Source organism: Helicobacter suis (assembly GCF_902196135.1).
Classification (GTDB): Bacteria; Campylobacterota; Campylobacteria; order Campylobacterales; family Helicobacteraceae; genus Helicobacter; species Helicobacter suis_A.
Genome location: NZ_CABIKE010000006.1, coordinates 1 through 57,671 on the forward strand (window position 1 = coordinate 1; position 57,671 = coordinate 57,671).

Annotated in this window: 55 protein-coding genes, 2 tRNA genes and 1 pseudogene (1 of these 58 running past the window's edge); 40 read left to right on the plus strand and 18 right to left on the minus strand. The window is 39.6% G+C overall.

The window, feature by feature from the left end:
* Positions 1-69 precede the first annotated feature (69 nt).
* The 3 genes from G6Q06_RS04555 (at position 70) to G6Q06_RS04565 (ending at position 1,696) form a co-directional block, all read left to right on the plus strand.
* Positions 70-1,413, plus strand: coding sequence for a phosphoethanolamine transferase (locus G6Q06_RS04555; RefSeq protein WP_163565856.1), 1,344 nt, complete (start codon positions 70-72; stop codon positions 1,411-1,413).
* 118 nt (positions 1,414-1,531) lie between these two features.
* Positions 1,532-1,608: transfer RNA gene (locus G6Q06_RS04560), tRNA-Ile, on the plus strand.
* A gap of 12 nt (positions 1,609-1,620) precedes the next feature.
* Positions 1,621-1,696 (plus strand) — tRNA-Ala (locus G6Q06_RS04565).
* 46 nt (positions 1,697-1,742) lie between these two features.
* Here G6Q06_RS04565 and G6Q06_RS04570 read toward each other — a convergent pair.
* The 3 genes from G6Q06_RS04570 to G6Q06_RS04580 form a co-directional block, all read right to left on the minus strand.
* Complete coding sequence (locus G6Q06_RS04570; protein ID WP_163534975.1) at positions 1,743-2,396, minus strand: hypothetical protein; 654 nt, start codon at positions 2,394-2,396, stop codon at positions 1,743-1,745.
* Positions 2,397-2,602: 206 nt separating this feature from the next.
* On the minus strand, positions 2,603-3,241 hold the full coding sequence (locus G6Q06_RS04575; protein ID WP_163564259.1) for an ABC transporter ATP-binding protein: 639 nt from the start codon (positions 3,239-3,241) through the stop codon (positions 2,603-2,605).
* 9 nt (positions 3,242-3,250) lie between these two features.
* Entirely contained in the window at positions 3,251-4,522 is a 1,272-nt protein-coding gene (locus tag G6Q06_RS04580; protein WP_163565857.1) for an apolipoprotein N-acyltransferase, read from the minus strand.
* Between the two features lie 96 nt (positions 4,523-4,618).
* Here G6Q06_RS04580 and G6Q06_RS04585 point away from each other — a divergent pair, with 96 nt between their 5' ends.
* The 25 genes from G6Q06_RS04585 (at position 4,619) to G6Q06_RS04700 (ending at position 32,094) form a co-directional block, all read left to right on the plus strand.
* Positions 4,619-5,239 (plus strand): CvpA family protein, encoded by a 621-nt coding sequence (locus G6Q06_RS04585; protein ID WP_163534972.1) that lies wholly within the window; start codon positions 4,619-4,621, stop codon positions 5,237-5,239.
* Positions 5,240-5,250: 11 nt separating this feature from the next.
* Positions 5,251-6,744, plus strand: a complete 1,494-nt coding sequence (lysS, locus tag G6Q06_RS04590) for a lysine--tRNA ligase (RefSeq protein WP_163565858.1) — start codon at positions 5,251-5,253, stop codon at positions 6,742-6,744.
* Positions 6,737-7,987, plus strand: a complete 1,251-nt coding sequence (locus G6Q06_RS04595) for a serine hydroxymethyltransferase (protein WP_163565859.1) — start codon at positions 6,737-6,739, stop codon at positions 7,985-7,987. The genes lysS and G6Q06_RS04595 overlap by 8 nt, the downstream gene beginning before the upstream one ends.
* 11 nt (positions 7,988-7,998) lie before the next feature.
* Positions 7,999-8,541 carry a DUF1882 domain-containing protein gene (locus tag G6Q06_RS04600; protein ID WP_163534969.1) on the plus strand — a complete coding sequence of 181 codons (543 nt, stop codon included), beginning with the start codon at positions 7,999-8,001 and terminating at the stop codon, positions 8,539-8,541.
* Between the two features lie 26 nt (positions 8,542-8,567).
* Positions 8,568-9,524 (plus strand): SPOR domain-containing protein, encoded by a 957-nt coding sequence (locus G6Q06_RS04605; RefSeq protein ID WP_240329227.1) that lies wholly within the window; start codon positions 8,568-8,570, stop codon positions 9,522-9,524.
* A gap of 63 nt (positions 9,525-9,587) precedes the next feature.
* Positions 9,588-9,959, plus strand: coding sequence for a RidA family protein (locus G6Q06_RS04610; RefSeq protein ID WP_205435881.1), 372 nt, complete (start codon positions 9,588-9,590; stop codon positions 9,957-9,959).
* 8 nt (positions 9,960-9,967) lie between these two features.
* The gene (locus G6Q06_RS04615; RefSeq protein WP_163534968.1) at positions 9,968-11,212 is read left to right on the plus strand and encodes an NAD(P)/FAD-dependent oxidoreductase; all 1,245 of its coding nucleotides are present in this window, start codon (positions 9,968-9,970) and stop codon (positions 11,210-11,212) included.
* Between the two features lie 23 nt (positions 11,213-11,235).
* Positions 11,236-12,603: an alanine/glycine:cation symporter family protein gene (locus tag G6Q06_RS04620; RefSeq protein ID WP_163565860.1), complete on the plus strand. Its 1,368-nt coding sequence runs from the start codon at positions 11,236-11,238 to the stop codon at positions 12,601-12,603.
* Positions 12,572-13,714 carry an alanine racemase gene (gene alr / locus G6Q06_RS04625; protein ID WP_205435883.1) on the plus strand — a complete coding sequence of 381 codons (1,143 nt, stop codon included), beginning with the start codon at positions 12,572-12,574 and terminating at the stop codon, positions 13,712-13,714. Before G6Q06_RS04620 ends, alr begins: the two co-directional genes overlap by 32 nt.
* Positions 13,715-14,410: 696 nt before the next feature.
* A complete protein-coding gene (locus G6Q06_RS04630; RefSeq protein ID WP_163533310.1) occupies positions 14,411-15,121 on the plus strand; it encodes a vWA domain-containing protein in 711 nt (236 codons plus the stop codon).
* Between the two features lie 13 nt (positions 15,122-15,134).
* Positions 15,135-15,404 carry a hypothetical protein gene (locus G6Q06_RS04635; protein WP_163533311.1) on the plus strand — a complete coding sequence of 90 codons (270 nt, stop codon included), beginning with the start codon at positions 15,135-15,137 and terminating at the stop codon, positions 15,402-15,404.
* Positions 15,405-15,445: 41 nt separating this feature from the next.
* Complete coding sequence (locus tag G6Q06_RS08575) at positions 15,446-16,579, plus strand: HNH/ENDO VII family nuclease (RefSeq protein WP_240329229.1); 1,134 nt, start codon at positions 15,446-15,448, stop codon at positions 16,577-16,579.
* Positions 16,576-16,908, plus strand: a complete 333-nt coding sequence (locus G6Q06_RS04645) for an SMI1/KNR4 family protein (protein ID WP_163533312.1) — start codon at positions 16,576-16,578, stop codon at positions 16,906-16,908. Before G6Q06_RS08575 ends, G6Q06_RS04645 begins: the two co-directional genes overlap by 4 nt.
* Positions 16,895-17,116: a hypothetical protein gene (locus tag G6Q06_RS04650; RefSeq protein ID WP_163533313.1), complete on the plus strand. Its 222-nt coding sequence runs from the start codon at positions 16,895-16,897 to the stop codon at positions 17,114-17,116. Before G6Q06_RS04645 ends, G6Q06_RS04650 begins: the two co-directional genes overlap by 14 nt.
* Positions 17,106-18,734, plus strand: a complete 1,629-nt coding sequence (locus G6Q06_RS04655; protein WP_163565861.1) for an FtsK/SpoIIIE domain-containing protein — start codon at positions 17,106-17,108, stop codon at positions 18,732-18,734. Before G6Q06_RS04650 ends, G6Q06_RS04655 begins: the two co-directional genes overlap by 11 nt.
* A 144-nt stretch (positions 18,735-18,878) precedes the next feature.
* Positions 18,879-19,547, plus strand: a complete 669-nt coding sequence (locus G6Q06_RS04660) for a hypothetical protein (RefSeq protein WP_163565862.1) — start codon at positions 18,879-18,881, stop codon at positions 19,545-19,547.
* Entirely contained in the window at positions 19,544-19,873 is a 330-nt protein-coding gene (locus G6Q06_RS04665; protein ID WP_163533315.1) for a hypothetical protein, read from the plus strand. The genes G6Q06_RS04660 and G6Q06_RS04665 overlap by 4 nt, the downstream gene beginning before the upstream one ends.
* Positions 19,866-20,534 carry a protein phosphatase 2C domain-containing protein gene (locus tag G6Q06_RS04670; RefSeq protein WP_163565863.1) on the plus strand — a complete coding sequence of 223 codons (669 nt, stop codon included), beginning with the start codon at positions 19,866-19,868 and terminating at the stop codon, positions 20,532-20,534. The genes G6Q06_RS04665 and G6Q06_RS04670 overlap by 8 nt, the downstream gene beginning before the upstream one ends.
* Position 20,535: 1 nt before the next feature.
* Positions 20,536-21,876: a protein kinase domain-containing protein gene (locus G6Q06_RS04675; protein WP_163565864.1), complete on the plus strand. Its 1,341-nt coding sequence runs from the start codon at positions 20,536-20,538 to the stop codon at positions 21,874-21,876.
* Positions 21,870-23,555 carry an AAA domain-containing protein gene (locus tag G6Q06_RS04680; protein ID WP_163565865.1) on the plus strand — a complete coding sequence of 562 codons (1,686 nt, stop codon included), beginning with the start codon at positions 21,870-21,872 and terminating at the stop codon, positions 23,553-23,555. The genes G6Q06_RS04675 and G6Q06_RS04680 overlap by 7 nt, the downstream gene beginning before the upstream one ends.
* Before the next feature lie 6 nt (positions 23,556-23,561).
* The gene (locus G6Q06_RS04685) at positions 23,562-25,085 is read left to right on the plus strand and encodes a DEAD/DEAH box helicase (RefSeq protein ID WP_163565866.1); all 1,524 of its coding nucleotides are present in this window, start codon (positions 23,562-23,564) and stop codon (positions 25,083-25,085) included.
* Positions 25,069-26,883: a hypothetical protein gene (locus tag G6Q06_RS04690; protein ID WP_163533319.1), complete on the plus strand. Its 1,815-nt coding sequence runs from the start codon at positions 25,069-25,071 to the stop codon at positions 26,881-26,883. The genes G6Q06_RS04685 and G6Q06_RS04690 overlap by 17 nt, the downstream gene beginning before the upstream one ends.
* A complete protein-coding gene (locus tag G6Q06_RS04695; protein ID WP_240329235.1) occupies positions 26,880-28,598 on the plus strand; it encodes a restriction endonuclease in 1,719 nt (572 codons plus the stop codon). The genes G6Q06_RS04690 and G6Q06_RS04695 overlap by 4 nt, the downstream gene beginning before the upstream one ends.
* 90 nt (positions 28,599-28,688) lie before the next feature.
* The gene (locus tag G6Q06_RS08580; RefSeq protein WP_240329237.1) at positions 28,689-29,093 is read left to right on the plus strand and encodes a hypothetical protein; all 405 of its coding nucleotides are present in this window, start codon (positions 28,689-28,691) and stop codon (positions 29,091-29,093) included.
* Complete coding sequence (locus G6Q06_RS04700) at positions 29,083-32,094, plus strand: hypothetical protein (protein WP_163565867.1); 3,012 nt, start codon at positions 29,083-29,085, stop codon at positions 32,092-32,094. The genes G6Q06_RS08580 and G6Q06_RS04700 overlap by 11 nt, the downstream gene beginning before the upstream one ends.
* Before the next feature lie 154 nt (positions 32,095-32,248).
* On the opposite strand, the gene flgG is transcribed toward G6Q06_RS04700, so the two are convergent.
* The 4 genes from flgG to G6Q06_RS04720 all read right to left on the minus strand — a co-directional run bounded on the left by flgG (position 32,249) and on the right by G6Q06_RS04720 (position 40,115).
* The gene (flgG, locus tag G6Q06_RS04705) at positions 32,249-33,037 is read right to left on the minus strand and encodes a flagellar basal-body rod protein FlgG (RefSeq protein WP_163533321.1); all 789 of its coding nucleotides are present in this window, start codon (positions 33,035-33,037) and stop codon (positions 32,249-32,251) included.
* A 55-nt stretch (positions 33,038-33,092) separates the two neighbouring features.
* Positions 33,093-35,615, minus strand: coding sequence for a TonB-dependent receptor family protein (locus G6Q06_RS04710; protein ID WP_163565868.1), 2,523 nt, complete (start codon positions 35,613-35,615; stop codon positions 33,093-33,095).
* A 150-nt stretch (positions 35,616-35,765) separates the two neighbouring features.
* On the minus strand, positions 35,766-37,481 hold the full coding sequence (locus tag G6Q06_RS04715) for a hypothetical protein (RefSeq protein ID WP_163565869.1): 1,716 nt from the start codon (positions 37,479-37,481) through the stop codon (positions 35,766-35,768).
* A gap of 9 nt (positions 37,482-37,490) precedes the next feature.
* Complete coding sequence (locus G6Q06_RS04720; protein ID WP_163565870.1) at positions 37,491-40,115, minus strand: phosphoenolpyruvate carboxylase; 2,625 nt, start codon at positions 40,113-40,115, stop codon at positions 37,491-37,493.
* 96 nt (positions 40,116-40,211) lie between these two features.
* On the opposite strand from G6Q06_RS04720, the gene ilvC reads away from it, so the two are divergent.
* The 5 genes from ilvC to ruvX are packed head-to-tail and all read left to right on the plus strand — an operon-like array spanning position 40,212 to position 43,444.
* On the plus strand, positions 40,212-41,192 hold the full coding sequence (gene ilvC / locus G6Q06_RS04725; RefSeq protein ID WP_163565902.1) for a ketol-acid reductoisomerase: 981 nt from the start codon (positions 40,212-40,214) through the stop codon (positions 41,190-41,192).
* A gap of 8 nt (positions 41,193-41,200) precedes the next feature.
* Complete coding sequence (gene minD, locus G6Q06_RS04730; protein ID WP_163534618.1) at positions 41,201-42,001, plus strand: septum site-determining protein MinD; 801 nt, start codon at positions 41,201-41,203, stop codon at positions 41,999-42,001.
* Positions 41,998-42,255: a cell division topological specificity factor MinE gene (minE, locus tag G6Q06_RS04735; RefSeq protein WP_034376430.1), complete on the plus strand. Its 258-nt coding sequence runs from the start codon at positions 41,998-42,000 to the stop codon at positions 42,253-42,255. The genes minD and minE overlap by 4 nt, the downstream gene beginning before the upstream one ends.
* A complete protein-coding gene (gene dprA / locus G6Q06_RS04740; RefSeq protein WP_163565871.1) occupies positions 42,243-43,052 on the plus strand; it encodes a DNA-processing protein DprA in 810 nt (269 codons plus the stop codon). The genes minE and dprA overlap by 13 nt, the downstream gene beginning before the upstream one ends.
* The gene (ruvX, locus tag G6Q06_RS04745; RefSeq protein ID WP_163565872.1) at positions 43,049-43,444 is read left to right on the plus strand and encodes a Holliday junction resolvase RuvX; all 396 of its coding nucleotides are present in this window, start codon (positions 43,049-43,051) and stop codon (positions 43,442-43,444) included. Before dprA ends, ruvX begins: the two co-directional genes overlap by 4 nt.
* Here ruvX and G6Q06_RS04750 read toward each other — a convergent pair.
* The 7 genes from G6Q06_RS04750 to G6Q06_RS04780 all read right to left on the minus strand — a co-directional run bounded on the left by G6Q06_RS04750 (position 43,426) and on the right by G6Q06_RS04780 (position 48,916).
* Positions 43,426-44,148, minus strand: a complete 723-nt coding sequence (locus G6Q06_RS04750) for a YebC/PmpR family DNA-binding transcriptional regulator (protein WP_163533328.1) — start codon at positions 44,146-44,148, stop codon at positions 43,426-43,428. The two genes, ruvX and G6Q06_RS04750, sit on opposite strands and share 19 nt — an antisense overlap.
* The gene (hemB, locus tag G6Q06_RS04755) at positions 44,148-45,119 is read right to left on the minus strand and encodes a porphobilinogen synthase (protein WP_163565873.1); all 972 of its coding nucleotides are present in this window, start codon (positions 45,117-45,119) and stop codon (positions 44,148-44,150) included. The genes G6Q06_RS04750 and hemB overlap by 1 nt, the downstream gene beginning before the upstream one ends.
* Positions 45,112-46,293, minus strand: coding sequence for an amidophosphoribosyltransferase (locus G6Q06_RS04760; RefSeq protein WP_163565874.1), 1,182 nt, complete (start codon positions 46,291-46,293; stop codon positions 45,112-45,114). The genes hemB and G6Q06_RS04760 overlap by 8 nt, the downstream gene beginning before the upstream one ends.
* Positions 46,290-47,570 (minus strand): ArsS family sensor histidine kinase, encoded by a 1,281-nt coding sequence (locus G6Q06_RS04765; RefSeq protein WP_163533331.1) that lies wholly within the window; start codon positions 47,568-47,570, stop codon positions 46,290-46,292. Before G6Q06_RS04765 ends, G6Q06_RS04760 begins: the two co-directional genes overlap by 4 nt.
* A 1-nt stretch (position 47,571) precedes the next feature.
* Positions 47,572-48,255: a response regulator transcription factor gene (locus G6Q06_RS04770; protein WP_163498630.1), complete on the minus strand. Its 684-nt coding sequence runs from the start codon at positions 48,253-48,255 to the stop codon at positions 47,572-47,574.
* A 68-nt stretch (positions 48,256-48,323) separates the two neighbouring features.
* The gene (locus G6Q06_RS04775) at positions 48,324-48,608 is read right to left on the minus strand and encodes a CiaD-like domain-containing protein (RefSeq protein ID WP_163565875.1); all 285 of its coding nucleotides are present in this window, start codon (positions 48,606-48,608) and stop codon (positions 48,324-48,326) included.
* The gene (locus tag G6Q06_RS04780; RefSeq protein WP_163565876.1) at positions 48,599-48,916 is read right to left on the minus strand and encodes a hypothetical protein; all 318 of its coding nucleotides are present in this window, start codon (positions 48,914-48,916) and stop codon (positions 48,599-48,601) included. The genes G6Q06_RS04775 and G6Q06_RS04780 overlap by 10 nt, the downstream gene beginning before the upstream one ends.
* Before the next feature lie 110 nt (positions 48,917-49,026).
* Here G6Q06_RS04780 and G6Q06_RS04785 point away from each other — a divergent pair, with 110 nt between their 5' ends.
* The 6 genes from G6Q06_RS04785 to dapB all read left to right on the plus strand — a co-directional run bounded on the left by G6Q06_RS04785 (position 49,027) and on the right by dapB (position 53,934).
* On the plus strand, positions 49,027-50,283 hold the full coding sequence (locus tag G6Q06_RS04785) for a cation:proton antiporter (protein ID WP_163565877.1): 1,257 nt from the start codon (positions 49,027-49,029) through the stop codon (positions 50,281-50,283).
* A complete protein-coding gene (locus G6Q06_RS04790; RefSeq protein ID WP_163565878.1) occupies positions 50,284-51,489 on the plus strand; it encodes a homoserine dehydrogenase in 1,206 nt (401 codons plus the stop codon).
* Positions 51,476-51,814 (plus strand): YraN family protein, encoded by a 339-nt coding sequence (locus G6Q06_RS04795; RefSeq protein WP_163565879.1) that lies wholly within the window; start codon positions 51,476-51,478, stop codon positions 51,812-51,814. The genes G6Q06_RS04790 and G6Q06_RS04795 overlap by 14 nt, the downstream gene beginning before the upstream one ends.
* An 89-nt stretch (positions 51,815-51,903) precedes the next feature.
* Positions 51,904-52,221: a thioredoxin gene (trxA, locus tag G6Q06_RS04800; RefSeq protein ID WP_006563902.1), complete on the plus strand. Its 318-nt coding sequence runs from the start codon at positions 51,904-51,906 to the stop codon at positions 52,219-52,221.
* The gene (gene trxB / locus G6Q06_RS04805) at positions 52,205-53,170 is read left to right on the plus strand and encodes a thioredoxin-disulfide reductase (RefSeq protein ID WP_163565880.1); all 966 of its coding nucleotides are present in this window, start codon (positions 52,205-52,207) and stop codon (positions 53,168-53,170) included. The genes trxA and trxB overlap by 17 nt, the downstream gene beginning before the upstream one ends.
* A complete protein-coding gene (gene dapB, locus G6Q06_RS04810) occupies positions 53,170-53,934 on the plus strand; it encodes a 4-hydroxy-tetrahydrodipicolinate reductase (protein ID WP_205435886.1) in 765 nt (254 codons plus the stop codon). The genes trxB and dapB overlap by 1 nt, the downstream gene beginning before the upstream one ends.
* Positions 53,935-54,026: 92 nt before the next feature.
* Here dapB and G6Q06_RS04815 read toward each other — a convergent pair.
* Positions 54,027-54,272, minus strand: a pseudogene (locus G6Q06_RS04815) (phage portal protein family protein); the annotation flags it as partial.
* 148 nt (positions 54,273-54,420) lie between these two features.
* On the opposite strand from G6Q06_RS04815, the gene G6Q06_RS04820 reads away from it, so the two are divergent.
* The gene (locus G6Q06_RS04820) at positions 54,421-54,591 is read left to right on the plus strand and encodes a hypothetical protein (RefSeq protein WP_163565882.1); all 171 of its coding nucleotides are present in this window, start codon (positions 54,421-54,423) and stop codon (positions 54,589-54,591) included.
* A gap of 707 nt (positions 54,592-55,298) precedes the next feature.
* Here the strand turns inward: G6Q06_RS04820 and G6Q06_RS04830 are convergent.
* The 3 genes in view from G6Q06_RS04830 to G6Q06_RS04840 are tightly spaced (at most 9 nt apart) and all read right to left on the minus strand, a layout consistent with a single transcriptional unit that may run on beyond the window.
* Positions 55,299-56,051, minus strand: coding sequence for a TerB family tellurite resistance protein (locus tag G6Q06_RS04830; protein ID WP_163565883.1), 753 nt, complete (start codon positions 56,049-56,051; stop codon positions 55,299-55,301).
* Entirely contained in the window at positions 56,052-56,360 is a 309-nt protein-coding gene (locus G6Q06_RS04835) for a hypothetical protein (protein ID WP_163533343.1), read from the minus strand.
* A 9-nt stretch (positions 56,361-56,369) separates the two neighbouring features.
* Positions 56,370-57,671 carry the 3' portion of a DUF5644 domain-containing protein gene (locus G6Q06_RS04840; RefSeq protein WP_163565884.1) on the minus strand. Its footprint extends 204 nt past the window's final position, so only the last 1,302 of its 1,506 coding nucleotides appear in the window; the start codon falls outside the window, past its right edge; its stop codon occupies positions 56,370-56,372.

A 57,671-nucleotide genomic window follows, 5' to 3' on the forward strand; every position in this document is an offset into this window, starting at 1 on the left:
GCCAAATTAGGCTAGATTAAGGAGGTTTAGGGAAAAGGTTAAGCCCCTAAAATAGGGGCTTAGGGTGGAATGGGGGGAGTGGTGGAGATAGGCTTTATCTTACCTAATTTGGGAGTGCTTGCTACTTACATCCTCTTTTGTGTGGTATTCCTCTCTTTGGTGCATTTTAAAATCCATGTACAAACTAAACTTGGCTTAAAAATTCTTTCTAGTTTATTTGTAGCTTTTTGGATACATAATTTAGGGGCGTACTGTTTTAGAGACGATCATCACGGCGCCTTCATTAATCCTAACATCCCCACACGGATCATGCCTATGATCAAAGAATTTTACGCAATAGGCGTGAGTTTGAAAGAATATAAACAGACTAAATATAAAGCAAATCTCAAGCAAAGCTATCCTAAAGATTATCTGAGGGTAGATTTAAACAGCGTTTCTAATGTTGTGCTCATTGTAGGTGAAAGTGCCTCTAGAAATTTTATGGGAGTTTATGGCTACCCTGTGGCTAATACCCCCTTTTTAAGCGATTTATCTACAAAGGGGCATTTATTTATCTTTAAAGATGTGATCTCAGCCTTTGCAAACACTTACGCCGTTTTTAAAACCCTTCTGAATTACTCTGATGTAGAAAATAGTAGCACCCCCGCATGGCAGCAAAAGAATTTAGGTTTAATTTTTAAATTAGCTGGCTATAAAACCTTTTGGTTTGACTCACAAGATGATCTTGAGAATAACCGCGCCTTTGCTTTTTGGTCTGCCCCCTTTATGAAACGTTATTGGAGTAATGGTTTTTTAAAAGCTGACAATGCTACTCTAGATGCGTGGCTTATCTCTGCCTTTAACAAACAAAAAAGCCAACTAGCTTCTAAAAATTTTATTCTTTTCCATCTCTTTGGTAGCCACCCTGCTTATCAATACCGTTTCCCTAAAACTTATTCTAAATTTGTGCCTACAGATATTCCCTACCAAAATTTGCATGTACAAAATAATCACGATAAGCAAATCGTGGCTGACTATGTTAACTCACTTTACTACACTGATTCAGTTTTACAAGAAATCTTTAAACTCTTTGAGAATAAAGATGCCCTAATTGTCTATCTCTCCGATCACGCTCAAGATATTTTTGAAAGTGGCTCTACTTATGGGCATAAATGCTCTGCTTATGGTGTAGAAATTCCTTTTATGATCTATGTTACCGATGTCTTTAGACAAAAGCACCCAGAAAAGCTAAAACTAATGACTCAGGCGATAAATAAGCCCTTTATGAGTGATGATCTAATCCACTCGCTTTTGCCCTTAGTGGGTATCCACACTAAAGATAATTTAGAGAGCAAAAACCTCTTCAGCCCTGCTTTTGATACCAATAGAAAAAGAGTCTATTGTGATCATCAGGTATATGAGAAAAAACACTAGTAAGCAAGGTTAAAAACATCATTTCTAGCAAATTATAAATATACTAAGCGATCCTATCTTTTAGAAAATTTTTAAGATTTTTTGGTTAGAATGGGCGCTTTTTGGTGAATTGTTAATCGGGCTTATAGCTCAGGTGGTTAGAGCGCACCCCTGATAAGGGTGAGGTCAGAGGTTCAAGTCCTCTTAAGCCCACCATTTTTTAAATTCGGGGGATTAGCTCAGTTGGGAGAGCGCCTGCTTTGCACGCAGGAGGCCAGCGGTTCGAACCCGCTATCCTCCACCAAATCCACCTACTTTTAAACTTTTAAATTAATCCCTAACGCGTTATCTTAATGATTGATAAATTCTTTAGGCTGTGCAGGTTGATTAGTTGTTTGCAATTCTTTAAGCGCATATTGGTTTCCAAATTCTGCGGCTTTTCTTAAAATTTTGACATCTGTAGCTGCCATAGCTGTAGGATCAGCCCCATTACCAAGCATATATAAAGCCGCACCGATATAGTGTTTGCGTACATGGGAATTTGCAAAGTTCCGCGCTTTTAGCTTATCCAGATTCCATGTTTTTGTTTTATAATCCCCACCCCCATTGGCAAATAAAACCTCTTCAATCAGTCTAAGGGCTATATCTCTATTGATAAAAACACATTTGCCCTCTGCATAGGCGCTAGCTAGCCCTACTTTGGCCACTACCATAGCCAAACTATTATTGCTGCGTACACGATGAATCACAAATTCAAAATAATCAACCGCCCTACACGCATCTGCTCTAACTCCCCAGCCACCTAAATACATTTTGCCTACAAAGGCTGTAGCTAATAAATCCCCGTTTTTATGTGCACGGTTATAGATATTAAAGGCCTCATAGTCGCGTCCTCTACTTTCTAGCACTAAACCTCTTTCAACCAAAGCGCTAACTTCCCCTTCTGCTGGTAGCAATGAGCAAAGCCCTAAAACACTCAAAAGCCAAAATTTGAAAAAATCCATAAGAATCCTTTATCTTTTTTATTTTTACACGACTAGAAAATCTGCTAAATACAGATCCGCGGGGAGTAAGAAGTTTTCTTATAAGAGATCAGATGGGCTGCGGGGGGGGGGGGGGGGGGGAAAGTACTTAAATACAACAGATTCATTAAAAAGCAAATCCTTAAATCTCAAAATGATACTGATTCTAGCAAAAATTTTTAAATGAATCAAAGGGGGCGTAAACGCTGGTTTTCTAAAAGGAAAATCCGCGAACAGCCACGCGCGATCTTTTCATCATGGGTGGCTAACACCAAAACCCCCTGTTGTGCTTGGATATAGTTATGCATGGCTTGCATGACAGCTAAAGCGGTGGAGGTGTCTAAATTGCCAGTAGGTTCGTCTGCAAAGATGATTTTAGGTTGTTTGGTTAAAACTCTAGCGATAGAAAGCCGTTGTTGTTGCCCGCCGCTAAGCTCTCCAATTTGTTGCTTTAGGGTATGGGCAATCCCTAGCGTTTCTAATAATTGCATTTCAATGGGTTTTTTAGACAAAATAGAGGCAACTTGGAGATTTTCTAAAGCATTAAACCCTCTAAAAAGGTAGTGGGCTTGGAAGATAATCCCTAATACATGGCGTCTTAACTCTAGCAAGGTTTTTAAAGGTAGAGCATAGATATCGCTATATTCTAAGAGCCGTACTTTGCCATGCAAGGGTTTTAGCATGGTAGATAGGTGGTTGAGTAAACTAGACTTCCCGCTCCCACTCACACCCAAAAGCGCAATAGACTCCCCGGCCTTTGCCTCTAAGTGCAAATCTTGATATAACCATGTATCAAATTTGTGGCCAATTTCTACTGCCTCTAACATAACCCTCCTTTAAAAATTTTGATCGCCTAGTAAAGTTGGGGAAAGAATATAGGCTGGGGATTTATTCACGCTATGGATAATGGTTTTAGAAAAACGCCGTGCGTAGTATTTGAGTAACATTCTTTGTAAAAAAGGCTCGATACTAGGCACAAACCAAGCATTATTACTCACCACAATTAGATGAGAGGGGCTATTAATATAAGCCCTTTGAGAAGTCCCCTCATAGCAAACTAGGGGTCTAAAAGCAAAACCATTGAGATTAAAATCTGTAAAATTAGGGGCACTGCCTAAGTTAAAAACCTCACTACCAAAGAAAAAGCGATCCAAGTAATCAGCGATAAACTGAGGAAAGGGCATGGTTTCTCCAAAGGGGGCTAAGATCACTTTGTGGGCATAATTATAGGTGTTATCATGGAAAATATAGGTGGAATTATAGATTGTATGATCTTCTTTATAAAGGGCACCGGTGATAATGGTAATTTGCTGCCCTAGCTGTATTAGAGTGTGGAGTAAGTTACTTTGATTAAGCGCGATAGGAAAGGCCGTTTCAGGTAGGATTATCATTTTTTGGTGTTCTTTAATGGCTTGTTGGATTTGATCTAAATTGTCATGAATGTGGCTTTCAAAGATTGGGTGTTGCCATTTATTTTCTTGATCAACATGTGTTTTAATAGGCTTAATACTTTTAAGGGGCGCGGAGGTATGGGGATATTCTAAACAGAATAATAAAATCAAGCTAGCTAAAAATTTCATGTAAAAGGGTTTAACTAGGGGATTTTTATACACATAAAGAGCTAGAGCGATTAAAATCATGAGAAAGTGTACTTTATCCACTTTAAACAAAGAATAGGCAAAAAAGGCATCTGGAACTAGCCAATCAAATCCAAAAGGGTGTATATAACTGGTAAGCCACATTGTAACAACACGGTAAAACAAAAATTGTTGATACAAGACGAGGTAAAAAACTCCGGTATAACAAAGAGCAACTAGGATAATGATAAGAGGCATGAAAAAGGGATAATCGTTGTAACGAAAACTCAAAGCACACCAATAAAACAACCCTAAACCCACACAAAACCCAAAAAAAACGCGCTGTTTGGCTTTAACTAGTAAACATGCTAGCATGCTCAAAGGGGCTAAAAAAGTTTCTAAACCTAGTAAAATTTTAGGATAGGGGGCGATCAAACAACCTAAATAAGGGGGGGATAAAAACAAAAGAGCCAAAACTAAAGGCTGGATAAGTTCTTTTGAAAAATAACGCTTGATCTTTAAAGATAGCAAATAAACCTCTTGTTCTTTTGCTGATTTAAGCTTTGCATTGTAAAATACTTAGACTTAAAAACATAGCCACTTGAATTTTATTAAGAATGGGTGTTGATGGGTTATTATATCGACATTGCTTTGGCGGTGCTTATTGTAGGAGTTGGACTCCGCGGGTTTTATAATGGTTTTATTGATGAAGTGTCTGGTTTATTGGGGATTGTTTTAGGGGTTTACTTAGCATCTAGGTGGGCAGAAAGGGTGGGGTCTTTGTTTTCCTCGCATGTATATGCCTTCCATGACCCCTCTATGTCTAGTTTGGTAGGTTTTGTATTAGTGCTTGCCTGTGTGTGGATTGCTTTTTTAGTAACAGGAGTAATTGTGAGTAAGGCTATTGTTCTGAGTAATTTAGGCATTATAGATCGCATTTTAGGGTTTTTATTTGGCTGTACTAAGATATTTTTGATTCTAGCCTTTTTACTCTACACCATTTCACGCCTCTCTTTCATGAAAAGCCTAGATGTTTATTTACACGCCCACAGCCAGATTTACCCCTATATGCATACCATTGCCTCCCATGTTCTCCGGCTTAAAGAAGTACAAGAGATTGGTGAAATGATTGAGCAAAAGGCTAAAAAAGCCAAAAAAGAGAATTTTCCTGAGAGTTTAGACCCTACAAAGGTTAAAAGCAATTTAGAGACGATACCAGAGGGTGTAAGCCCGCAAAAATCCCATTGATAGAAACCACCATGTTTGATAATGCCTACATTAAACAACGCATACAAAAAGTAGATTTGTTGCGCGCTGTATCTAAAAACCCTTATGATAATCAGGTAGAGCGTACTTTAGATAATGCTACATTTTTAAAGCGCTTTGAAACTTTGCAAAATCAAGCAGAGTCTAAAGACCCCTCTAGTATTTGTGCTTTGGTGGGGCGCTTGCGCTTTATCCGCTTAATGGGTAAGGCCTGTTTTATTAAGATTGAAGATCAAAGCGCATTATTGCAAGTTTATCTCTCACAAAATGATTTAGGCAAAGAATCTTTTGATCTGTTTAAAAAGTGTGTAGAAGTGGGTGATATTCTTAATGTGGTGGGCTATCCCTTTGTAACTAAAACAGGGGAATTAAGTTTACATGCCACTTCTTATAAAATTCTTACTAAATCCATTGTACCTTTGCCTGAGAAATTCCATGGCCTTAGTGATATTGAACTACGCTACCGCCAACGCTATTTAGATCTAGTAGTTAATCCTGCAGTCAAAGAGGTTTTTAAAACCCGTAGTGTGATTGTGGCTACTACCCGCCGTTTTTTTGAGGAAAAAGGGTTTTTGGAAGTAGAAACGCCTATGATGCACCCTATTGCTGGAGGGGCTAATGCGCGTCCCTTTATCACCTATCATAATGCTTTAGAGGTAGAGCGTTATTTAAGAATTGCCCCTGAATTGTATTTAAAACGCTTGGTAGTGGGTGGATTTGAAGCGGTTTTTGAAATTAATCGCAATTTTAGAAACGAGGGCATGGATCACTCCCATAACCCGGAATTTACCATGCTAGAGTTTTATTGGGCTTATAAAACTTATGAGGATTTAATCACCCTCACACAAGAACTTTTTCATAAACTATTGCAGGTTTTAAACTTGCCCTTAAAAATTTCCTATCAAGATCAAGAGATTGATTTTAGCGTGTTTAGAGTGCTTAGTTTTAAACAGGCTTTAATAGAGGTAGGGGGATTGGAGGCTGCGTTATTAGAAGATAGTTCTAAACTTTTAGCATTTTTAGAAGAACAAGGGGCGCATTTGGAAGGATTGATCACACATGGCAAACTTTTAGCGGAGGCCTTTGATCTATGCGTTGAGTCTAAATTAATTAATCCTACCTTTATTACAGAATACCCGATTGAAATTAGCCCCCTAGCGCGCCGTAATGACACTAATCCAATGATTGCCGATCGTTTTGAGCTCTTCATTGCGGGTAAAGAAATTGCCAATGGTTTTAGCGAGCTTAATGATCCGCTAGATCAATACCAGCGTTTTGAAGAACAAGTAAAGGCTAAAGAGAGCGGAGATGAAGAGGCGCAGTTAATGGATACAGATTATGTTTGGGCACTTGGATTAGGTATGCCCCCTACAGCAGGTGAGGGGATTGGCATTGATCGTTTAGTGATGTTATTAACCAATTCTAAAACGATTAAAGATGTAATTTTGTTTCCGGCTATGAAACCTGAAAAGGACGGGCATGCCTAAAGCATTTTATCTAGAACAAAGCGATCCAGAAATTTTTGATTTGTTGCAAGCAGAATTACAACGCCAAAGCGCGCATTTAGAGATGATTGCTAGTGAAAATTACACCTTTGAAAGTGTAATGGAGGCCATGGGGAGTGTGCTAACTAATAAATACGCTGAAGGCTATCCTTTTAAGCGCTATTATGGGGGCTGTGAGGTGGTTGATGCTGTTGAAACTTTAGCAATAAATCGGGCTAAAAAACTCTTTAATTGTGCCTTTGCTAATGTGCAAGCCCATTCAGGTAGCCAAGCCAACATGGCCATTTATCACGCCCTATTAAAACCCTATGATAAGATTTTAAGCATGGAACTTAATAGCGGGGGGCATTTAAGCCATGCTTCTAAAGTCAATATCACCGGACAACATTTTCAGGGTTTTTATTATGGGGTGAATGCAGAGGGGTGGATTGATTATGAGGAAGTTTTGCGCATTGCTAAGATTGTGCGCCCTAAACTCATTGTATGCGGGTATTCTGCCTATCCTAGAGAGATTGATTTTAAACGCTTTAGAGAAATTGCTGATGAGGTGGGTGCGCTTTTAATGGGCGATATAGCCCATATTGCCGGGTTAGTGGTGGCCTCTGAGCACCCTAACCCGTTTCCGCATTGCCATGTAGTTAGTAGCACCACACATAAAACACTTAGAGGCCCTAGAGGTGGGCTTATTTTAAGCAATGATGAGCAAATTGCAACTAAAATTGATCGCGCACTTTTCCCGGGTTTACAAGGGGGGCCTTTAATGCATGTGATTGCGGCTAAGGCGGTGGGTTTTTTAGAAAATCTTAAACCAGAGTGGAAAACTTATGCAATTCAGGTTAAGCGCAATTTAGCAGTGCTTGTCAAGGTGTTTTTAGAAAGAGGTTTTAATTTAGTCAGTGGTGGGAGTGATAATCATTTATTGGTGATGCGCTTTGATCGCTTTAGCGGCAAAGAAGCCCAAGAGGCTTTAGGCAAGGCTGGAATTATTGTAAATAAAAACACAGTGCCAGCAGAAACAAGAAGCCCCTTTATCACAAGTGGGATTCGTCTAGGATCAGCAGCGCTGAGCAGTAGAGGGATGAAAGAGGCGGAATTTAGTTTTATTGGTAGGCAAATTGCAGATGTATTAGAAAATATAGAGGATACAGAGAAATTAAAAGCGATCTATGAGGAAATAGTGGCGTTTACACAAAACTATCCCCTTTATCATGCGCCGATTTTTTAAAGGATTAAATGATGACAGAAATGCAATTAAAGCTTATCAAACTCCAGACGGGGTTTTACTATGTTTTAAAGCCCGGTTTAGGGGCTAAGATAGAATACATGGGTCGTTGTTATTATGATAAGTTTGAAAAAGTAGATGCCCCCTTAACTTCTATGTTGATTCAAAAACATTGGAGAAAAGAGATCACCCTTGCCCATGCTTTAATTTTACAAGGCGATAAGGTTGAAAATATTGTTTTTGATTACAATGGTTATAACCCGGAGCGATTTTATCATAAAGCCCAGTTGCTTTTAAGAGAAGAGGGTTTTATTAATTTTACCGCCTATGAAAGTAAAACCCCGGGGCATTTACACCTCTATGTGCATAAAGGGCATACGGCATTAAGCGAAGGGTGTCGTTTGGCGCGTACCCTTTCTATGAAACTTGCACAAGGGTTGCCCAATGAGTGGCGGGTATTTCCCAATAATGAACTCCCCCCTTCGTTTAATATTTTGGTTTTACCTTATGAGGTATTTGCTAAAGAGCGGGGGGCTAGCTGGGCTAAGCACTTATAAGTTTGAGATTTTATAAAGGAACGATGATGGATAATAATGAACTCAATAAAGAGCTAAATAAGCGACTCAATGATTTAGTAGAGGAAGAAAAAGGTTCTGGGCTTAAGAAAGTCTTATTGATTGTGGCGATTGGTTTAATCGTGCTGGTGGTGGTTTTGGTGGTGTTTTATAAGAGTACGCGTGAGCCGGCCAAAAGTGTATTATTACCTCCAGATAAGGGCATGCAAAAAGTGGGCAATACAGCTGATCATAATGCTAATAATTTTGAAAGCCTCAATTTAGAGCCTAGCGCTAAAAAACCTGATGAGGATAAGTTTGATCAAATTGTAAAAGACATCCAAGCTAAGCAAAAACCCAGTCCACAAGATGAAACTAAGCTTACAACTTTGCCTGCAAGCCCGCTTGATAAACCCGCTCAGCCAACACCCCCTCCAACTCCGCCATTGCAAAAACCTACACCCATGCCAATTCCGCCTACTGGTGTGAATAACTCCCACCAGCAAAATCATCCTAAAGAGAACGCGCATGCAAAGACTCAAATCCAAAAAGTAGAGCATGAGAAAGCCCATGCAACAAATCACCATCAAGTTGTCAAAAAAGAACACCCCAAAACAGCGCATAATCAAGCCACTACCCATAAAGAAACACCCCATAAACACCATGTAGCAGAAAAAACAGCCACAGCCCACCACACACCTAAAACAACTCCAGCCCCTCATAAAGAAGTGGCAAAGACAACACCACCCCCACACTTAGATAAGCCCACATTGCCTAAAGGCTTTTATTTGCAAGTGGGGGTATTTAGTAAAACGCCTAACCCTAAATTTTTAGAAGCCATTAAAAAATATCCCCATCAAGTACAAGATGTCAATGGGCAAAAACGCTATCTTATTGGGCCCTATGCTAGTAAAGAGCAAGCAGACGCAGAAATTGATAAGATCACAGATAACCTAGCTAAACCTGTACATGTGCAAATCAAATAAGGTATCAGCTTAAATACAGCTTGTATGGGGCAAAATGGGGCTTTTTATTTTTAAAGGATCAATATGAAAGCAATACACTCAGAACACGCGCCTAAGGCTATTGGGCCCTATTCACAGGCAATAGAAACCCAAGGTTTAGTGTTTGTCTCTGGACAATTAGGTTTAAATGCCAATGGAGAGTTTGCAGGGAATAATATAGAAGCACAAGCCAAACAGGCTATGGAAAATATTAAAGCAATTCTTAAGGCGGCTAATTTAGGAATGGAGTCTATTGTAAAAACCACCATTCTACTGAAAAATTTAGAGGATTTTGCGGCTGTCAATAGTGTTTATGGGAGCTATTTTCAAGAGCCCTATCCTGCCCGTGCTACTTACCAAGTTGCCAAACTACCTAAAGATGGTTTGGTTGAAATTGAGGCTATTGCCCAAAAATAGGAGAGATCATGCAAAAAGATGCCGTTGTGATTGGCGGAGGCATCGTTGGTTTAAGTTGTGCTTATTCTTTGCACAAACTGGGTCGCAAAGTGAGTGTAATTGATAAAGGCGATGGGAGTAATGGGACTTCCTTTGGTAATGCCGGGCTTATTTCGGCTTTTAAAAAGGCCCCGCTTTCTAACCCGGGTGTGGTGTTAGACACAATCAAACTCATGCTAAAAGGACAAGCCCCTTTAAATATCCATTGGGGGATTAACCCTTTGTTATACCGCTGGTTGTGTAAGTTTATTAGAAGCGCTAACCCTAAATCTGCTAAACGGACTATGGCTCTTTTTGAGCGCTATGGCTGGATGAGTGTTGATATTTACCATGAAATGCTCAATGACGGCATGGATTTTTGGTATAAAGAAGATGGCTTGCTTATGATTTACACCCTACAAGAAAACTTTGATAAAAAAGTTAAGCTATGCCAAGATCACTACGATAGCCAGACTTACACGATCTTTAATCCAAAAGAAACTTTAGATTACATGCCCGTTGCTAAAGAAGAAAGCATTTGTGGGAGCGTACTGCTTAAAGAAAATGCCCATATTGATGCTAGAGAGGTTATGGAAAGTCTGCATCATTATCTTCAAAATGCCGGTGTGGAGTTTTACTACAACGAGGAAGTGCTAGACTTTGAGTTTAGCGGCTCTAAAGTTAGTGGCATTATCACGCATTTAAATCGGATAGAAGCTGATATTATTGTTTTAGCCACAGGTGCAAATCCCCAACTGATCAAAAAAACCCAAAATGACTTTTTAATGATGGGGGCTAAGGGTTATAGCATCACTTTTAAAATGGAAGAAAGCCTTAAACCCAAAACTTCCTCATTATTTGCTGATATTTTCTTAGCCATGACCCCTAGAAGGCACACAGTGCGTATCACCTCTAAATTAGAACTCAACACAACAGATCCACACATCACTGCCTCTCAAATTGCCAATATGAAAAAGAATTTCACCACTTTTACCAAACCCTTTGAGATGATTGAGCCGGTTGAGTGGAGCGGGTTTAGGCCTTTAACACCTAATGATATTCCTTATTTAGGTTTTGATAAAACTTATAAAAATCTAATCCATGCAACTGGGCTAGGCTGGCTTGGAATGACTTTTGGACCGGCTCTTGGCCGTATTGTTGCTAATTTAAGCGTGGATGGAAGCAATGAAAAAAATGCAGATGCCATGCTCTTTTCTGCCTTTTTTAGAGAGTAGTTTGCACTTGTTAAAGGAGAGCCATGGGCTATCTAAACTCCCTCTTAAATACCATCAAAGAGTGGGTATGGGGACCACCCCTACTAGTTTTATTGGTAGGTACGGGTCTATTTTATACCTTTGTATTAAAGGGTTTACAATTTTCTAAAACCTACCACGCTTTTAAAGTTCTTTGCACTAGGGATAAACATTCTGGGGGCGATATTACCCAATTTTCTGCCCTCATGCTCTCTATTGGAGCTACTGTAGGGATTGGGAGCATTATTGGGGTATCTGTTGCGATTATCTCTGGAGGACCTGGGAGCATTTTTTGGATGTGGGTAACAGGCATTGTAGGCATGGCCACTAAATATGCCGAAGGCGTGCTTTCTTTGAAATATAGAGAAGTGGGTAAATATGGCTACAAAGGCGGGCCTATGTATTACATTAAAAATGGCTTGAACATGCCCAAACTTGCCTTTATTTTTGCCTTTTTTACTTTAATTGCCTCTTTTGGGATTGGGAGCATGACTCAGGCTAATGCTGTTTCCTCAATCCTGCTCCACCGTGCTTTAATCCCTACTTGGTTATCTGGTTTGATTGTAGCGGGTATTACCGGGTTTATTTTAATGGGAGGAATTAAATCCATTAGCAAATTTAGCGATTACTTTGCTCCCTTCATGGTGCTTTTATATGTTCTCACCACCCTTTATATTGTCATCACCCATTTAGGCGATGCCTTTGAAGCTGTTAAGCTTATTTGTGCTCAAGCCTTCCACCCTAAAGAAGCCATTGGTGGAACGGCTGGGGGTATGGCTTTATTAACCATGATTGAAATTGGGGTGAGTAAGGGGCTTTTTTCTAATGAAGCGGGTATGGGTAGCGCGGCCATTGTAGCGGCTGCTTCTAAAAGCGCACACCCGGTTAAACAAGCTTTAATCACTATGCTCCAGCCTCTTATTATCACTATGATGGTTTGTACTTCTACAGCCTTGTTAGTGTTAATGGCTCCGGTGTATAAAGAATTCCATGATGCAAGTTTACTCACCTATGAAAGCGTGCGTTATTTTTATCCGCAAGCTGGCTGGGTTGTCTTTGCCTCTATTATCTTTTTTGCTTATTCTACTATCGTGGGCTGGGCTTATTATGGAGAGCGCAGTATAGAATTTACTTTTGGTGGCTCTTGTATTTTTTACTACCGCATTTTGTACTTGGTAGGAATCTTTGTGGGTTCTGTAACTAAACTTGAATTTGTCTGGAATTTTTCAGATATTGCCAATGCTTTAATGGCCATTCCTAATTTGATCGCTTTACTTTTACTTTATAAAGTTGTGGTAGCAGAAACTAAGTCGTATTTTAATACAGAACAAAAAACACTCCATGTCCACAAATCCGCTCCTCTCTCGCGCTAGCTATATTGAAATTGACACAAAAGCCCTAGCCCATAATTTTAAAGTAATATCAAAAGTAGCAGATGGCATGGCAATCATGGCAGTTGTTAAGGCTAATGCTTATGGAGTGGGTGCACTGGAGGCTAGCCGTGTATTTATAGAGCAAGGAGCTAGTTATTTAGGGGTAGCCACTTATGAAGAAGCTCTAGAGGTGCGTTTACATTTTGCCTCTATCCCTATTTTAATCTTGGGTTTTACACCCACCCATATGGCAGAAGAGCTGATCAAAAACCACATTACCCAAACCCTTTTTTCCTATGAACAAGCTTGTTATTTTTCACAAGTGGCATTATCTTTAAAACAAAAACTCAAAGTGCATATCAAAATAGATACCGGTATGAGTCGTTTAGGCTTTTTCCCCACAGAGCAAAGCGCAAATACCATTGCTAAAATCGCCCGATTAAAGGGATTAGAAGTAGAAGGGATATTTACCCACCATAGCAATGCCGATTCGCTTTATAAGGGTTATGCCACGATGCAAGCAGAAAGATTTATAGAATTTTTAGATTTATTAGATCAATTAGGGCTTTCTTTTAAATACCGCCACATGGCAAACAGCGCAGCCACTATTTCTATGCCTAATTATGGTTTAGACATGGCTAGAGTCGGGCTAGCTCTTTATGGGTTACACCCCTCCATTTATACCCAAGATGCCCTTTTAAAAAAGGGTTTTGAGCTTAAAAATGTCCTCACTCTTAAAGCCCAAATTGTGAGCTTAAAAGAAATCCCTGCGGGTAGATTAATAGGCTATGGAGAGGATTTTTATTGTTTAGAGCCCACTAGAGTAGGGGTTTTACCACTAGGTTATGGCGATGGTTTTTCTAAAGTTTTGGGCAATAAAGCTTGGGGATTATTACATGGAAAAAAAATCCCCATTATTGGCGGGGTTTGCATGGATCAATGTTTTGTTGATCTAGGTGTTATCCAAGCAAAAGAGGGCGATACTGTTATATTACTAGGCGATCCAAAGAGTGGCGCGATGGGAGCAGGGGATATAGCCAAAATTTTAGGCATTATCAATTATGAAGCCATCACCATGCTAACTAAGCGTTTGCCAAGAATCTATTACTAAGTTTGTTATATCTAACACTATCTTTAAACCCTCAGTATATCTAAAAGAAAATCCAGCTAATCATCTTTGTTTATGATCGTGGGGTGGTTTATGCAGACTACCAAGAGATTTTTAGTTTTTCCTGATTTTCTCTATTTTGGCATGTGTGATCAAGATGCGCAAAATCTCTAAGATTCTTGGCAAAGCATATAACCGTGATCGCTATAGTGATAAAAGCATATCGGCGCTATAAAATTCAAAGAGTACAGATCAATAAGCCCCTGCTCTACAATCTACAAAGTTTTAGCCATTAGAATTACAAAGTTTAGGTGCTTTGTTTGCTTTCTTTGGGCTTTTAGTTGTAAATCTGTAACTAAAACGCCTCTAAACTATGAAAACACCGCCCTTAAGGCTTAAGGCATTTAAAACTTACCTTAGAGATCTATTTTATTTAAAAGACCTAGAAATACTTCACCTCCTTAACCTAAGGTGGGATCATTAGCAGCGATTTTTAAATAGTATTGCGCAAGTTCCTCTCTGCTTATATTCTAGATAAAGCTTTTCCTCTCTGAGTGCCCTAAATTCTGGCTTGGTAATTAAATTCTTGACTTTTAAGGGGGGGGGGGGGTAATATATCATTGCTTAGAGTTTGGTTAGTTGTATCCTGTTGATCAAAATTACAATAACCGCTAGCATCATTTTTTTAAAGGAGATTTTATGGCATTTAACCCTAATAATTATGTCGTTGAAGAGCGATTTATCCCTATTTTTCTACTCTTAGACACTTCAAGTTCTATGAATACAAATATGAAGGGAGGACAAACCCGCATTGATTGCCTCAACACTTGTGTGCAGATGATGATTGATTTACTCAAAGAGGAGGCAAAGCGAGAGAATGTTTCTAAATTAGCAGTGATCACTTTTGGAGCTGGTGGAGTGAAATTACACACCCGCCTTAGCAAGCTTGAAAGCATCCAATTTAGCCCCCTTGGCGCAGATGGTAGAACTCCGCTAGGAGCGGCTTTAAAACTTACAAGAGACTATATACAGGATAAAGACACCTTCCCGGACAAATTTTACACCCCCTATGTTGTCATGGTTTCTGATGGCGAGCCTAAGGACAATTGGAAAGACCCCTTGTATGATTTTATCCATAATAAAGAAAACCGCAGTTCTAAGAGTGTGCGCTACAGCGTGTTTATCGGCGACAAAGGCAAGGAGCCCCAAGCTATCCACGATTTTAGCGGATCGCCTAATCAGGTGTATTATGCTGATGATGTCCAAAGCCTCATTAATTGTTTTAAAGCCATTACAGCAAGCGTTACACAAGGGCGTAAGATAACCATCAAAGACGATCGCAGCGGGGGTGATAGGAATATTCAGGGTGGTCTTGGCGCGCTAGACGATCCTAATTTATCCAAACTTTAAATAAGGAGTGTTTATGGGAGCAATAGACATCACCCCTGAAGAGCTTCATGTTTTTATCGGGGAAATTAGGCGTTTCATTGAAGCACAGCATGAAGCAAGTGCACGCTTACAAGGAGCTTTTAACACCCTAGGTGAGACTTGGCGGGATGATAAAAAAGATCAGTTTGAAAGCAGTTTTCAGGATCTTTTGAAGATTTTAGCGCATTTTGAAGGCGAGGCAGAGGAGCAAATTAACCATTTAAACCATGTCATCAGTATTTTAGAGCCTTACGGGAACCTTTGATGTATGGTAAGTTGTAATAAATCTTCATATAGGAGATGTTGATGGATTGGGAAAAATTAGGGTGGTTAGCTCTTGAGAAAATAGTTGATAAGGTTTCTACGAAAGCTGGCGAATATCTTGGTGAGCGCGTATTTGGCAGTAAAGATGATAATACGGTTAATAGGGTTAGTAAATATAGTGAACATACTAATCAATATATTCAGATCAATGATCTTAATGCTCTAAATAGGAGCGCTGTAGCGATCTATGACACCGCTAGCCAAAGTGCTGAAACGCTAAACTCTATATTTAGTAGTTTTATCAACCTTGCTATGCAAAATGCTTTGCAAGAGCAAGCACATGCTAGGGAATTGTTAGAGCAAGCACGAGAAGAGAAACAAAAGCGAGCACAAATTATGCAGGAGTGTGCATCCGCTTTGGCAATGGCAAGAAACGCCCTTGCTACATGCGATCCAGAAAAAGATGATGTAACAGACTTAGAAAATGATGTCGCCTCTTGTGAGGCAGATTTGCGCGCAGCTGAGGAGAGTTTGGAGCGTGCTAGCCACAATTACGCCAATATGCAAAGAAAGTTAGAGTTAAGCACACAAGCCGTGCAAATCCTTAGCCAACTACAAACTCAATTAAGTTACATAGGGCATGCTTGTCAAAATAAAATTGCCATCTTTGCCCAAATGGCGTGTGCCACTTTAGCCAAAGTGCAAGAGATTGTATCTGCTTACCAAAACGCCTCTTCAAAAGGTGTACAAGTCCCTGCTAGCCGTTTGTATCTTTCTATGGATTATGCATCGCTTAATAAATGTGGCTTAAATCTCAACCACTATAATTCTGTAGAGAAGAAATTTTTACAAGAGTCGCATTTTGTGGTGGTGCGGGGCAAAATTGTGGCTCAAAGAAGCCATGTTTTTGACCCTAATTTTAAAGATGGGGCGGGACATACCAATATAGAACGCATGCAAAGGGGAAACGCCCCCATTGCCAAAGATAGGAAGGTTTTAGAGTTACACCATTTGCGCCAAGAGGAAGATGGAATTATCATTGAACTCACAAGTAGCGAACATAGGGGTCATTACAAAGATTTACACGATGATAAAAAGCCTAGCGAGATTGATCGCAAGGCATGGAATCAATGGCGCAGAGAATACTACAAAGAGAGAGCAAAGGATGAGGTGTGAAACTCCCTAAAGAATTTGAAGACTACTTAGAAAAATATGGGCATTTTGACCTTGAGGGGTTGGAGATTTTTGGCAAGCTTGAAAATGGGGACACAGAAAACCTCCCCTCTTATGAGGCGGCCACAAAACTTTATAAGCAAGACTATCCCCTACTAGATGATGAAATTGTGATTTATTTTGATGATTATTTAAATTGTATTGTAACTCTGAATGAAAAGAACGAAGTTTTTAGGGTGGAGTTTGAGGATCGGGTTAAAATTGCGGATTCTTTTCAAAAATGGTTTAAACAATGCTTAGAAGATTTTGGGATTAGCGATGCAGAACTATAGCGATCTAGTGGGGAGTTTTGGGGCAGAACAAAGGGCTTTGTTAGAGAATATGAATGATGCACTCGGGCAACGCATCAATGAGGATTTTTTAGACCCCATTATGGCGCAATTAAACCAACTCGCCCACGCCCAAGAAATGGCTTTAGAGGCGTGCAAAAAAGCCCAAAACCTACTAGAGGACGCCAAAGTCATTATCTATGCCGACTAAATATACCCGCTACAACCAACTTTTACAGCAGTTAGATGAGTATTTACAAGACTATAAAAAGGCTAAAGCTCAAAGCTATCAAAAACTAGAGCAACAAAAGCACTATGAATCTTGCATTAAAGAAATAGGGGATTTAGTAGAGCAGATTCGCCACGAACAGCCCAAATTTGAAACTAAAATTGCCCTACAAAAACGCCCTAAGTTCCCAAGCTATGTGATCACCTCACGCCTAGTGATCCAAGAAAATGAACTACACGCCAACTTCAAAACAAAAGATGTTTATTTTTTGCATTTGCAAGAAGTTCCTTTAAAACAAGCTCTTTATACTACGGATCTAAACCGATTTTCTTATGTTAAACATTTTTTATTGCGTGCGTTGCAACTAAGCCCGCTTAATAGGCTAGAACTCATGTTGATTGATCCTAAAACTCTAGGGATCACTTTTAATTTCTTGCGCCCCCTTTTAGACAACGACTTCATTTACAAGCAACGCATTTTGACCTATACGAATGAAATTGAAGAGGCTTTGCGCTCGCTAGCAGATTACATGGAAAATCTCTTACAAAGGCAACTTTGCGGGGTGGCAAATTGGCGTGAGTATAACACAAAGCATCCCAAACAACTCCCCTTGCGCGTTTTAGTGATCTATGGGCTAAACCCCCAATTTTTCAACGATAACTCTTTTTTGTACTTGAGCCGTTTGGTGCGCTTTGGGAGTTTGGCTGGGATCAATATTTTCATTGGGCTTGAAGAACTTCAAGATAAAGAGTCTTCTAAAGTGTCTGAGAAGTGGATAGATTTTAAAAACCTTTTAAAGGAATGTGCCCAAACTATTGGGCATTTTGATCTAAACCCTACAGCCTTAAAATTAAAATTTGCTTTAGAGCCAGACCCCGATCCTAGACAACTAAACGCTTTCTTAGAGGAAATCAACCACGCCTACAAAAACACAAGCACTATTAAAGCCGTTTTAGAAGAATTATTTAACCAAGAAGAGTTTTTAAAGAAAAGTGCAGCTGAGGGAGTGAGTGTGCCTCTAGCATGGGATCATATGGAAAACGAAATTCTCTTTGAAGTGGGCTTTTCTGGGAGTGAGGTGCACACCCTTATAGGCGGGCGTAGTGGGAGTGGTAAGAGCAATTTATTAAATGTTCTCATCGCTACGCTGTGTTTTTATTACCCACCCGAGGAAATATCCTTGTATTTATTAGACTACAAAGACGGGGTGGAATTTAATCTCTATGCCGATCCTCCCTTGCCCCAAGCTCGCTTGATTGCTGTAAATAGCAGTGTGCTTTATGGTGTTGAGGTCTTGCAACACATCCTAGAGGAAAAAGAAAGACGCGCTAAACTCTTTAAAGAGATAGGCGCGCATGATTACACCACCTACCGGAAAGCACATAAAATGCCACGGATTATCCTTGTGATCGATGAATTCCAAACTCTTTTTAATGGCAAGGAAAAAGATATAGTGGAAATTTATTTAGGGGATATTATCCGTAAGGGACGCAGTTTTGGCATCCATCTAGTTTTAAGCACCCAAACCCTAAGCGGTGTGAATCTCAATAAGGGACAATCTAAGTCAAATTGGCAACCGCTTAGCTTTAGCAATGGATGAGGAACTTTCTAAAACCTTTTTAGGCAACAAACATAAGTTGCCATTTAAAGGTAAACCCTATGTTTTTTTAACTTCTTTGCCGGTCAAGCAGAGAGCATAGAGGGTAAAATTCCTTTAGCTGAATCAAAGGATATTAAAAAAATATTGCAAGACTTGAGGCAAAAATACCCCAAAACAGAAACAAAAATCTTTGATGGTTGCATCTTGCCTAGCATAAAAGAGAGTCGATTAGGAGGTGCGGGTTTGCGTCTTGTTTTGGGCAAAATAGAAAACTTTGAAAGAGATGATTTTGTGGTGGAATTTAGCAAACGAGAGGGACAAAACTTGCTTTTATGTGGCAATAGCCCTCGCAAACACCAGGCGTTGATTGCTTGCATACAAGAGAACGCTAAAGCTTGTGGTTATACATGCATAGAAAATCAAGTTCCCCCTCTAACGGGTTTAGAAAAAACCTTAGTAATTTTAGACAATTTCCAAAAACTAAAAAAGTGGCATCCCATACAAGGAGGTTATCCACCCAACAAGGACACATCAAACGCCTTTGAAGATCTTAAAAACCTTGTGGAGCAAGGGTATAAAAGCAATGTCCACACAATTTTAATAGGGAATCTCAAAACAGCCGCCCCATTTAAAGATTTTTTTGATACATACTTTTATTTGCGTGTGGGTTTTAATTTACGATCCGCTGAGGCAGAAAGTTTGTTTCAGCGTGATCGTTCTACAATGTCAGCTATTCAGGGGGCTAATGGAGTTTTTGGGAATACAGAAGAGGGGCAACTTGAGTCTTTTACTTTTTTTAAGGAATTAGCGTGATCACCCTCATCATAGACACTTCAGGGTCTATGCTAGAGCTGGGCAAAGAAGCGGGGGTTTTGCATTTGGCATGCACTTTAAAACAGGCTTGTAAATCTTTGGGGGTGGATTTTAAGGTGTTGCCTTTAAAAGAAGCTAGTGGAGAATTTAAAGCGGGGATTTTACTTAGCGATGGTTTGTTTAAGAAGGAGATTAGCGTGTGTACAGCAGTTGGAGTGGGGGTTGATGTAAATCGTACACACCTTAAAGAAATCAGCCAAGCTTATTTTGAGCCTGAAGAAATTTTAAACGCTTTGGTGTTTGTTTTAGGGGGGACTTGTGCGTAAGTGGGGCTTTAGGGCTTTTGGCGCATCTATCAAGGGTCCAAGAAAAACACACAACCAAGATGCCTACATTATTAAACGCTATAAACGACAATTAGTGGCTGTGGTGTGTGATGGGCTTGGGAGCAAGCTGCACTCTAAAAAGGGGAGTTTTACGCTGTGTGAAAGTGTGTTAGAGGCGTTAAAAGTCTTTGATTGTGAGCGCCATGATTTAAAATTTTTTGCCCCTCTTTTAGCCACACTTTGGGCATGCCGCTTGTACCCCTTAAAACTAGAGGATTGTTTAAGCACCTTACAAATTGCTATCTTTACAGAATCTAAAATTTATTTAGGCAAGGTAGGAGATGGTGAGATCGTGATTTGTGGAGCAAGGGAGGAGATTTTAAGGGAAATAAAAGAGGGACCCACGCATAAAACCATGCCCTTTGATCAAGGCATTTCTATTTCTTGGCACACCTACAACACTAAGGACATACAGGGCATTCTTCTTTATACAGACGGGGTGGGCGAGATTTTACAAGAATCCAAAGAACTTGATTTTGCAAAGGGTTTTTTAAAGGCTTGCAAACACGATAAAGACCCTTTAGAAACCTCTAAATTTTTAAAAAATGTGAATTTAAAATCTAGCGATGATAAGACTTTGATCGCCCTTTTTAAGGAGTGAGATGCAAGTGCAAGATATTTTTGGGAATTTGCACAATTTGAAAAAAGAACCTCTAGCAGCAGGGGGGCAGGGACGGGTGTATAAAACTTTAGAGGGGGATGGGGTGGTAAAAATTGCTATCAATAATGGAGAAGAAATTACTGATAAAAACGCCATAAAAGAGTTTTTGCAAAAAGTAGATGCCTTGATCTATAAGCCCATTCCTAGAAATATTACCCTAGTTCTCCCGCAAGCCACACTCAAGGATAAAGCGGGTTATGTGATGCCTTTTTTAGAAGGGCTAGAGCCCTTACAAGTTTTGTTTAAAGGCCCTAGTGCGCTCCAAGAGGATAAAAGTCTAAAAATCCCCACTTTTTGGGCTGAGTTGTGTAAAACTAATGAGGATTTACAACGACTCTTTGCCCACTATATCCGCACAAATGGGGCGCGTTTTAGATTAAAACTTTTGGCAAAGTTAGCTAGTGTGCTGTTTAGATTGCACGCTAGGGGGTTGATCTATTGTGATCTTTCCTGTGCCAATATCTTTTTTGGGAATCAAGATTTAGAAAACCCTGATATTTGCCTCATTGATGCGGATAATGTCTGTTACACGGGTGAACCCATTTGTATTGGCACCCCTGATTATCAAGCTCCCGAGTTATTTGAAGGACAAAGAAATAGCATTGAGAGTGATATTTATTCTTTTGGGATTGTGGCTTATTGGTTACTTACCACCCTGCACCCATTTAAAGATGGAGCTATGGATGACTTAAACGGAGAACCTCACACCCGCCCTTTCATTGAGGATCGCAAAGACAAGAGCAACGCTGTTAGTATCTGTTTTTCTTTAGACAATATTTTAGATGACAAGACCAAAGAACTTTTTTATATGTTGTTTGAAGCGAGCAAGGATTTAACCAAAAGATCAAGTTTAATCCTCTTTGCTAGGGCTTTAGAAGGCGATGCTCTCATCTGTTTAGAGTGTTTGACATGTGGCATGCACTACAAGGATAGCCTAGAGCTTTGCCCTTATTGTGATGCACCCAAACCTAAAAGATTGTGCGCTGAAAGTTATTTCTTAGATGGCTTGTATGCGCGCTTTAGTACAACAATCAAAGAAAAGGATTTTTGCCTCTCTTTGCCCACATTGTTATTTAAAGGCATGGTTTTAGACTTCCAAGCCCCTTTTCTTTATGTGCGCCCCACAGCCTTAGAATTTAAGCATTACGAGGGGGTTTTCATCAATAAGAAAGAGTTAAGCACCCTTAAAAGAGGCCTAGAATCTATAGATTTGCAACAAGGCCTAGAAATCCAATGTAAAAATTTTAGTGTGCGCCTATGGATTGAGGAGGGCAAATGTTAGAACTTAAAAATATCCAAACAGCCACATGTTTAAAAGATATAGAGGTATTAGATTGCAACATTAAAGAGCATTTAGAGCCCCCTAAAAACATCCAATACCGTCCAATTTTGGGATTTTTAGACTTTGAAAAGGGAGAATTGCATGCCCAAGATAAGTGGATTAAGGTTAAATTCTGCCATAAAGGACAAGAAAGAGAGGTAAGAGACTTTGGCCAGCGTCGCCCTGTGAGCTTAGCGTGTATTAAAAATATCCACAAACCCAAAAACCCCAAAGAACACCAAATCTTGATTTTAGATGTGATCTTTTTTAGAGAACCGCTCAAATATGAGGATAGAGAGATCGCTATCAACGATTCTTTTAATACAAAACTTAAAGAGCATGATTGCAGCCGAGAAAGACTTAAAGAGATTTGTACTTTAGAGATCAATAAAAAATCCTATTTCATCATCAGTCGCCCAAATGTCCTTGAGGATATTAAAAGACCTTTAAAAAAGTCTAAAGACTCAAAAAAAGAGGGGGAAAAAGAGGAGGAAGCCTTTAGAGAAACCTCTTATTTTTTATATGCCAATGGCCTTGTTTTAGGTATTAAAGAGGAAGAAAAGGCATGGGCACAAGATGTAGAATGCATAGGGGAAGTACAAGACGATCGCTTGATTTTAGTGGAGGGGGCTTTAGAATTTAAAGACCACACAACACAGGCAATCCGCAAGCAACTTTTAGCTAATCAAGATACCGGTAATTATTTAAGTGTATGGGAAGATTATTTGGTTGCTGATTGCAACGATGTTTTAGAGAAAGTACGATCCTTTCACTGCCAAGAGATTAAGCAAATAAAACACATAGGGGTTGAAAAAGTAGAGATTACCCTAGAAAACACGCAAAACTTAAAAAAGGGAGATTTGTTGTGCTTGCATGAGAAAATCCCTAACGAGTTAGACGAACTTCAAAAGATAAACTTAGAGGACAAACAAGCGGTTTTAAAGTTCATGTCAAGGGAGGATAAGGGATTACAAGAACAAAGTGTTTTAAAGAACATAGATATTGTAGAGTTTGGAAAAGTTGAGGCAGAAACAAAGCAAGGGTTAGAAAAACTCAGGGGGCGGTTTTTATCTGTGGACTATCAAGGGGAAAAATCCCAATTTAACCGCCAATACAAAGCCTTAAAAAAAGCCCAAGAGGGTAAGAGTGCCAACCCTAATCTTTTTTTAGTCCTAGACATTGAGAGTAAAAATGAAACAAGTCAAGAGGATTTAAAAAACATTTTAACATCCATACATGCCCAACCTATTTTGGCTCTAAGCCAAAAAGTCAAAGACAAAATCTTTAAAAATCCCCCAACAAAAACCCAAGAAAAAGCCATTAAAATCGCGCTCAATACCCCAGATATTGCCATTATTCAAGGACCTCCTGGCACGGGCAAAACCACAGTGATCAACGCCATTTGTGAGCGGCTTTATGAGGAAGCATCCACACAGGATTTAAAAGGATTGGTTTTGGTGTGTGCGCATGGACATGATGCTACAGAAAATGTCCAGGGGCGTATTAATGTAGGGAGCTTACCCACCCAGAAATTTGGGGAGAAACAGGGCAAAGAAGATGAGGAGGGTAATCATGCTCTACAGGAATTTTTAGAAAAGATTGCTAACAACGCTAAAGCTCAAATCCAAGACTTCAGCTAAAAAGAGTTGATTAATAAACTAGAAAAAGCTTTAAATCAGTACAAGCAAGCCCCTCTGGCTTTGGCTTTCTTGGAGTGGGTAGGGCAGGAGTGCCGCTCTGTACTTGATTTAGATGCAAAATTACAAGACAAATGGGAGAGTTTAAAAACACAATTTAGCCCTAAACCCCATGACATTGGCCAACTAGCCCCCATTTATGCCATACGCACTTTGCAAGAAAGTTTCTGTGATGATGGTTTAGTGCGCCATCAAGAGTTTTTATATAGCCACTTTAAAGAGGCGTTAGACGAGAAGGAAAAAGAACTTTTACAAGCCACACAGCCGGACTTTAAAAAACTCCAAGCATTGCGCCAACGCTTGCTTGAGCGGTGCACCCCTAAACCGCATTTTTCTAGGGCAAAGTGCAATGAGGATGTGATAGATTTTGCCAACACCCTTTTGGATAAACTCAAAAGTCGCACCCCTACTGATAAAATCAGCCAAATCCTCTTGGAGTATGTCAACAAGCTTGAAAATAGCACGAATATGCGTTCTTTTCTCACCGATTATAGTTTTGTCTTTGCTAGTACCACCGGACAAGTGGAGAAAGCCCTTAATGCAAAAGCCAAACAAGTTTTTAATGACAAAGAGGATCGGCGTTACTTTGATACGGTAATTGTAGATGAGGCAGCTAGGATTCTCCCTTTAGATTTGCTCTTAGTGATGGTGCGCGCTACAAAACGCATCATCTTGGTTGGAGATCACCGCCAGTTACCCCCCATTATTGAGGATAAAATCTTAGACAAAATTAAGAGTGGAAAGGATGAAGAGGCAAGAGCAGAGATAGAAGATCAGATTAAAAGCAGCATTTTTGGTAAATTAAAAGAGAGGGCAAAAGAATTAGAAGCTATTGATGGCAAAGAGCGCCAAATCACTTTAAATCAGCAATATAGAACCCATCCAATTTTAGGGCAGTTGGTGAGTAAAGTGTTTTATGAGCCCTATGCAGAGGGCTACAAATCCCCCCTAGATGCCACCCATTTTAAACACCCCCTTATAGAGGGCAAACCTTGCGCTTGGGTGGATGTACCTAAATCGGATGAAAAAGAGGGGATTTCGTGGATGTCTAAAACAGAAGCAAAGCGCATTTTAGAGCTGTATAAGGAGTTTTACCAACAAGCTCCCAATCTAAGTTATGGGATCATCACCTTTTATAAGGCACAAAAGGAGACCTTGTATAAAGAGTTTGAAAAGTTAGAAAATTTTAACGCTTTAGAGAGTTGTGGGAAGTTGCGTATAGGTACGATTGATGCTTTTCAGGGCATGGAATTTGACATTGTGTTTCTCTCTATGGTGCGCTCTTACTTTAGTGAGTTTCTTAAGGACCCACACCGCCTTTGTGTGGCGATGAGCCGCCAAAAAAAGGCGTTGATTGTGGTGGGGAATTTTAAATTTTTTGATCAATCCCAAACAAAGGAGCAAGCCCCCGGAATCTATGCTTTTATAGAGTTATGCAAACAGGAGGGCAGGATTTATGAAAATTCTAAGTAGCCCAACAGATTTAAAAGACAAGACAGATATTTTAATGCCTTGTTATCTTTACCCCGTGTGGCTAAGGGTACAGAGCAATAGCTTTACTTTAAACCTGATAGAGCGCACCGCCTTGAAATTAAAAGAGGTGGCTAAAGTCTCTAATAATGAATTGGCAAAAATGCTAGGTTTAGTGGGCAATGGGCTTGATTTAAGCGAAATATTACCCAAAATCCTAGAAAAGATCACCCAAAACAACCCGGGTTTGGAAAAAATAGAAGAGCCAGAGGAGACCAAAGAGGGGACGAAACTTGTCTATTTTTTACAAGATTCTTTGAGTGGAAAGGTTTTAGGAAAAGTCTTTGCCACAGAGCCACAAACAATTTTGCCTAGCGACATAGATAAACAAGTCTTTTTTAAATCAGGGCAAGAGAAAGTAAGGGCTTATGTTATCAGACCTCAAAAAAATCCACGCCCGACACTTATACAGCTTAAAAATGCCCTTAAGCGTCATAATGAAAACCACCCAGAAGAACACTTAGAGGGCGAACCTGAGGAGGTTTCAGGTGGAGAACTTATTTATTTGCATTGTAAGCTTGGTGTGCTTTTTAATGGAGAATTTAACATAAGCGATGGGTTTGGGGGGTCGTCTTATGTGCTGTCTCAAAGTTTTAAACAGAATGCCTCTCATAGTTTGCAAGAAAACCTACGCAACCAATATAAAATGGAGGGCAAAGCCCATAAACAAATCCAAGAAACCCCTTTTACAAACCCCACAAAATACGACAGCACCCTTAAAAACATTGAAAGTAAATTTAGCAGAAATCCAAAAACAGCCTGTGCGGATTTGTTTAGTCTGTGTGAGAACATATTCAAGGATTTTGCAAAAGTGCAAGGAGATATCCGCATGGAAATAGTGGAGCAAAACGCCCAAGAAATGGGGTTTGAGTTAGGAGATAAGGTGCTTTCTTGGCTTCATGGCAAAGAAAGGCTAAATATCCAATTACATTTAAAATGTTTATTGCAAGAACAGAATCAAAAACTTGCTAAGGTGGCTGGCAAATACCCTGACTTTATCCATAGCCTTAAAAATCTAAATTCCTACAGAAATCTAACAAATCATGGGGGTAAAGCAGGGCAAGATGATCGCCTTAAAGCCTTAGATCCTGCCAAAATCACGGAGTGGAGGGATCAAGTTTATACTCTAGTGGAAGTGTTTTTAGACAACCCTAGAAGAGAAGATATGCCAGAAATCCATGAGATAGAAGATTACCAACAAAACGCCGCTATTGAGGCACGCAATCAGTTTGGCCAGCTGTATGATTGCTTAGAAAAGGAGGCTCAAAATGAACTTATAAATGTGTATTTTTATCTAAGTGCAGACATGCAAAGTTATCAGGGCATGGCGCATAAAGAAGTTGTGGATAACCTTTATAAGCTTTTTGAAAGGGTTTTTAGAAAACTAAATGGAGAAAATAACCCCATAAAAGAATCTCAAGCTACACTCATCGCTAAATTACCTACCAAACCTACCAAACCCAAACCTACCGAATGCAAGGCTTTAAAAGGGGTGAGTCTAAATTATTTGAAAAAGGCTTTTTTGGGCTTTTCAGCGAGTTTAGGGGCGCATTTCTTGGTGTTTTTAAGCTATGCAAAACCCACACAAGAGGAAATATGGCTTATCAACAATCTTGTAGATTATAGAGGGCATAGCAATGAGATTAAATCTAGCCTAGCCCGTTTAAGCTCTGAGGATTTAACAGATTTGGCGCAAGACGCTTTAGACTATTTTAAAAATTTAGTTGGAGAAATGGCATGACAGAAGCAGAATTGGAACAAAGAGAAGCAGAAGCTAACAAAAGGGTAGAAAAAGCCAGACAAGATGCGCTTGCTGAAGTACAAGCCAAAAAAAATGCCCTAGAGGAAGAAAAAAAGGCTTTTTCTCAGGAAAAACAAAAATTTCGTGAAGAAACCCAGAAGTTTCAAGACTTTAAAGAGTTTTGGCAGGAGAATGAAAGTTACAGGGCAAAATGCAAAACAAATGCAGAGCAAGAGGCAAGGCTTTATCTTAACGAGCGTAAAAAGGCGGTTGAAGAAAACTTGCAAAAGGAATTAGAGCAACAAAGCACAAAGGCTATGCAGGATTTTAAAATACAGTGCGATCAAAACACCAATAAGGCCATGCAGGAATTAAAGGCTAAAGAAGATGAGCTAGTCAAAACACAAACCCAAATCCTTAAAAAAGAAGCAGAACTCAAGCTTAAAGAACAAAGAATACAGACTAGAGAAGAAGCCCTAGACAACTTTGAAACTGAAATAAAAAATAAGGCAAGAGAAGAGGTAAAAGAAGAGCTTGAATCATGTCAAAAACGACTTGAGGATCAAGAGAAGCGTATTGAGCGTTTGAGAAAAGAAAATGAGAAAATTTACGAACTTGAAGATACATTGCGCAAATGCCAACAAGAGGAACGCTACAAACAATTAGAGAGTTTGGATAAAGAAAATGAAAAATTGAAGCAGGATTTAGAAAAAGAACAAGCGGACCATGACGATCTTAAACTGCGTTATGAGAAGCTTACAAAGGAAGAAAACAACACTCTTAGGGAACTCCAAGCAGAAAATAAGACACTCAAAGACAATGCCGGGAAGCTTGAGAGTACAGAGATTGACCTTAGGCATTTAAAGGAGAACAAAGAGAAACTAGAGCGAGAAGTGGTAATTTTAAAGCAAGAAAATTTAGCAAAGGATGAAAAAATCCAGAACTTGCTCTCTCAGTACAAAAGCACGGCTAAGCAAACAGAGGGGCGCATTAACAGCGTGCTAGATCAAATTGAAAGACACACCCACAAAGACCTTAATCATGAAAAGCTAGAACCCGCCAACGAAATAGAGTACCTAACCTATATCCAAGCCGGGATTGCAAATTTAGGCATTATTTATCCTACCCGCCTTCTTTATGCTTTCCACACCGCCTTAAAATCTGCCACCTACTCCCCTCTTAGTGTACTCTTAGGAGTCTCTGGTACGGGTAAATCTGAATTACCTAAACTCTACGCTCATTTTGGAGGCTTTCACTTCTTAGCCCAGCCTGTTGCGCCTACTTGGGACAGCCCCGAATCGATGATGGGGTATTTCAACATGGTAGAGGATAAATTCGACTCCACAGAAATTTTACGCTTTTTTGTGCAAACCACTTATAGCAGTCGTTTTGTAACAAACAATGTAGAGGATAAACGAGATTTCGGCCTTCAAGAGGGGATGAACTTGATTTTGCTTGATGAGATGAATTTAGCACACATTGAACAATATTTTGCGGAGTTTTTAAGCAAATTAGAGCAGAAGCTAACAAGCACAGGTGCGGTTAATATTGGAATCAAGCTGGGTACGGGTATTTTTTGGGAACGCCCTTTGGGGGATAATTTGTTATGGGTGGGGACAATGAATGAGGATGAGAGTACAAAAGCACTTTCAGATAAAGTTTTAGATCGGGCTTTTTGTTTAAACTTCCCAAGACCAAAAAACTACAAGGATTAAAACCCCAACAAGAAAAAAAACTCCTACACTTTTAAATATCTCCCTAAAGAAATTTGGGAAAAATGGCAAAAAGAACGCTTTGGTGGGGATTTGGAGCACTATAAAGAGCTTACAAACCAGATCAACGAAGCGTTAAGCAAAACCGGGCGAGCAATTGGGCATCGGGTGTGGCAGGGTATAGAATTTTACATGCGTTCCCATCCCCTAGTTTTGTACTATCAAAACGAGGATAGTAAACGCAATTTGGCTTTAAGATTTGCCTTTGAAGAACAAGTAGTGCAAAAGATTGTGCCTAAATTGCGTGGATTAGAAATGGAGGACACCGGAGAAACCACTTTGAGCGCTATTAAGGTTTTATTAGAACAAGAAGGACTAGGTTTAAGAGCAGATTTTGAAAACGCTACCAAGAATGATTATCGCCAATTTATTTGGAATAGCGCAGACTACCTAAGTAATAAAGAATGGGAAACTTTACTGCCTAAAAATGTTAATTGAAGCATTGTATTTACCAGAAAACATAGAGTGTTTAAAAATCCTTAGTTGGTTACGCCAAAATAGTGGGTTTAACTTGAGTACGGGTAAATTAAAAACCCCCGATCTCTTTAGCTTTTTAGAAAATTTATTAGACTTTTCTTATGAGCAAGCCATCTGTAAGGATAATTTTTATTATCTTTTGTGTTATGTCAAAAATCCCCTAGAGATTTTACTCACTAACCCCCACACCAACACCAAACGTACCCACATTAAAAAACCTATCTCTTTGGCAAAAGAATTTGATGTGCGCTGTGCGCTGTGGCTTGCCAAACAACCCGGCTACACCATAAAAGACAGGTTGAAAGATAATAAAATCCTAGCGGTGCAAAGATACCAAGAGGTGGACACTACAGAAAACAAGCTTTTGAAACGCTTTGTCAAACAGGTTTTGCGCACCGCCTCGTTGCGTCAAGACTTAAAAGAGTTTGCCCCTCTCTTTGCTAAAATGCGCCATTGGCTAGGAAGTCAAGAGGCAAGCCAAATTCAAGAAGACCGGCACATTACACCTAATAATATTCTCTTACACCACCCCTACTACAGCAAAATTTTTAAGGCACACCAACAACTCAACCGCCCACTAGAACTTCCAAAGCTCTCTTTAAAGAATCTTTTAAACCTAGAAATGCTGATGATCTTGCATTTTTGGAGTGATGTTAAAATCTTACCCTGCGCCTTAGATGTAGAAAACTTTAATCCAGCTAATTGTCTTTTAGATTGGAGCTTGCCCACTGCTAACCTCGATTCTTTTGAGAATATTAGAAAAACAGCGCTACAGACTTTAAAAGAACTTAGTATTTTGGACGGCAAAAGAACTGTTTTCCATCCAAGACGACCCAAAAAATCTATTTGCATAGACCTTTTTCAAGACAGCCCACCTGCACTCTTAGACGGTGTGTTTAAAACCTTGCCCCTACTCACTAAACAAAATCTCAATGGCATATGGATCAACGCCAACAATGCTAGGATTTTGAATTTAAGCGGGTGTTTTACCTTGCCTAGAGCTCTAAAGGATTGTAAAGCTCAGAGCCTAGAGGCCTTCAAGGTATTTTTACAGGATTTTAAAGAACGCTTTAAATTTACTAGCTTAAATTATTTGATCCCAGATCATGTAGATCTCCTAGATTTTAGACCCCTAAAAGCAGCTATTGCTGCACATTTTTATGCCTCTAGGAGTTTGCCTAAAAGCGTGGTTAGTGCTTTTAAATATTTAGAAATATCCCAACCGGGCGATACCCTTTTTGTGATTATTAAAGAATCCTCAGACTTTTGGGTTACACCCTTGCTAGTAGAGACTACCCCTGAGGGCTTAAAAAGATTTGTGCGCTACCCTACGCTAGATATTGGCAATCAAACAGACAAAGAGGTATTAGAAGCATTAAAAAAGTCTTACAGCAAATACACCAAAATTTTTAAAAATAAGATTTTACGCATCCACCCTCCAGAACCTAAAGAACTTTTAGAAAATATGCAAGCCGTACTTACACTAATAAAGGCAGGCAAATCCCTCTATAGAGATCACTTGCCTAATCTCTCTATTGAGTTTTTTGATGGGAAGTATTTTAAAAACTTCACACTAGTAGATGAGTCTAGCGAATTAGAAGGAAGTCTTATTGACATTAAAGAATCCTTCATGTTAGAGCCAGACACAGACACATATATTTTTAACTTAAATATCGCTGACAAAGCAAGTCCCTACCAACTCCGCCTAAGAACTCAACCTCAAGATCAAGACATTAAATGCAAAGTGGAGCTAGAATACCGCTATGAAGATGAAACTCCCTATCATATCCGCTTTATCTCTATAAAAAATCCTAACCTTAGCATCACCGCCAATATTCAAGAAAAATGTTTTAACAAAGAGGTGTATCCCAAGTTTCCTCAAACGCAACAACTAAAAGAGTGGTTGGTTAAAAATGCCACCAATTTTCTTAAAAATTATGTGTTAGTACATGTGCCACAAAAGAGGGGGGTAAATAGGACAGGCGATTACTACATAGACTTAGAATGCCCCTCACATAATCCCCCTGTGGTCCGCTTTTGGTATGGTTTTACACAAGATGGACAAATAAAATATTTTCCTAAATGTAATGCAGAAATGTTAGAGCCAAACACCTATCTAATGGCTCAGGTCAAAATCACAAAAAACAATAAAGCCATAGTCGCAGATCACACCACCAAAGAGGGACAACGCATCCACCATATAGAAACTTTGGAAAATTACTTTAAAAAATTAGGAGATAGTTTCTCATCTATTTTTAAAAACAAACGCCCCTTAGATCAGATTCCTAAAGAATTACAAGAACTAATCTATGCACTCTTAGATAAACCTCAGCCAAATGTACCCATAAAAGAATGGATAAAATGCGTTGCTCCACTAGGGCATTTACTAAGCTCTGAACAACAAGCTTCACTCACCCCCTACTTTAAAAAATTTTTTGAATTGAAATTTTTAGGCTACTATCTAGCCAGCACGCAATCACAAGAGATTTTAGAACATACATTGAGTTTACAACCACACTTGCAAACATTTGTGATACAAATAGCCCTATGGCATGTGGAGGATTTTTACAAGCTCTTAAAACAAGAAACTTGTCAAAAGCTTTTAAAGGGTACTTTAAAAAACATGGAGCAGAACTTTAAGAAACTAAAGAGTAGAGATGATAAAAGCCTAAATCATTTAGGCAATTCTTTAATTGCTCTTTTAGGTCTTTTACGCACTGTAAGATTGAATGGTTACAATTTACTCATGCCCCAAGATAAATTGACAGGAGATTTTGTCAATCTCGTTGATGACATTGCCCACTATTGTCTAGATAAAGGACTAGAAATTAAGTGCGACTACAAATTAGATTTAAGTAATTTGGGGATTAATCTTCCATCACAAGAAAGTATAAAAATTTGCTACATCGCGCATTTATTTTTAAACAACGATGAAAAGATTGCCAAACTCAGTATTGGTTAAAAAAGACCTTATGTGCTCCCAAACCGCCAAATCTCTATGGCTGAAAACTGCATCAAAAATTCCAAAAAGGCATATTAAAAAAAACCAATCACTAACATTGCATCAAATCATATCCGCAGGATGGCGGTTACTTTAGATTAAGTAAATCTTGTCCTTACCGTTTTAAACTATTAACCGTTTGGAGCATGTTATCTGCGGTTTGGATAGTCTTTGAGTTGGCTTCATAAGCCCTTTGGGCTGTGATTAGATCGGTCATCTCCTCTACTAGGCGCACATTGCTTAATTCTAAAAAACCCTGCCGCAACTGCCCATAACCATCGCTATTAGGATTACCCACGATAGCCGGGCCGCTAGCTGAAGTTACTGCTAAAAGATTATCCCCTAGAGCATGTAAACCTGCTGGGTTAATAAAATTAGCTAAAGTGATCTGGCCTATCACATTAGAAGTACTCGCATTGCCCTGTGTAACGCTAACCGTGCCATCTACCCCAATACTAATTTGGGTGGTATCTTGGGGGAAGGTGATTTGTGGGATGAGTAAATACCCCTCTGTTGTAACCATATTACCTTGATCATCGATCTTAAAATTACCCGCGCGGGTATAAGCAGTAGAGCCATCAGGCATTTGGATCTGAAAAAAGCCCTTGCCAGTAATAGCAATATCTAAGTTGTTTTCTGTCTCTTTAGGGCTACCCTGAGAAAACATTTTAGTTACGCTAGCCGTGCGCACCCCTAAGCCTACTTCAATGCCATTTGGCGATCTAGTCGTATCAGAAGTAGAGGTACCAGCATATTGCAAAGCTTGGTAAAACAGATCGTTAAAATCTGCTCGTTGCCGTTTAAAACCCACCGTGTTAACATTGGCAATATTATTAGAGGTGGTGTCAATATGAGTCTGCTGGCCTAACATTCCGGTTGTCGCACTGTAAAGAGATCGCAACATCGCTAACCTTTTAATGAAAATGCGAGTATTATACCCTATCTCTTTAAATTTGCCTCTAGAATTGATAACTCAAATACGCCGTAACCGAACGCCCCGGGGCAGATTGTAACCCCGCTGGACTAGAGCCAATACCGGTAAAGAAATATTTCATGTTAAAAATATTGTTTACCTGTAAACTCCCCATAATTTTATGTCTCCCGCTCTCCCAAAATATCTGGCTTATTTCAATATTCCACACCCAATACCAAGGCAAGAGCCCTTCATGTTGGGTCATACAAAACTCCGCGCATTGATAGCCACTACCTAGCACACTTTCAAAATTATTCCCTCCGCTATAATACTGCGTCCCATAATAACCCCCTGCTGCACTATTACTAATCCCACTATAAGCACGGCTATAAAAATAGCTAGAGAGCCCAAAGGTGGTTTTAGCATAGGTGTAGCGCGCATCAAAAATAAACTGGTAGGGGCTTACAAAGGGAAAATGCTTATTATAACTTGTGCCGGGTAAAACATCGCCGTTTAGATCTGTTAAAGGGCTATGGCTTGTAACACGGGTATCAATGTAGTTAAAGGCCGCATGGAGTTGGAGTCCCTTAACCGGTCTATAATACATCTCTAACTCAACGCCTTGAGAATAACCATCCACCGGGCGCACATTGCCCTTCATCGGGCCACTGGTATAAACAGAATACTGGCCTGTTGCAAAATCGCGTGCCCAAATACGGAAGTAATCGGCATTAAAGCTAAAGCTTTCTTTGTAGGTATAGCGCGCACCGGCCTCTACCTCATCAAAGTGTTGGGTAAAATACTCCGCCCCACCATAACTTAAAACATCTAATTGGGGGGGGACATAACTGCGCTGGAAGTTAAAGTAAGTTAGCACAGTGTGATCGCCTTGCACAGGAATAAAGCCAATATTAGTTGAGGGCATCCAGTTATTCATGTGCTTGATCTTTTTTAAATCATTCTCAGGGATAGAAACCCAGTTAGAAGCGTTTTCATTATTATATTGCACCAAAGCATAGCGCAAACCGGGCACTACAAAAAAGCGCCCATTGCTCGTTTCAATGCGATCGCTTAAATAAATCGCCGTGTAGTTGTTGTGCCAATCATTCCAATTTCTATAAAGGCCATGTTTAATATGGGGTTGCCAACCACTCATCACATTAGCCCCCGCACACAAAAAATCTTTGCCCTCACCGCTAGTTTGTGTGGCGCATTCATTGGTATTCATGTATTGGCGTTGTAGAAAGGTTGTTGTCATGAAGCGCAAACCCATAATAAATGTTTGTTTAATCTTGCCGCTTTTAACTACCAAATTAACTTTAGGTTCAAAGGCATTATTAATAGATCGCACGGGGTTTTCTACCTCTGCCCAGCCATTATAATTAGTCGCATAATAGGGCATGGCTAAGTTATAACCAGCAAGACCTTGAGCCGCACAACTTGCCGCACTAAAACACTCAACCATATTAGCGCTGTTATAACTAGAGCTTACTTGGAAATCCCTTGTCATGAATTGCCCGTAATAGGTAAAGCTAAAAGTTCCGCCTATTTTGTCTAGATCGCCAAAGTGGTTTTCATACACAATCCCAAAGCGCTGGGATCGCCCACCTTTGGCGTTAAAGGGGCGTTGATTCATAAAACGATTTTGTTGGTAGTTTTGCGAACTTAGGCTTCCGGGCTGGGCGATATTAAACTTATAATATTGGTAGTAGGCTTTAATCCCATTCTTTTCATTAATATCATAGACCCCATCAAGCCAGTAGTTTTGGATATTAGTTGGGCTATTATCTCTAAAGCCCTGCCCATTAACCCAGTTAGCCTGTGCTTGTACACCAAAATGTTTATTAATCATCCCCCCACTTCTTACATAGGTGTTATAAAGCATATTATTACTTAAAGATTTAAGAAAGGAGGAATCACCTGTGTTTGAAGGCGGGCTAGCAAAACCGGCGTTTTTAGCCTTAGCCCAATAGGTAACTCTCTCTGCTACTTGGCTTTCCCAGTGCTTAGGAATGGGTTTAGTGATGATATTAACAATCCCCCCATAAGTATTAGGCCCATACTGCACACTTCCCCCGCCTTTAATCACATCAATGCGATCTACGGCTTGGAAAGTAACCGGGAAAATATCTAATTCAATGTGAGAATAGGGAGCCATGTAAACTGGGATACCATTAACTAACATCAATGTTGCATCGCTATGCCCTGAACCGCCCGCACCAAAGCCTCTAATTTGAATGGAGGGCATCGCACCTACACCTGTTGTGTTTCTAACCTGCATTCCCGGGACATTTTGCAAGACTTCTTCAATGCTTTGATTAGCCGTTTGTGTGAGTTGTTTATTAGAGATCACCGTGCGGCTACCGGTATACTTTTTAACTTCCTCATCTTGCCAACTTTTAGGGGCTGTAATTCCGCTATAACCTAAATTAACATGGCCGGAGTAATCCGTGTTATCTTTTTGACCCGATGTAGAGACTTTACCTAAAGTGTAGGTTTTATCCTTAGCCACTAGAGTTGCTTGAGTAATCAAACTAGCCACCAAAGCCCAGTATAATTTTTTATGCAACTAAAACTCCTTGTTCTGAAAATTTTAAGAGCGAAAATAACCTAAAACTTGGAGCAACGGATTTAGTAATAAAAGTTTATTTTTTTTAATAATTACACGGATTGTATCACAACTAACTTAAGATTTTCTAAAAATCTGTATTGGGTTGGTTTATGGTTTATTTTGATCTAGTAGATAATCCCCACTTTTTACACACACAATTTTGGTATTGTGGATACTGGGCAGTACTTTCTTATTGCGACTAAGTTCTTCAATTGCATACTGGCTACATGTACCTTGATTAGGGCGCACTACTTTTTCTTTCCAAGCTAAGTATTCTGGTGCGTTAGCCGTGTTACTATCTAAATACTTTCCCTCATACACCTCTACAAATTCCATAAATTGCGGGCTTAGGTGTAGATCGTCTTTATTAATAATTGTGCTGCGTTCTGCTTTATTCTCATCTAAGATTTGTTTATATTCTGTGGAGGTATCACTCCCTACTTGAGGCGGGCGTTTATAAGTTTTAGTGGTTCTAATAGTGATTGTGGAGTAGGTACTCGTCCATTCTTGCACACTATTAGGCTCAATATATAAACATTGGCGGGTTCTAGCACGGTAGCATAATTTTTCTGAGTAATTGGCTTTGCTGAGTGTGAAGGTGTGCGTGGTTTTAACGGGGGCAAATTCTTGAATCTGATCGGGTAATTGTGTGTAGGCTAAAATGATCTTACCGCTTTTGCCATAGGTGCTATCAAAATTACAAGGGCTAATGTCTAAATACTGCCCGCTAGCTCTATCTAAACGACGCATCAAAGTAGGGCGGATGGCTTGTAATTTATCATCCTCATAAGTCCAATAACCGCAAGCCACTTCTTGGGTATCATCGTTAATAAAATCTAAATCTATTGGGGTATTTTGCGTTTCTAATTGAGCGGATTGTTTGGTATTGGTTGTTTGTGTGGGGGTTTGGTTTTGAACAATGGGCATGGGAAGTAGATTATCATCAGGAGAAACATAACTTGATTGGTCAGGATCAGGGGGATTAGAGGTTGTTAGATCTTGGCTATTAGCAGAATTAGATGTGTAGGGTTGTGAGTCTTGTGGGATAGAGGCGGTGGAGGTATTATTATGACTTTGATTAGAAGAAGTCCTAGTAGAAGAGCTAGAAGTTTTAGAAGTTTTACTGGTGCGTTTAGTTGTACTTCTACTTGTTGTACGCGGAGTAGTACCGGTGCGAGCAGAGCGCGCACGCGTGCTAGTTCTAGAAGTTTTTGAGACACTAGAAGTTCTTGTGCGTCTGCTTGTAGGTGTACTTGTTTTAGTGCTTAAAGTAGATAGAGTACTAGGTTTAGAAAAACGCGCATTAGATTCTGTGAGGGTGCTTTGAGTTTGCGGGTTCTGTTGGTTGCGTGTTATTTTTGTAGGGTTTGCGCTAAATCTTGTTACCGGGTGGGTAGATGGGATAAAACGGGAGGTTTTAGGCTTAGGGTGTGAGTCATTTAAATCACCCATACCCAAAATATTTGATATTTTCTGTGTGCCTAGTTCTTTAAAATAAATATGTGTACCCTTGCTGATTTTAGAGGGTAAAATGCTCCCTAGTTGTTCAGAGGCTTGTACTTGTAAAAGGGGATAAATCTGAGATTTAGCATGTTTTTTAAGGGGCAATTTTTTAAGCTGGGTGGCTTTTAAAGTAAGGATATTGCTTGTAATGTTATAAGTCCCCTCCACGATTAAATGTTTTTGGGGGTTATTTTTATAAAGAACCAGTCCGCTAAAATGCCCTGATTTTTGCTTTCTTAGAAAAATATCTGTGGTGGTTTCAATAGCTAAGGCCTGTAACCAAGAAGCCACCGCTGCATACACTAAAAAAATCCAAACCATTTAACACTCCTAACCGGTATTGCGTAGCCCTTGGGCAATGCCAATTAAAGTACTTTCTATTGCTAGCTTTAATTTAGCCTGTTTTAAGCTATCTGCCTGATCAAAGACTTTAATAAGCTCAATTTGTAAGCAGTTTAGAGCGTTGATATAAGGTTTTCTAAATAAAATACCTTGTTGTATCAGCGGGTCTTTTTCTAAAAGTTTTGTTTCTGAGCGCACCGCTAATACTAAACGCAAGGTTATTTGATACTCCCTTTTAATGCATTCCCAAATCTGAGTCGCATTTTGAGTATGGAGGGCAAAGCAGTGGTATTGTTTAGCAATGTCTAGATCAACCTTTAAAAGCACTTGAGCGATGTTATCTAACACGACCTTAAAAAAACCCCCCTCTTGGTAATGATCGCGTAAGTGTTCTAAGGGCACACTTTGCAAAGCACTCCCCACCCCATACCAAGCGGGTAAAATACTGCGGTTTTGAGTCCAAGCAAAGACCCAAGGAATAGCCCGTAAATCCTCAATACAACTACTTTCCTTGCGTTTAGCCGGGCGAGAGCCAAGATTGAGTTCTTGGATAAAGGCAATGGGAGTAGCATATTTGAAATAGTCTAAAAAACCGGGCATGGTGTATAGTTGGCGGTAGGTTTGATAAGAGAGAGTAGAGAGAGTTTGCATGGTTTGTGTGGCTAGACTTTTAGGTGGGGAAATGCCATGTGTATCGTAGATAGATTTTTTCAACAAAGCGCCCATGATATTGGAAAGATTTTTGTGTGCGCTAGTGGCATTAAGATACCTAGAACTAATCACTTCACCCTGTTCGGTGGTTTTTAAGGTATCTTGCACACTATAAAGAGGCGCGCTTAAAAGAGCGTCTTCTAAACTCCCACCCCCACGGCTCACACTCCCCCCGCGTCCATGGAATAAAATAAACTGAATGCCTAATTCTTTCCCTAAAGCCATGAGCTCACTAATAGCGATGTAAAGATTGTAATTACTGGCAAATATCCCCCCATCTTTACTTGAGTCTGAATAGCCAATCATGATTTCTTGTTTATTGTCCATGCTTTTTAGATAGGCTTTATAGTGGCAATTGGCGTACAAGGTTTGTAAAATTCGTGGGGCATGGTTGAGATCATTAATGGTTTCAAAAAGGGGCGTGATGTAGATTTGGTGGGGATGGTTTAATCTAGCCTGTTTAGCCAGCCATAACACACAAAGCAAATCGCTAGCCTGAGTAGTCATAGAGACAATAATAGAGGCAAAGGTGGCATTAGCAATTTTAATCTTTGCCCATATGATTGTTAAAAAAGCTTCTAAGAGGCGTTTACACTCCTCACTCACTTTAGGCAGTAGCGTAGAAAGAGCTAAAGGTTCTAAACTAAGGGCATGATCTAAAATTTCTAATTTTTGATCTTCTTCTAGGTTATGAAAACCAGAGCACAAACCAAGCAGGCTAAAAACCTCACTCAGAGCATAAAGAAAAACTTCTCTATGTTCTCTAAAATCTAGGCGCAATAAATGAAACCCGCCTAAAAGTACCAAGTGCTTAAAGTGCAATAACGAGCGCTGTAAACTTGGTTTGAGATTTTTAAGTAATAGCGTAATGTCTGCGAGTAATTCTTGAGCATCTTGGTAAGCAAAATCTATAGGCAGAGGGGAATTTAGAGCAATGAGGCGGTTTTTTAGCTTTAACTCCATTAAAACTAACTTGGCTCTAAAGGGCTCTTTAATGTGTAATCTAGCACTTGTCAAGTCCAGTTTAGAATAATGTGCCTCTAAATCTGCCTTTAAATCCTCTGAAATGGGGCAAAGATCAGCAGAAATAGAAAGCTCACGGCGCAACTTTTTAATCTGTTTTAAATACAAAGAGAGAATCAAATCATGTTGGATTAAGATCACTTGGCGTACTAGATCATTACTTACCGTTGGATTGCCATCGCGATCGCCTCCTATCCAGCTACCCAACTGAATTAGGGCATGTTCTATGGGTTGATCTAACTTTTCTTGGATTTCTTGAAACAACTCTAAACAACTAGGCAAAAGTGAGTTTTCTAAAATATAAAGTAAGTTATCCAACTCAAAAAGTACTTCTAGTTTTTCTTGGCGCACAAGGTGGCTATTCCATAAAAGACGCAAGCGATAAGCTAGGCGCTCTTTAGCATGTTTGGTTGCATGGGGGCTACAAGGGTTATCAAAAAGTGTAGAGAGGTCTTGATACATTTCATAAATAGCCTCCAGAAAAGTACGGCGCATGGATTGGGTTGGGTGGGCGGTAAAGACAGGATAAAAGGTAATTTGGCTAAACTTTTCTTGTAAAGTTTTTTCTGTAAATCCTTCCTGTTTAAGAGAGCTATAGGCCTGTGTAATGCCTAATAAAGAGGGTTGTTTATTCTGGTAGCGCTCCTCAATGATATTAGCCAAAATATTGTAAAGAGAAAAGGCCTTGATCACATCTAAAATTTGTTCGGAGGCAATACTAGCCTGTAGTTGTGTGATCAGCATTTCTTGAGGAGCAGAGCTACTAAATAACTCTTTAAGTGCCAAAAAATGATTGATACTAGCCGGGCTAAATTCTTGTAAAATCTCTAGCAACAAGTCTTGGAGAAAGTTTAGCTCTAGTTGGGTGTTTTGGTGCACAACTCCTCCTATAAAACAAAGCTTAAGTTGTTTTTTCCTACAATACGGGGCTATTATAGTGCAAAAAGGTAACCCGTGTCCACTCCTTTTAAAACTTTGCCTATTTACACCAATCAAGATACCGGTGCACTTTTATCTAAAAAGGTTGCTATTTTAGGCTATGGATCACATGGCCGTGCCCATGCCCTTAATCTTAAAGATAGTAGAGTGGATGTAAAAATTGGGCTATACCCTTCAAGTCCTAGCATTACACGCGCTAAAGACGATGGGTTTGAAGTGTTAAGCGTTAGTGCATGCGCACAAGAGTGCGGCATATTAGTTTTACTTTTACCTGATGAAATCCATGGAGATATTTATGACCAAGAAATTGCGCCCCATATTAAGCCCGGACAAACTTTAATCTTTGCCCATGGGTTTAGTATCTGTTTTAAACAAATTAAAGCACCTGTTGGGGTGGGGGTGGTGTTAGTTTCGCCTAAAGGCACGGGTAAGGCGGTGCGTGAGGCTTACAAACAAGGTAGCGGGGTTTTTGCTCTCATGGCTATAGAACAAGAAAATAGCGCGCAAAATGCTAAAGAGATTGCTTTGGGCTATGCTTGTGCTCTTGGGTGTGGCCGTGTGGGGATTTTAGAAACTACCTTTAAAGATGAAACCCATGGCGATCTTTTTGGCGAACAGGCGGTACTATGCGGCGGGCTAGTGGTTTTATTAGAAAAAGCATTTGAAACCTTAGTAGAAGCGGGTTATCCAATGGAGATTGCTTATTTTGAGTGTATCCATGAAATTAAGGTGATTGCAGATTTGATTTATGCTAAGGGTGTGGCTAGCATGCAAGAGCATATTTCTAATACGGCTGAATATGGCGGGCTTCTTAGTGGGGATAAAATTGTAGGCGCTGGTATCAAGGCGCGCATGCAAGAGGTGTTAGAGAGTATTCAAAATGGCGCGTTTACACGGCAATTTTTAGAGGAAAAAAAACAGGGTTATCCGCGAATAAAAGCCCATAAAAAAGCTTTTAAAACCCACCCTATAGAGCAAATCGGGGCGCATTTGCGCGGGTATTTATTTAAGAATTAAGGGAGCTCGTGGTTATCACAATTACATCTGGCAAAGGGGGAGTGGGTAAGAGCACGACTACGGCTAATTTAGCCATTGGATTAGCCATGCAAGGTAAAAAAGTCTTAGCGATTGATTTTGATATTGGGTTGCGCAATTTAGACATGATTTTAGGTTTAGAAAACCGCATTGTTTATGATGTTGTAGATGTGATGGAGGGCAATTGTAAATTACCCCAAGCCCTCATCAATGATAAAAAAAACAAAAACCTTTATTTCCTACCCGCCTCACAGAGCAAGGATAAAAATATTTTAGACAAGGCTAAAGTGCAGGCTTTACTTGATACAGTTAGAACCCAGTTTGACTTTGTTTTATTAGATTCTCCTGCCGGCATTGAAAGCGGGTTTGAGCATGCCATGCTCTTTGCCGATCGCGCTATTATTGTGGTAACACCAGAGGTTAGTAGTGTCAGAGATAGCGATCGTGTGATTGGAATTATTGATGCGAAAAGTCAAAAGGTTAAAGAGGGGCAAGAGATAATCAAAGATATTTTAATCAACCGCATCAAGCCTGAGTTAGTAGAAAAACAAGAAATGCTTTCTAATGAAGATGTACTAAAAATTCTAGCCTTGCCCCTTATTGGTTTAGTACCCGAAGATGATAAGATCATTTCAGCCACTAATACAGGAGAGCCCATTATTTATAGCTCAAGTCCTAGCGCTTTAGCTTTTAAACGAATCACACAGCGCCTTTTAGGTCAGGAGGTTGCCTTTCCTGAATTTAAAGCTAAAAAAGGTTTAGTTGGGGCTATTAAGGGGTGGTTTGCATGAATTTGCTTGCTAGATTTTCTAAAAGCTCTAGTAGTGCGAGTGTGGCTAAGGACCGATTAAGACTTGTTTTAGCCTGTGATCGCAGCATGCGCTTGCCCTATATTGAAGACATGAAAAAAGAAATTTTGGCTGTGGTGCAAAAATACACCCAAACAAGTAAAATTGATGTACGGGCTAATTCTAACCATGACATTGATACTTTAGAAGTTGAAATTGTGCTAGAAAGGGATAAGGCCCAAACTTGCCCGTATTAAGCCATTTTAACTACACCTCACTTAACGCGTTGCCCACAGCCTTAGGGCATCTTAAAAATCCACCGCAAAATTTATACTATGTGGGTCGCTTAGAACTTCTCAATGCTCCTTTTAAGATCGCACTAGTAGGTACGCGCAAACCCAGTGTCTACACCCAACAACTTACGGCTAAATTAGCAAAGGGCATTGTACAAATGGGGGGAGTGGTGGTCAGTGGTGGGGCTTTAGGGGTGGATATTATTGCCCAAAAAAATGCATTACCCCATACAATTATGATCTCTCCATGTAGTTTAGATTTAATCTATCCTCCAAGTAATCATTTAACCATTACACGCATTGCTAAAGAGGGCTTACTTGTGAGTGAATACCAAGAGAAATTCCAACCTTATCGTTTTTCATTTTTAGAACGAAACCGTTTAGTGGTGGCCTTAAGCGATTGGGTGATCATTCCAGAAGCAAGCCATAATAGCGGCTCTATGGCAAGCGCTCATTTAGCCCTAGCCCAAAAAAAGCCTCTCTTTGTGTTACCCCAGCGGCTTTATGAGAGTGAGGGGACTTTATCTCTTTTAGCGCAAAATAAAGCCCAAGCCATTTATGATATAGATGCCTTTTTAGATCAATTAGCCCAAAAATTTAACATAAATCTCCCTAAAGAAAAATCAGAAGACGCTTTTTTGAAATTTTGCCAGAGTACGCCTAGTTTTGAGGAAGCGTATGCTCAGTTTGGGGATTTTCTCTTAGAACAAGAACTTTTAGGGGTGGTTAAACGAGAAAATGGGCGGATTGTGTTGTTGTGATTTTGGCATGTGATATTGGGCTTAAACGAATCGGTCTTGCGATGTATGCACAAAAAATTATTCTGCCCCTTAATTCCATTAAACGGATTAATCGCAAACAAGCTAGTTTAGAATTACTCCATTTGTTAGAAACTAAAAAAGCCACAAAACTTATCGTCGGGTTGCCCCATACCTGCTACACCACACGCCAACGCGTTTTACACTTTATTAACTTGCTTAACTTTGCGCCTGTGATTTATATAGAGGAAGATAATAGCAGTGTAGAGGCGCTTACTAATCTTTGGTATTTATCTAGCAAAAAACGCCAAAAAGCCAGCAAAGACGGCACACTAGACAGTTTAGCCGCCTGTGAGATTTTAAGGCGCTATCTAGCTCAAGAAATATTAGTATAAAGCGCGACGACATCATCATCTTCTTCTATTCTGTCTAAAAGCTTTCTACTCTCGGCTAGGGCTTCTTCACTTAAATCAATGGGAGTATTGGGGATTCGTTGTAAAGAGGCTTTTAAAATGGGGAGTTTTAAGGCATCAAATCCTTCATGGAGTTCTTTAAAACTCGTATAATCACCTATTGCCACTAATACATCTTCAATGATTTCTAAAGACTCTAAACCATAATCAATTAAAGCCAACTCCACATCTTCGCTTGAAAACCCTAAGGAAGCTAGATCAGAAAGCGCGCATTCAAAGACACTTTTTTTAGAAAACATAAACTCTAAAGAACCATTACTTAATATGCTAGCCCCAGGTGTTTTATTAAAATAGCTTTTAAGATTAGCAATGGTGCGGGTAGGGTTATCTGTCATGCACTCAATAAAGAGCAAAACACCATAATTAGCCCGCCCCTCATAGCTAATTTCTATCAAATTCCCCTCATTACTACTAGCCCGCTTAATGGCTGCTTCAATATTATCCTTTGGCATATTTTGGGCTTTGGCATTTAAAATAGCGGTGCGTAATTTAGCATTGCTAGCTGGATCGCCCCCGCCCTCCTTAGCTGCTAGCGTAATAGCCTTAGCTAATTTAGGAAAAATTTTACTCATCTTATCCCAGCGTTTTTCTTTAGCCGCTCTTCTGTATTCAAAAGCTCTTCCCATTAAGCCCCCTTTTGTAAAATTTCTGCGATCTCTTTGGTGTGGTAACTAATGATTATATCCGCCCCCGCCCGTTTAAAAGCAGTCATGGTTTCAAATAAAAGCGCTGGATAATCCATGAGATTTTGTGCCTGTGCAAGTTTAAACATGGCATATTCCCCACTTACATTATAAACCGCCAAAGGTAAAAGCGTGCGTTCACGAATATCGCGCAAAATATCTAAATACGCCAAGGCCGGCTTAACCATTAAAATATCTGCCCCCTGCATCTCATCTTCTAAGCTTTCTAAAATAGCCTCCCTGCGGTTAGCAAAATCCATTTGATAACTCTTGCGATCCCCAAAACTAGGGGCTGAGTTGGCCGCATCTCTAAAGGGGCCATAATAACTACTAGCAAATTTAGTTGAATAACTCATGATAGGAATATGATTAAAGTTAGCCTCATCTAAAGCTTTGCGCAGGCAAGAGACCATGCCATCAATCATAGCACTAGGCGCAATCATATCTACCCCACTTTCTACTAAGATCAAGGCCTGTTGTGCCAAAATTTCTAGGCTAGCATCGTTGTCTAAATTCCCCTCTTTTAAAATCCCACAATGCCCGTGATCCGTGTATTCGCAAAAACATAAATCAGCAATCACACATAAAGTAGGAAAATGCTTTTTGATGGCTTTTGTGGCCTGAGCTACGGGGTGATTAGCATTAAGGGCTGCTGAGCCTGTGGCATCTTTGTGTTTGGGGATACCAAAGAGTAAAATCGCTTGAATGCCTAAATTTTGTAAAAGTGCGCATTCCTCTAGTAGAGCCTTTAAACCCATTTGATACACCCCGGGCATGGAGGCAATGGGGGTTTTGTCTTCTAAATCTTGTGTAATAAAAAGAGGGGCGATAAAATCCTCTAGGCGCAGGTGGGTTTGGCGCATAAGAGTACGCATGGTTTGTGTGGATCGAAGGCGTCTAAAGCGTTTAAACATGATCTCTCCTTTTAAAGCAGTTTTCACAAAAATTCATTCCAATAGCCTCTCTAAGCCCACCTAGTGATAAAAACCCCACAAAATCCGCCCCAATTTTAAAGGCTTCCTCTCCTGCTACACTTAAAAGCTCGCCCTCCTCTGGAATATCTATCCCCCAAAAGCAAGGGGAGAGAAGAGGGGGGGCGGTTAAAAGTAAACTAATGTGTTTAGCCCCTGCTCTTTTTAACATCTGCACGACAACTAAGCTTGTTGTACCGCGTACTAAAGAATCATCTATCAAAATTAGGCTTTTATCTTTAACACTATTTGGTACAAGCATGAATTTTTGTTCTGCTTTAAGCAGGCGTTCTTTTTGGGTGGGCTCTATAAAAGAGCGCCCCACATAAGGATTAAGGCTAAGAAGGGGGGCAAAGGGCAGGTTGAGGCTTTTAGCATAAGAAAGGGCTGCTAGCGTGCCACTATTGGGAATAGGAATTACTAAATCTGCTTTAAGGGGCTTTTCTTTAGCTAGAATTTTACCCAGACGCTCGCGTAGAGTGTAGACACTTTGGTTAAAAAGCCAGCTAGCAGGGTGGCTAAAATAAATCGCCTCAAACACACAGGGGCTAGGGTTATTTGTGGGCTGTTTGAAGGTTTGCATGCTCTCTTTGGAAAAAACTAACATTTCCCCCGCTTCAACTTCTCTAATCTTTGTTGCCCTTAGAGCCTGCAAAGCACAAGTTTCACTAGCTAGCATAAACCCTTCATTTAAAAAGCCTACACTTAAGGGCCTAAAACCCTTCACATCTCGCATAGCAATTAAAATCTCTGTACTCAAGAGTAAAAAACTATAACCCCCTTGTAGCTGTGGCAAAATTTCTTGTACCTTGCTTATTAAACTTTTAGCTTGGCTTTTTTCCAAGAGATTTAAAATAAAAGAGGCGGGGGAATTTGTGTTAAATAAGCGCCCGCAAAAGGCAAGGGCTAAAGAATGGTTGTTTTTAAAATCTTGATGCGTGCCTAGATTTTGACCAATTGCATGTTTACTTTCTAAAGTTGTGGTTTCTAAATTAGAGGGGTTAATCAGATTTTTACCATTTGAGAGGGTAAAGCGCATGCCTTGTTGGCCGCGGTGTTGTAAAGCCAATAAAGCTTGGTGGAGTGGGGGCTTAGAGGAGTGATAAAAACCAATCATGAAGTTTTAAGAGATTTTTGAGGGTCTGGAAATTTAAGAAAAGAGGGGGTTAACTCTTGTAAAACACAACCATGGATTGTAAAAAAGTTTTTGCCTTCATGGTGGGTATAACTTAGATGAAATCCCAAAGTATCTAAAGCGCTTTTGATGATATACATGCCAAGCCCAAACCCGTGGGCATCACTGGGTTTTTCATGCTGGAAATAAGGTTTAAAGTAATGAATCAAATCTTCTTTAAGCGCTTGACCTTGATTAGAAAGCCGTATATCCTTACCCACCACCTCAACGCGCACTTGCCGGTTAGGGCTGTATTTAAGCCCATTGTCTAAAAGATTTTTAATCACCAAACTAAAAAGTTCAAAATCGGTTTCAAAAACACAATTAGGTACATCAGCCTGAATACAAGTACTCCCATGTTCAAGCAAGAGCATGTTTTTGGCATGTTCAAGCAAGTGATCCATTAAAAAAACCTCTTTGGTGATTTTGTAGTTCTTAGAGGATAATTGTTCGATGCGTGCAAATTGTTCAATCAAGGCATTGAGTCGTTTAAAAGTGGCTAAAAGGCGTTCTTTTTGGAGGGTATCATCTACCATTTCTGCTACAATCATGCCCTTTGTAATGGGGGTGCGCAATTCATGCATAATGGCACGCAAAAATAAAATGCGCGATTCATTCATGCCCTTGATTTTTTTAATGGCATTATCAAAGGCTAAAGCTAGATCGCCAATCTCATCTTGTTGATCAATCCTGCATTCAATATCCATTTCGCCCTTAGAAAATAAATGTACCTTTTTGCGTAGTTCGTTAATGGGCATGAAACCCTGCAACATGAACATGAAAATCAGAATGATTAAAAGCGCCCCACACAGGATAGCAAAGTAGTAATTACGGTAAGAAGTTTTGTGTATCTCCTTATATAGCACCGTATTACCCTGACTTTTAAGAGAAATAAATATTTTATTGCCCACTTTAATGATTTGGGCTAGAGGGTTTTCGCTATCTTCAACTTTATCTTTCTGGTTGGCTAAGATTTCATGGAGCTCTTGTGGGGTGATTTCTTGAAAACCTAGTTCGTGCAAATACACCTCAGCAGAGTAGCGATTACTCCTATCGGCTAGCACTTGGTTAATCGTGGTGATGAATTGCTGGTGGCGGATCTGGGTTTGGAAGTTCTCATGATCAATTTGAGAACGGATAAAATAATAAGAAAAGGCCGCAAAACTAGCGACCGAGATAACAAACAAAAAAACAATCTTACTAAAGATAGAAGATGGCAACTTAAAACTCTAGTTTATAGCCAACTCCCCGCACTGAAATAATGTGCTTTGGTTTTTTAGGATCTTTTTCAATCTTAGATCGCAAACGCCCAATGATCACATCAATGCTTTTATTAGAACTCTCAGGGTTAATTGACTCAGATTCAATAGCAATAGATTCGCGCGAAAACACATGGCCTTTTTTACTGATCAAAAGGGTGAGGATTTCATACTCCGCACGGGTAAGTTCTAACTTTTTATTGTGCATAAACACCTCGCGCGCATCTGAATCGATGCGGAAGAGCGAACTTCTTTGTTGCAAACTACCCTCCTGGAGTGGTTTTTTATGGTAGCGGCGCAAGAGAGACTGGATACGAATGAGGAGTTCTTTAGGATCGTAGGGTTTGGGGATATAATCATCTGCGCCACACTCAAAAGCCTGTACCTTATCGTCTAAATCGTTTCTGGCTGAGGAAATAATAATGGGGATGTCTTTTTGTTTAGAGATTTTTTTGCACACCTCTAAGCCGTCTAAATTAGGTAAAGTTAAGTCTAAAAGCAACAAATCATATTGGTGGGTGATGGCTGCGCTAATACCGGTATAAGGTTCATCGCAATTAACAACCTCAATGCCATGGCGATTTAAGAACTCACTTAAAATTTCGGCTAATTCTGCATCATCTTCTATCATGAGTATCCTGATCATTTTTACCTCACAAGAATTAATCAACAAGCCTTTTAATTCTAACACAAATTAAATTAAAAATAAAATTATCAATCTTCATAGGCCTTCAGCCTCTCTTGAATCATGTAAAGCTGGTATTGTAAATAGTTGATCACCAAGTCTAGTTTCATAGAGATATTTTTTGTTTGCGGGGATTTAAGCCCCTCAAATAAAAGCAGGGTTTTTTGCTCCAAATCTATTAAAAACTGCTTATCCTCTTGTAAGAGCTTAGGTACAGGGGGTTTTGGAGACGGACTCTTAAGGGCGGGTTTTGTTTCACTGCGTACTTGATTAATCTCATTAAGGGTTTGGGAAATAATATTTTTCAATTCCATCGGATTAGCCATTCCTCTATTGTTTGTAACTCTGCTTCGCTTGTTGCTTGGATAAAAAGAGTTTGCATATTCTGGATTTGGAAATGTTGCAGGGGCGCATATTGGCTTAAAGAAGGGGAGGTGGGTTTTTGCTTGGGGGAAGTGGTGGTTACTTTAGAGTGAGGTTTTAAAGCACTCAATCGTTTATACATCTGCAAAGCCTGTTGGTTAGTCGGATCGTTTCTAAGAATACTTTTACAAACTTCTAAAGCCTCTGGGATTAAACCTTGCAACTCATACACACCCACTAGAGCAATCGCCCGTTCCACGCATAACACCTTTTTCGTTTATCCAACCTATTATATAATGGGCGTTTTTAATAATTGCTTTCAAGAACCCAAGTTTTTAAAAAGGCAAACAGGATTAAGGGCATAGAATTATGGAAACACATGCGCTGTATGTGATTGTGGCGGGGTTGGGGTTGAGCGTGGTCAGTGGTTTATTATTAAAGAAAATAGAAATGCCCGTAATCATTGGTTATATCCTAACTGGACTAGTGATTGCTGCATTATTTCGCATTGCAGATTTTGAATCGCTCTCAGATATTGCAGATTTTGGGATTGTCTTTTTAATGTTCATGATTGGCCTAGAATTTAATCTTGACAAACTCAAGAGCATGAAACAAGAAGTTTTGTTATTTGGAGGGTTGCAGGTGGTGCTTACCTCCATTGTGCTTGTTGTCTTTGGTTATTATGTGATGGGATCGTCGTGGGGATTTTCTTTGGTGGTGGCGATGGGTTTTTCTCTTTCCTCTACAGCTATTGTGCTAAAATCCTTTGAGGAGAGCAAGCAACTAAATACGCCTGTGGGCAAAATTGTAGTGGGGATTTTAATCTTCCAAGATATTGCAGCAATCCCGATTTTGCTTATTTTAATGCTCATGGGAGGAGGGGGTGATCACCTATTTAAACTCATCATTAAAACCGTGATCTCTTCTGCAATCATTTTAGCCCTTTTGCTTTTGCCGGGTAGATTAACGGCTACTAAAATTTTAAACCTAGCAGCAGAGAGTCGCCTACCTGAGCTGTTTATGGGTACAATTTTGCTTATTATTCTAGGCGCAGCAAGCTTAAGCCACTTCTTTGGCTTTTCTATGTCCTTAGGGGCTTTTGTGGCCGGTATTGCTATTTCTAAATCGCGCTACCGTATCCGTGTACAAGAAGAATTTGAATCCTTGAAAAATATTTTTTTAGGTCTCTTTTTTGTTACGGTGGGCATGCAAATCCATTTGGACTTTTTATTTGAAAATATCTTTGCTGTGATTTTGTTAATTAGTCTAGCGATGTGCTTAAAAATTTTAGTCCTTTATTTAATTTTGCGTGTTTTTAGAGATGCCCAAAGTGCGATCAAAACAGCGCTTTCACTTGCCCAAATTGGGGAGTTTGCTTTAGTTGTATTCTTGAGCGCAAGTAAACTCAATTTATTAACCTTGCAAAAACATCAAGGCGTTTTAGCTTTCTTGCGCGATCATGATATTATCCGTGTGGGTGCAGATGACATCCAGCAATTTTTAGTTTTAATGATCATCTTTTCTATGCTCATCACTCCTTTTATTCTCAAATACCTAGACTCTTTAGTGGATTTTTTCACCCACAAATTCCACAGCCAAAGCGAGCTTAAAAAGGATGTCAAATAAATGGCGGGTGCTGTGTATATTGGGATTGTGGGGCTAGGTTGTGTGGGGCTAAGTGTTGTTAAAATTTTAAACAAACACCAAGATCTACTAGCTAGGCGCTGTGGGCATTCTTTGGTGATTAAAAAGGGGGTTGTTAAAGATTTATCTAAAGCACGGGAGATCAATTTTCCTCTTAGCAATTCTTTGGAAGATATTTTAGAAGATCCGGATATTCAAATTGTACTAGAACTCACAGGTGAGGTAGAATTGGCCTATAAATTGGCTCAAGAAACTCTAAAACGCCATAAAGGTTTTATCACGGCTAATAAGGCGATGTTGGCTAAATACCCCCACCTTTTGCATGCCAATATTGGTTTTGAGGCAAGTGTGGGGGGGGGAATTCCTATTATTAGGGCATTAAAAGAGGGTTTAGTGGCCAATGAAATCACAGCCATACAAGGAATTTTTAATGGTACAAGCAATTTTATTTTAAGCCAAATGGCTTTGGGGAAGGATTTTCAAGAAGCGCTTAAAAAAGCCCAGAGTTTGGGGTATGCAGAAGCCAACGCCCATTTAGATGTCAGTGGGCAAGATAGCGCACATAAGCTTTTAATCCTAGCTTTTTTAGCCTTCAATAGCCTTATTGATCTAGACACTATCCATGTAGAAGGAATTGAACAGATCAAGCCCTCTGATTTACATTATGCCAAACAATTAGGTTATCGCATTAAACTAGTGGCCTATGCCCACAAGTCCAAAGAGGGTATCACATTGGGAGTAGAGCCCATGTTATTACCTAAGCGGAGCTTATTAGCACAAATAGAAGGGGTGATGAATGGGGTGAGTCTTGTTGGGGATTGTGTGGGGGAGACTTTTTATTGCGGGCCTGGAGCGGGGGGAATGGCTAGTGCGAGTGCGGTTATTAGCGATCTAGTAGAGATGTCTAAAAAATTAAAACAAAAGAGTAAGCCTTTAAAATTGCCCATCACCCCCTATCCAATTTGCACACACCCTAAAAGATCTCGCTATATCCGTTTAGAATTTATTAAAAATGCCCCTAACTTAGTAGATGCCCTAGAGGCTAAATTAGTCATTCAAGAGCAAAACACACATATTTATACAACCCCCCCCATTGATGATCAAAGTTTAGAGCGGAGTTTAAAACCCTTTAGAGTATCTAGTGATATACGCCAAATACAGGTATTGTGTTTTTATGAGTTTTACTAAGGGGAGATTAGCCGAACAATTTGCATGCCAGTATTTGATTGCTAAGGGATATTGTATTTTAGCGCAAAATTTTTCTTGCCGTTTTGGTGAAATTGATATTATTGCCTTGTATGATCAAGTGTTGCATTTTATAGAAGTTAAGAGCCGTAAAAGTACAGACCCTATTTATGCAATCACCCCCTCCAAGCTTGAAAAAATTAAAAAGAGCATTGGCGTTTATCTACAACAAAGCCAAATGAGTTATGATTTTTGCATTGATGCAATCACTCTTAAAGGCACTCCTCCCCACTGCCAAATTGAATGGATTGAAAATATTACTTTCTAATTTGTTTGTAGGATAAACCCTAAAGGTAGGCTTTATATTCTATGTTATACAATGCTGGGCTAAATTTAAAAATACAAGGAGTAAAAACAATGGCAAGTTATGTTGAGCTGACCAGTGAAAATTTTGATGCAGAAACTGGTAATGGTGCGGTGATGGTAGATTTTTGGGCCCCATGGTGTGGGCCTTGTAAAATGCTTGCCCCTATTATTGATGAATTAGCCGCTGAGTATGCCGGTAAGGCTAAAATTTGTAAGGTCAATACAGATGAACAAGAAGAACTATCCTCTCGCTATGGCATCCGCAGTATCCCCACTTTACTTTATATGAAAGATGGCAAAGTGATTAACCAAACCGTGGGCGCGCTCTCCAAACAATCTTTAAAGGATAACATTGACAAACTCCTCTAACAACTCATCTCTATTAGACCTTGCAATCATTGGTGGGGGCCCTGCGGGTTTGAGTGCGGGGCTGTATGCCACAAGGGGAGGTGTAAAAGAGGTGGTTTTATTTGAAAAAGGAGCTCCTGGTGGGCAAATCACCTTTAGTAGCGAGATTGAAAATTACCCGGGCGTGCGCGAGGTGGTGAGTGGGTTAGATTTTATGCAACCATGGCAAGAACAATGCTTTCGCTTTGGTTTAAAGCATGAGATGACTTTAGTTACTCAAGTTGGTTTTCAAGAAAATCACTTTGTGATCTACACAGATGAGGGTAAGAGCATTGGGGCTAAAAGTGTGATTTTAGCCACCGGTGGGCGGCCTAAAAGAGCAGGGATTAAAGGCGAGTCAGAATTTTGGGGCAATGGAGTGAGTACTTGTGCTACCTGTGATGGCTTTTTTTATAAAAATAAAGAAGTGGCTGTTTTAGGAGGCGGGGATACTGCTTTAGAAGAGGCGCTTTATCTGGCTAAAATGTGTAGTAAAGTCCATTTAATCCACCGCCGCGATCAATTCCGCGCCGCGCCTGTTACTGTTGCGCGTGCTAAAAATGAACCTAAGATTGAGTTTTTAACCCCAGCTGTGGTTGAGGAGATTAAAGGAAATGCTTCTGGAGTGAATGCAGTAGTTTTTAAAAATACCCAGACAGGCGCTATACAAGAACTAGCCGTACCCGGTATTTTTATCTTTGTAGGTTATGAGATCAATAATGAAGTGTTAAAACAAGAAAATGGGAGCATGCTATGTGCTTGCGATTCTTATGGCGCTGTTATGGTGGATTTATCTATGAAAACTAATATTAAAGGTCTCTTTGCCGCAGGAGATGTGCGCACTAGCGCGGCTAAACAAGTGGTGTGTGCAGCAGGCGATGGAGCTACGGCTGCTCTTTCTGCGATTGCTTATTTGGATTCTCATACCTGATGTTACAAGTTGGTATTTTTGGGGCTAGTGGTAAAGTAGGTAGTTTGCTGGCCAGAGAAGTACAAAAACAGCCACAATTAAGTCTTTCTAGTGTCTTTGTGCGCCAAAATTTAAGTCTAAATCTAGCCCAAATTCTCCCGCAAGATACTTTTGTAACCAATGATATAGAACAATTTGTTGCCCATTGTGAAATCGTGGTTGATTTTTCCTCTGCTAAGGCTTTAGATCAATTAATTCAAGTTTTACTCAAACACCCTCTCCCCTTAGTTTCTGGTACGACTGGTTTAAAAGAATGGCAAGCTTTGCTAGATTTAAGCCAAAAAGCCCCTGTTTTACACGCCTCTAACATGTCTTTAGGAATGGCTGTACTTAATAAAATTGTGGGTTTAGTGGCTAAAGATCTCATGCACGCTGATATTGAAATTAGCGAAATCCACCACCGCTATAAAAAAGACGCGCCTAGCGGGAGCGCGCTTACTCTAGGGCAAACCTGCGCGCAGGCTAGAGGTATAGATTTTAAACAAGCATGCCAACAACACAGAGAAGGGTTACGCAAGGAGGGTGAAATTGGCTTTTCTAGTTTGCGTGGGGGTGATTTGGTGGGTAGCCATACTGTGGGTTTTTATTTAGACGGCGAGTATTTAGAATTTAACCACACCGCCACCGATCGCACAATCTTTGCCAAAGGCGCTTTAGAGGCTGCTAAGTGGCTAGCCTTGCAAAAACCCGGACTCTATCACATCCAAGATTTATACCGCTCTTAAAATATCAGTTGTAAACACAATTTTTACCACTAGCACTAAAAGCCTGTAAGCTTAGTTTGATAATCTATTAATCCTCCGGGTTTGAGTGGGGGGGTGTCAAACTCTAAAAGATAGCGGGTGGTGTTTTCATGGACATTGCCTAAAGCTTGAGTACCTTTATTCACCGCATTACTAGCGAGTACCTGACTGCTAATAACTTTACTAATGCATTCATCACAATATCTTAAGAATTCTAAAAACGCGCCTTGATCTACATTGCCATTAAGCAACTCTAAAATATCATCTTTGCTAAAAATGCCAATGGAGGCGGCGCGCAAATCCTCTAAGTTGTCTAACAAATAGTGGTGTTCATCCCACCTACTAAAGACAAGTAGAATTTTGCTAAAGGTAGTTAAATTTTAACCGCCTTAAAGTTAATTTATCATATTAAATGTTTATGGAATTTATAGTTGTAAAAGTAGTTAAAAATAGAAAAACGAGGCTTACATGGGATTTGGACGAACTGGGAAAAGAAGTTTTAACGATCCTTTAATAGAGTATAACAATCTCCTTAAACAACATGAAAAGCTTGAGAGAGAACTTACAGAGCTTAAGGCTAAAAAAGCAGAGAGTAGAGCTTTTTTTGCCAAACAAAGAGAACAAGAGAAAGAAGAATAAGAAAGGAGATTAGCTGAGGAAGCACACAAAAAAAACGCTAGAGTATAAATTAGGCTTGATTGGAAAGTCAGACATTCTGGTTAAAGAGGATCTGTTGGAGAAACATGAATTCATTATTTATAACGAGCTTGTTTTCTCTGACTGCATCAAGAAGCGTTTTATTGTGTTCCCACAAATTCCACTTAAAACACTTGTGTATAAAAAAGCGATGAGGATAATAGCGATGACGCATGGAAAACATATAACAACTTAGTTGTGGATTTTTTGTTTGTTTTGAAGGACTATAAAACATGCAGAACAAAGCCTGTTGCTGTACTAGAATACAATGGTGGTGGTCATTATGGCACAAACCCAGAGCAAGAACAAAAGGTAAAAAAGCGATCAGATCAAAGAAATTGTGGTTAGGAAACTAGGGCTTAAGTTTTATGTTTTAGAGGGCAAGAGTGTTTGTCAAGAAAATTCATATTATGTTGATAAAAAAGTTTTAAGGGGGCGCATTCAAGATCTCACATTAAAACTTGAAAATTTGGCCGGCAACTTTTAGTGGCTTTATTACCAATCCATGCTAGAGATACTCAAAAGATATGCGCTTAGCAATTAAAAAAAACACGCTTTTCTGCTGGTTTTAGAAATCTTTAAATGCCCTTGCTTTTTTGCTTATTTATCTTTATAAGGGTGTTATCAAAAAAAGCTAAATTCTAACAATTTCAGGCTTTTAAACTAGAATTCAGCGCATCATAGGCCTGTTCTAATTGCCATAGATTTTTCATAGTATCTGGTAAATAGCTTTTATTCCAATTCTTAGGTTCTAACACATTAATATAGCACTCCTGAACTAGTGCTTTAAACCTATCAAAATCTATTTTTTCTCCGCGTAAAATCGTACTTACTTGGGTTGGCTCTAAATTTAGTGGTTCTAATTTTAAGTTTGCAAAACCATCATAGAGGTTATTAAAATCCACATTTTCTAAGTTTAAAAATGCCCCTACATCTAGTAGCGCTTCTTTTTCTTGTGTACCTAAATTGCCATCACTATAAGCCAGAACAAAAAGAAATTCCACCCATTTTAGGCGTTTTTTATACTCCCCATGCCCGCATTCTAAAAGCTGCGTGCAAATCTGATCTAGGGGTGGAGGGGGGCTGTTATAAATTTCTTGTAAGGATTTTAAATCCTTATTTTCTATCTGGCTTAAGTCTTGTAAAAACACCTCTAAAAGCGCTTGGCTAAGGGGAGTAGACTCAAGATGTTTAGTAAAACTACCCATAAGACTAGCTAAGACCCCTGCCTCACTTGCCTTTAAAGTTTCTAAAGGATTGGGCAGTACATAAACCTCTAATGCCTCTTTTGGCTTATTAAATTCAGGCGGGTCTTTTAGAGGATTTTTTAAATATTCTTGCAAAGTGTAATAAAGATAAATGAGCACTACAGCCACCCCTAAAATCAAAACCACTTCTAACATTTAAAGCGAGCCTGTTTGATTTTGTTGTTTGCGGTTTTTAAAATCCCACTCGTTAGCCACTTGATTCAAGCGCCGTTTTTCTTCTTTCTCTTTGTTTTTTAAATCCATCTTGCGCTCATAACTCCTTTGAAGTTGTTTGATATAATCCTCGCGTTTTTCAGGGGGTTGGAAAGAGATGGGCTTGATGAGCAAAATAAAGGCTACAAAAAAGAAAATCATCAAAGCTAACCCTCCGGAAGTCTCCTCGTTGGCAATATACCAAGCAAAACCCAACACCATTGCAAATAAGATTTTGAGTCCGGCTTTCAAACAAAAACCTTAGAGAAATGTAAAGGCATTTTGATGGGTATCTAAACCTAAGGCTTTGGGATCGTTTTGGCCTAAGGCTAACAGTATCACCTGTGGGAGAAATAACACGCTAGTGTTGTCGTGATCTCTTTGATAAATTTTAGAGGCCTTTTTGGCTAAAGTATCTAGCATATGAAACTGGCTTACAGAGCTTGTTAATAAGAAATCCACCCCTAGATCAATAGCCTCATAGCGGATACGCGCTGATTCATACAAGGCAGAATCCATATCAATATCTAATAAATGCGCATAGGATTCTTTAGTAAAAAGCGGGCTATTGCAGCGAAGATTAAGTTTAGCCAATAGGGCGCTACAATCTGTGGGCTGATCTAGGTGGTAATCTTGAAACAAACTTGTATAAAAATCTTGGAAAGAGTGCTTAATTTCTAGAGATTCTGCCTGTTTGTTTAGAAAGTGGTTAAGATAGGCGATTTGTACATCTGGGTGATACTCTAAATCGTATGCGGCTAAACCTTGCTGTACTTCTTCTCTTAATTTTTCATCATGATCTAAAATCGCTTTAGCATAGCACGCATTAGCATAAGCATCTTCATCACATAATAATAGCGCCGCGCCCACTTTATGCGCTAAACCTAAATTATAGGCATTAGCTGTTAGAAATTGTTTTAAATCCCCCAAGCGTCCCCAATAACCCCCATCAAAACAACAAGGTAACTCTAAAAAATCCACCCCTAAATGCCATAAAAGCAAACGGCTACTTTGCAATAAAGGCGCGCTATTAAAAACAGAATTATAGGCATTATAAATTAAAAAGCGCGCTTGCTTATCCGGGATTTTAGGTTTGCTAAAAGTGTAGTTGATCTTGCCTAAATGAGCCCAAGGGTTATTAGCTGGAGGATTAGAGGCGTTGAGTAATTGTTGTTGCAAACTATAGATTTCTGTATCAATGGCATCATTCTTAGGAAAAATATAGTGTTTGAGACTCACAAAATGCATGGCCCCGTGGTGTTTATCTGCTAAGTTTTGTAATAGATCTGATATGCGGTGTGGGTAACGATTCATGAGCCACTTAGTGTATAGAAAAAAGCCATCTCCAAAGTAATCTGAATCGCTTTTAGGCGTAATGGCGTTAATATGAATATAGCGGGATAGTTCGCTTTTTTCTGCCTCCGTTAAAAAAGACGCGCTTTTAAAAAAGTTTTGGTAGGGTTTTAACATGCCCTCTGTATCCATTAACAGATCTTTTAAAACATATTTGGTGGCTAGAGGCTCTAGTGTCCACTCCTTACCAAAACGATTAATAAGCGTATC

Excerpts from the sequence above, each read along its gene's own strand:
- G6Q06_RS04555 (WP_163565856.1), top strand. The coding sequence starts at position 70 with ATGGGGGGAGTGGTGGAGATAGGCTTTATCTTACCTAATTTGGGAGTG.
- G6Q06_RS04570 (WP_163534975.1), bottom strand. The coding sequence starts at position 2,396 with ATGGATTTTTTCAAATTTTGGCTTTTGAGTGTTTTAGGGCTTTGCTCA.
- G6Q06_RS04575 (WP_163564259.1), bottom strand. The coding sequence starts at position 3,241 with ATGTTAGAGGCAGTAGAAATTGGCCACAAATTTGATACATGGTTATAT.
- G6Q06_RS04585 (WP_163534972.1), top strand. The coding sequence starts at position 4,619 with ATGGGTTATTATATCGACATTGCTTTGGCGGTGCTTATTGTAGGAGTT.
- lysS (WP_163565858.1), top strand. The coding sequence starts at position 5,251 with ATGTTTGATAATGCCTACATTAAACAACGCATACAAAAAGTAGATTTG.
- G6Q06_RS04595 (WP_163565859.1), top strand. The coding sequence starts at position 6,737 with ATGCCTAAAGCATTTTATCTAGAACAAAGCGATCCAGAAATTTTTGAT.
- G6Q06_RS04600 (WP_163534969.1), top strand. The coding sequence starts at position 7,999 with ATGACAGAAATGCAATTAAAGCTTATCAAACTCCAGACGGGGTTTTAC.
- G6Q06_RS04605 (WP_240329227.1), top strand. The coding sequence starts at position 8,568 with ATGGATAATAATGAACTCAATAAAGAGCTAAATAAGCGACTCAATGAT.
- G6Q06_RS04610 (WP_205435881.1), top strand. The coding sequence starts at position 9,588 with ATGAAAGCAATACACTCAGAACACGCGCCTAAGGCTATTGGGCCCTAT.
- G6Q06_RS04615 (WP_163534968.1), top strand. The coding sequence starts at position 9,968 with ATGCAAAAAGATGCCGTTGTGATTGGCGGAGGCATCGTTGGTTTAAGT.
- G6Q06_RS04620 (WP_163565860.1), top strand. The coding sequence starts at position 11,236 with ATGGGCTATCTAAACTCCCTCTTAAATACCATCAAAGAGTGGGTATGG.
- alr (WP_205435883.1), top strand. The coding sequence starts at position 12,572 with ATGTCCACAAATCCGCTCCTCTCTCGCGCTAGCTATATTGAAATTGAC.
- G6Q06_RS04630 (WP_163533310.1), top strand. The coding sequence starts at position 14,411 with ATGGCATTTAACCCTAATAATTATGTCGTTGAAGAGCGATTTATCCCT.
- G6Q06_RS04635 (WP_163533311.1), top strand. The coding sequence starts at position 15,135 with ATGGGAGCAATAGACATCACCCCTGAAGAGCTTCATGTTTTTATCGGG.
- G6Q06_RS08575 (WP_240329229.1), top strand. The coding sequence starts at position 15,446 with ATGGATTGGGAAAAATTAGGGTGGTTAGCTCTTGAGAAAATAGTTGAT.
- G6Q06_RS04650 (WP_163533313.1), top strand. The coding sequence starts at position 16,895 with ATGCAGAACTATAGCGATCTAGTGGGGAGTTTTGGGGCAGAACAAAGG.
- G6Q06_RS04655 (WP_163565861.1), top strand. The coding sequence starts at position 17,106 with ATGCCGACTAAATATACCCGCTACAACCAACTTTTACAGCAGTTAGAT.
- G6Q06_RS04675 (WP_163565864.1), top strand. The coding sequence starts at position 20,536 with ATGCAAGTGCAAGATATTTTTGGGAATTTGCACAATTTGAAAAAAGAA.
- G6Q06_RS04680 (WP_163565865.1), top strand. The coding sequence starts at position 21,870 with ATGTTAGAACTTAAAAATATCCAAACAGCCACATGTTTAAAAGATATA.
- G6Q06_RS04690 (WP_163533319.1), top strand. The coding sequence starts at position 25,069 with ATGAAAATTCTAAGTAGCCCAACAGATTTAAAAGACAAGACAGATATT.
- G6Q06_RS04695 (WP_240329235.1), top strand. The coding sequence starts at position 26,880 with ATGACAGAAGCAGAATTGGAACAAAGAGAAGCAGAAGCTAACAAAAGG.
- G6Q06_RS04700 (WP_163565867.1), top strand. The coding sequence starts at position 29,083 with ATGTTAATTGAAGCATTGTATTTACCAGAAAACATAGAGTGTTTAAAA.
- flgG (WP_163533321.1), bottom strand. The coding sequence starts at position 33,037 with ATGTTGCGATCTCTTTACAGTGCGACAACCGGAATGTTAGGCCAGCAG.
- G6Q06_RS04715 (WP_163565869.1), bottom strand. The coding sequence starts at position 37,481 with ATGGTTTGGATTTTTTTAGTGTATGCAGCGGTGGCTTCTTGGTTACAG.
- minE (WP_034376430.1), top strand. The coding sequence starts at position 41,998 with ATGAATTTGCTTGCTAGATTTTCTAAAAGCTCTAGTAGTGCGAGTGTG.
- G6Q06_RS04750 (WP_163533328.1), bottom strand. The coding sequence starts at position 44,148 with ATGGGAAGAGCTTTTGAATACAGAAGAGCGGCTAAAGAAAAACGCTGG.
- hemB (WP_163565873.1), bottom strand. The coding sequence starts at position 45,119 with ATGTTTAAACGCTTTAGACGCCTTCGATCCACACAAACCATGCGTACT.
- G6Q06_RS04760 (WP_163565874.1), bottom strand. The coding sequence starts at position 46,293 with ATGATTGGTTTTTATCACTCCTCTAAGCCCCCACTCCACCAAGCTTTA.
- G6Q06_RS04770 (WP_163498630.1), bottom strand. The coding sequence starts at position 48,255 with ATGATCAGGATACTCATGATAGAAGATGATGCAGAATTAGCCGAAATT.
- G6Q06_RS04775 (WP_163565875.1), bottom strand. The coding sequence starts at position 48,608 with ATGGAATTGAAAAATATTATTTCCCAAACCCTTAATGAGATTAATCAA.
- G6Q06_RS04785 (WP_163565877.1), top strand. The coding sequence starts at position 49,027 with ATGGAAACACATGCGCTGTATGTGATTGTGGCGGGGTTGGGGTTGAGC.
- G6Q06_RS04790 (WP_163565878.1), top strand. The coding sequence starts at position 50,284 with ATGGCGGGTGCTGTGTATATTGGGATTGTGGGGCTAGGTTGTGTGGGG.
- G6Q06_RS04795 (WP_163565879.1), top strand. The coding sequence starts at position 51,476 with ATGAGTTTTACTAAGGGGAGATTAGCCGAACAATTTGCATGCCAGTAT.
- trxA (WP_006563902.1), top strand. The coding sequence starts at position 51,904 with ATGGCAAGTTATGTTGAGCTGACCAGTGAAAATTTTGATGCAGAAACT.
- dapB (WP_205435886.1), top strand. The coding sequence starts at position 53,170 with ATGTTACAAGTTGGTATTTTTGGGGCTAGTGGTAAAGTAGGTAGTTTG.
- G6Q06_RS04820 (WP_163565882.1), top strand. The coding sequence starts at position 54,421 with ATGGGATTTGGACGAACTGGGAAAAGAAGTTTTAACGATCCTTTAATA.
- G6Q06_RS04830 (WP_163565883.1), bottom strand. The coding sequence starts at position 56,051 with ATGTTAGAAGTGGTTTTGATTTTAGGGGTGGCTGTAGTGCTCATTTAT.